The following is a 57671-nucleotide window of genomic DNA, read 5'->3' on the forward strand; positions in this document are numbered from 1 at the left end:
CAGCATGATCCTGAGTTGAAGGGCTATGCAGAAAGTAAACTAAAACATAAAGAATATGGGCTGGTATTAAACAACGTGAAATTCAAGCTAATCCTACGGATGTTTTCGTTAGTAAAGAGGCAGGAAATGTATGTGGAAAACTACCGGAGATCAGCCTGAAAAAACTTATTTTTAATTAAATTTGGAATTGTTGGAAACCTAGAATACGAACGAATCGGGGTGGCATCGAGCACTGGCGTGAGGAGAAATCTTATACGCCCTGCATAACACTAAGCTTATCAGAATGTAAGGCATATAAGATTTCTCCTCGTACCTCGTTCGAAATGACATTTTTTTCGTCTTAAGATGTGTGCAAAACTACAGTCCTTAGATGAGGCTACTTCTTTTACCTGTAGTTTTCGTAATCCAATAAATTTTACACTATTTTTAACCGTTGCTTATAAACAACGGCTACCTATGCTAAGGCAATCAAAAGAAGAACGCACACTTAAACAAAATTTATTGCTGGCGTCGTCAACAGCTTTTGTCTCGGGTGTTACCAACGTGGCCGGTATGGTTGCGTTTTTGGCCTTTACATCCAACATTACCGGCCATGTGGCTAACCTGGCCAAACATATTGTGGAGCAAAACTTCAGAGAGATCATCGTATTTGTAATTTGGCTGCTGCTGTTTTTTGCCGGTGCCTTTTTATCTAACTTTATTGTGCGTTCGCTGGAGTATAAGAGCAGGTACAAGGCGCATTCTACACCAATAATTATCGAGATCGTTTTGCTCTTATTCGTGGCTATTTACGGGCATAATTTTTATAAAGAGACTGACCTGGAACGCGAAATAGTTATAGGTGTTATTATCTTTTGTATGGGCTTGCAAAATAGCCTGGTGTCTACCATATCGGGCGGGTTGATAAAATCTACCCATTTAACCGGCTTGTTTACCGACCTCGGGGGCGATGTTTCAGAATGGGTACATCCTAATGTAGAGAAAACAACGGTTATCCGAAATAAGATTATCGTTCGGCTAACGGTGCTTTCTTTTTATTTTATCGGGGCCATTGCCGGCGGATTTTTATTTAATCTGTACGATTTTGCAATTTTTTACTTCATTCCATTAATTTTGCTTACGATATTATATTATGATTTATCGCCCGTTGCGCTGCACAAAATAACCCGTTTGTTTTGGGCCGATAAAGGCAGATCGATATAAAAACTATCTAACAATAATCTACGAAAAACTATGTGTGCCAAAAAATTAATACACGACACAAGCCATATTACTTACGAAAGCCTTTTAGAAGGTAACGAGCAATTTATTGCCGATGCTTTGGCCGAAGATCCTGACTATTTTAAAAAATTGGCCAACGGCCAAACACCGCCGGTACTTTGGATAGGTTGCGCTGATAGCCGGGTACCTGCAAACCAGATTACTAATACATCGCCGGGCGAAATATTTGTACACCGTAACATTGCCAATATGGTGATACACTCGGATATGAATATGTTATCGGTATTGGATTATGCGGTAAATGTGTTGAAAGTAAAACACGTTATTGTAACAGGCCATTACGGTTGCGGAGGTGTTATTGCCGCTATGAGTAATCACGAATTTGGTTTGATAGATAACTGGCTGCGCCACATTAAAGACGTTTACCGCCTGCACGCCGAGGAACTTGACGCGATTGAAAATGAGCAGGAACGTACCAATCGCCTGGTTGAATTAAATGTGGTTGAAAACGTTTATAACCTTTGCAAAACATCAATAGTGCAAAATGCCTGGAAACAGGGACAGCCGCTGGCCGTGCACGGCTGGGTATACAGCATAAGCACCGGAAAAATTAAAGATATGAAAGTGAGCACCAGCGATAACGCCAACCTGGGCGATGTTTTTAAGTTTGAATAATATTATAGCTGCTACAAAATAACTTTAAACGGAAAGGGCTGTCGCAAATGTGACAGCCCTTTCCGTTTAAAAATAAATGATATACTTTTTTGTGCTATGTTAATCCAGTATTGACGTATAATGTGAAGTTAAAGGAAAAAATTTGACTTTTGACTCAATACTTAGCACTATTAACTTAACATTAGTCTACTTTACTCACTCTACCCGACCCCATATATTTCGTTTCGCCGGTTGTGGCGTTGCCCGAGTATAAAACACTGCCCGAGCCTGCTATACGTGCCGACACAGTTTTATTGGCGATGATATTAACACTGCCCGAACCTGCAATCCTGGCTTCTACGGTTTCAGTTTTCAGTTCTTTGCCATTTACCTCGCCAGAACCTGCTATGTTTACATCGGCCATGCCGGTGCTTCCTTTAATATCGATAGAACCAGAACCGCTTAAACGTAAATCGAGTGTTGACGACTTAACCGCGGTTTTAACATTGCCCGAACCGCTCAATGCTACTTTGGCGTTATCGCCGGTTAATACGCCATCTACGGTTGCATTACCCGATCCGCTGTTGGCCAAATATTTTAGCGTTTTGGCTGTAATATAAATATTGGCGCGTTTAATATTGTTGTGCTTATTCCAATGATCTTTAAATTCAACCTTTAGTACTCCGTTTTCTACTTCGGTTTTAATATCGTTCACTACATCGGCATCTACATCAAGCTTAATGCTTTCTGTGCCGTCAATTTTTATAAACACATTGAACGGGCCACCGCAGGCAATACCTGTATAGCCCGATACATTTCGTGTAACCACTTGCGCTGATGCATTAACAGCTATGAAAGCGGTAAGCAGCAATGCCATTCCAGAGAAGATAAGTTTTTTCATGATCATCTTTTTTGTTTATAAGACGCAGCAGGAAACAAAAACGTTGCATGTTTTTATTGGCTGCCATTAACCACTCACCTCTCTCTACTCACCACTCACTATTTCTCCTTCACGTTGCTTCCGTTCCTTATTTCATCGCTGGCAACTTTTACCAGTTTATCCCCGGGTTTAAGATCGCCAAATATCTCCATCATATCGCCCGAGGTAAGGCCTTTTTTTACATCAACCCACTGGGCTTTATTGTTTACCACTTTTATTACAAATACTTTTTCTGTCGAGGTTGCAACTGCTGTTTTGGCTACCACAAAAGTGCTGTCGCCATCAGGCAGCGGAACGTTAACTTCGGCAAACATATGCGGCAGTAGCTTTTTGCTTTTGTTGTAAACATCCATTTCCAAACGCTCGGCTCTTAGCTTTTCATCAAGCGCGCCGGCCATTCGTTTTACCTGGGCAGTGAATTTTTCATTGGGTAAAGCTTTTATGGTAAAATTTACTTCGCTTTTATTGCTTAATGACCCGGTGTAGTTTTCGGGTACCGATACCACCAAACGCAGCCTGTTTTGATCCTGTAAAGTAAACAATGGATCAGATCCTTTACCACCGGGGCCTACATAAGCACCCAGGTTTACATTACGGCTGGTTATAACGCCATCAAAAGGGGCCCTTATCTCCAGGTAAGCCAGATTTGCTGATACTTCTTTTAAGGCAGATTTGGCAGCTTCTACGTTAGCCATATCCGCGTTCTTTTTAGCTTCGGCCTGTTCCAGGTCGTTAAGCGAAATAGTTCCTGGGGTTTTGCTGGTGCTTACCAACCTGTCGTAAGTTGCTTTGCTGGCATAATAAACGGCCTCATATTGCTTAATGCGCGATTGCGCACCTGCAAGTTGTGAGTTTATTTCGGGCGCCTCTAACACCACCAGCAACTGACCTGCATGTACTTCAGACCCTATATCAACTAAAAGTTTTTTAACGTAACTGTTAACTTTTGCATAAAGATCCACCTGCTGGTAAGGGATCAGTTCGCCGGGGATGGAAATGCTGCTGCTTAATTTACCTTTGGCTACAGTCACCAGTTCAACGGTTGGTGTTTCGGCAGCTGCCTGCGTTTGCTCTTCAGCCTGCTGGTCCTGTTTTTCCTTATCATCAGAGTGGCAAGCACTTAATGAGCTTAAAGCAATAGCAAAAGCGGCAAGGATAAGTATCGGTTTATTTTTAAATTTATTCATGATGATGTAAAGGGACATAAAATTTACTTTCTTTATCTTCTGGGTCTAACGAAACGGATTGGGTTGTGGCATCGGCTTGTACCCAGGCAAAAACCAGGGGTAACACCAGTAAAGCTGCAAAGGTTGAGGCTATAAGCCCGCCAATAACGGCACGGCCTAATGGCGATGTTTGATCGCCCCCTTCGCCCAGGCCCGATGCCATGGGCACCATCCCTACAATCATGGCCAAACTGGTCATTAAAATAGGGCGTAAACGTAGGGCAACTGCTTCGCGGGCTGATTTTAATGCATCGCCATTATGCTTGCGTAATTCTTCGGCGTTGGTTATCAGCAATACCGCGTTGGAGATGGATACACCTACCGACATGATCATACCCATGTACGATTGCAGGTTGAGCGTTGATCCCATTATTTTTACTAAAAACAATGATCCAAACAACACCGCCGGTACTGTTGATAATACGACCAATGACATTTTAAACGACTGAAAGTTAGCAGCCAGCATCAGGAATATTACCAGGATGGCCACTATCAAGCCCGATTGCAGGCTATCCAGCGTAGCTGTTAGTGTTTGGCTCATACCGCGCATTTCAATAGTTAAACCGCGGGGCGGTTTCCCTAAAGCGTCAATTGCCTTTTGTACATCGGTTGTTGCGGTACCCAGGTCTTTATTGTATAAGTTGGCCGTTACCGATAGGGTAGGGATAGCGCCAATATTATCGTTTTCGCCATTGGTAACCCCAGTTTTAATATCGGCAACGTCGCCAAGTACCGGGCGGGCCTGGTTGGCCAGTACGGGTATCTCGCGCACATCGTTCAGGCTGCTCATTTGGTACTCTGGCACCTGTACCTGTACCAGGTAGCTTAGGCCCGCCTTTTCATCAATCCAGTTGTTTTTTTCGGTAAACCTTGATGATGATGTAGAAGCTACTAACGATCGGGAAATGTCGTTGAGCCCAACACCCAATTGTGCAGCACGCTGCCTGTCGATATTGATATCGATGGTAGGGTAATTAAATGACTGCCCTATTTGGGCATCGCGCAGGTATTTGATATCCTTAAGCTTATCTAAAATTTTAAAGGCATATTCCTGGTTTTGCTTTTTGTTTTTGCCGGATAAGGCAATTTCGATAGGCGTAGGCGAGCCCTGGCTTAAAATTTTATCAGTAAGTTCTATCGGCTCGAAAGATAGTTTTACCCCCGGTATTTGTTTAGCAACCTGGTAGCGTATTTTTTCTTTCAGGTCATCAAGGTTTACTTTGTAATCCTCGGTTAAGCTTATCTGCATAACTGCTTCCTGCGGGCCGGCCATGAACAGGTATATCGGGTTGGTTGAGAATGACGACGGGTGCGAGCCAACGAATGTTGAGGTGATGGCAATGTGGTTTTTGCCCACAATGTCGCCCAATATATGCTGGGCTTTAACCGCTATAATCTCGGTACGTTCAAGCCTTGTACCATCCGGCGCACGTAAACGCACCTGGAATGTGCCGGAGTTTACTTTAGGCAGTACATCGCGCCCAATGATGTTAAACAGTAAAAAAGCCAAGGCGAATGCACCTATCACATATGCGGTTACAATAAGCTTGCGGGCCGGCAGCATACGGTCCATCAGGCGCATAAAACTTTCCCTGAACTTGTCAAACCTGGTAGCCTTTTCGCTGTGATGCTCTAACGCAAGCTTCATCGCTTTTTCTTTTTGCTCCCATGGTTCGCCTTCATCCTCCAACGCGAAGCCGTCGGGATGGCTATGGTCTTCGTGCTTGTTCACCATAATCCAGTTGGCCATGATGGGTACAAACGTTTGGGCCAAAAAGTAAGAAATGATCATGGAGAAACCGATGGCTAATGCCAATGGCAGAAATAAAGCGCCTGGGATACCCGTCATGGTAAAGGCCGGTGCAAACACCGCCAGGATACAAAAAAGGATCAATAATTTGGGGAAAGCAATCTCCTTACAGGCATCCCAGATAGCCAATGCCTTGGGTTTGCCCATATCAAAGTGCTGGTGAATATTTTCGATAGTCACCGTTGATTCATCCACCAGGATCCCGATAGCCAGCGATAGTCCGCTCAGCGTCATGATATTGATGGTTTGATGGAACAGCGAAAGGAAGAATATTGCCGAGATAATACAGGTTGGGATAGTTAATATTACAATTAACGCCCCGCGCCTGTCGCCCAGGAACAGCAATACCATTAAGCCGGTAAGTACCGCGCCAATAGCACCTTCCTCGGCCAAACTCTTAACAGCGTTTATCACGTAAATCGATTGATCGAACACAAAAGACAGCTTTACATCCGGTGGTACCAGGGCCTGGAATCGTGGTAATGCCTTCTTTAAATTCTGCACTACCTCCCAGGTTGATGCCGTGGCCGATTTGGTAATAGGCAGGTAAACAGATCGCTTGCCGTTGATAAGCGCGTAACCGTTGGTAATATCAGCCCCATCCTCAATGGTGGCCACATCGCGCATAAATACAGTTTGGATGCCGTTTTTATACAGCGGGATATCCCCAAAATCCTTTACATTTTTAATGGTGGTATTTGATGGCGCCAGGTAATTATAATCGCCTATACGCACGTTACCCGCCGGGGTATTCTGGTTGTTTTCGCGCAGGGCTGCAACAATCTGGTCGGGTGTTAAATTGTGGGTCCTTAACGCGGTCGGATCTATTTTAATCAAAATGGTGCGCTGGTTACCTCCAAAGGGCGCAGGTGCAACCAAACCCGGTATTGAGGTAAACGACGAGCGGATATAAACCGAAGCATAATCAAGCAATTCATTATTGGTACGAGTGGCGCTGCTTAATACCAGCTGGCCAACCGGCAGGGTAGAGGCATCAAACCTGAGGATGAACGGTGGTTGCGACCCCTGCGGGAACGCCGACTGCGCCCTGTTGGTGTACGCCGTGACCTCCGCCGCGGCCTGTGCCATGTTGGTACCTTCGTAAAAAGTAACTTTTATTAGTGTTAAGCCTTGTATGTTTTTTGTTTCGATGCTTTTTACACCCGATACAAATAGCAGCAAGTTAACATATTGCTTACCAAAGTAAGCCTCCATTTGGTTTGGGGTAAAACCACCGTATGGGTGAGATACATAGATAACCGGCAGGTTCAAATCCGGAAAAATGTCGATCTTGATAGTACGCACCGCATTTATCCCGAAAAAAAACAACCCGGCTACTATAACCAATATGGTAATTGGTTTTTGAAGCGCCCCTTTTATCATTCCCATTATATAATGTGTATCAGTTTTAAAAATTATTAATGAATAAGCCAAAATCGCCGGTGGCGGCTGCTTTGTAAAGCAATGCCTGCCAAACGTTGTTAGATGCTATGTACTTATCAACTTCGGCACGGTTTAGTGTGTAAAGTGCCTGTGTAAAATCAACAATGTTCGATAGCCCGTTTTTGTACAGGGCGTATTTTTGGGTATAGGCATCGCTGGCTGCTTTTACTTCAACAGGTACTTCGTTGTAGTTTTTAAGGGCGTTGCTGATGCGGGTTTCGGCCAATGATTGTTGGGCCTGTAGCTGCTGGGCTACCAGGTCATAATCATTTTTATATTGTGCCGATGTGAATTTTTGCGATTGTACCTGGTAATGCGTCCTGAAAATAGTTGTAAAATTCCAAACCATAGCCACCCCAAACAGATAATTATAGCGGGTAGGATCTGCACCGGCGCCGTAGCTGCTGCTGAAGCTGTTTTGGTTGGTGCCATAATCGGAATTAAAGCCCGAGCCGCGGCCCTGGTAAACGCCAAACAGGCTAAAAGTTGGCAAGGCAAACGTTTTGAGGTATTTGGTCTGCTCATCGCTTACGCCTATCCGGTTTTGGTAATAACGCAAAGTAGGATGATCTGTAACAGCAACCGCGCTTTGCGCGGCCAGGGTTGTTGGCGCTTTGGTAATAAAGGCGCTATCCAGTTCAAACTCCTGCGCCGGGATACCTAAGTAAACTGATAGCTGGTTGCTTTGATCCTGTACTGTTTGCCGGGTGTTGGTTAAAGCTATGCGGGCGTTTGATACTTCGGCGTTAGCCAACGATGAATCAACACCGGCATTAAGGCCGTTTTTTACACGGGCGGTAACTACTTTTTGCAATTCGATAGCCCGGCTAAGGTTATCTTCCTGCGCTTTTTGCAACTGCTGGGCGGCTAATAAGTTAAGATAGGTACTCGCAACGCGTATCTGGTGCTGAAAAGTTTCCTGGGTCAGGTCGGCCTGTTCACGGTTAACCACTTGGCTTTGCACCTTAACTTTTTCCTTCGCTTTGCCAAAGCTGAAAAAATCCCAGCTTACGTTGCTTAGGTAGAGGGAGCCAAATGCCGAATTCCAGTTCTGCTTAGGCAGTGCAGGGCCCGACGATGCCGCCGAAAGACCATGATAGCCATACAACGGGCCGTTTTGGCCATTGGCGGTTCCGTAGTCTTGCTGTGCCGAGATGCTTACATCCGGTAAATATTCTGTGCGTGTTTCTTTTAAATATGCCCTGGCAGCGTTTAACTGATTAGCTTTCGACTTGATGGTACCGTAATTAGCGAGCGCCATTTGTTCAGCATCTTTAATATTGAGAACCTTTTGCTGAGCCTGAGCCTGGATGACATAAAAAACACCTAAAAACAGAAGTAATTGTTTTGAAGGTATCTGTAACATTGTAGTGTAATTTGTACACGGCAAATGTAGATGTATCATATATATTAGAAAAATGAATTAATTTTGTCATAATCATTAGAAAAACTAATATATGAATATTGCACTGCATCATTTCCGTTTGGTTGATACAATTTCTAAAGAAGGATCGCTTACAAAAGCAGCCGCAACTTTGCATTTAACACAGTCGGCGCTGAGCCATCAGTTGAAGGAATTGGAGCGCGAAATGGATATTGAAGTTTTTCACCGGCAGGGTAAAAAACTCCATCTTAGCGAGCAGGGGTATCGCTTCCTGCGGAGCGCCGAAAAGATCCTGGCCGAGCTGAATTCGCTTGAAGAAGACATACAGAATTACAAGAACGGCAAGACAGGGAAACTTACCATCAGCATGCAATGTTACACGGCTTATCATTGGTTGCCGGGCATCATCAAATATTACAAAAACCGCTGGCCTGATATCAATATCCACATTTTATCGGATGCGACGCGCCGCCCGCTGGAGTATTTAATGCGCGGCGAACTGGATATTGGCATAGTGCGTACGCAGATGATAAATACCAAAATTGTATACGAGCCTATCTTTGAAGATCAGCTTGTGGCCGTAATTTGTACCGATCATCCGCTGGCAAAAAAGGACATTATCAGCGTATCGGATTTCCAGGACGAAGAACTCATTTTACCATTGTATGATCCATCATACCAGGACACGCCGGTGATTGAAGCCCTCATCCAGGCGCAGCAGGTAAAGCCCAAAACGTTGCACCGCATTCACTATACCGATGCTACTATCGAGATGGTGAACGCAGGCCTTGGCATCAGCGTTATGGCCGACTGGATTGTTAAACCATACCTCAATGGTCGCAACATTGTGACAAAACCCCTGCATCATACCATTGCCCAACGCACCTGGTATGCAGCAACTATCAAGCAAACACCTGCCATCCAAAACTTTTTGGAGTGCCTGAAAATGCATTTTTCAATAAATGGAGTGATAGGGAAACCGGCCGAAGAAGTATTGGCAGATATGGCCGAAGTGGTTTAATTACCGCTATGTTTGGAGTATGGTTTTAAGCGTTCTTTTTTCTATGCCTTTGTAAAACTATTTGATGATATTTTCCTTTACCTATTTGTATTGATAGCTACCTGGCAGGAGACAAAAAATAAACAACAAAGCTTAAAACTGCATTTAAACCTATAGCTTTGAAGCTAATCTATACTGACATGTTAAACAAAGCTAAAAGCTGGTCGTTACCTTTTTAAAATGTTTTATAAATCTGTTTTACTACTATCGTTCTTATTAGGTTTTCAATTGTCTGTACAGGCAAATTTTGTATTCAATAACAATTCAATAGCGGCTTATAAAGCCATATATGAGTTAAAATTTAATGATGCTAAAAAGTATATCCAGGACGAAAAACTAAGAAATCCGCAAAATGGCATTACAGTTTTGCTTGATAATTACGCCGATTATTTACACCTGCTTACTTCAGAAAATAAAAGCGAATATGAAAAATTAAAAGACCTGAAGTCGGACAGGATTGATGTCATAAAAGATAACGACGAAAATTCACCTTATTATTTGTTTGCCCAGGCCGAGATCTATCTTCAATGGGGAATGTTAAAAGCCAAATTTGGCGATTTTACGGCCTCTACCCTTGATTTAAACAAGGCCAAAAACCTGCTGAACGAAAACAACAAGAAATACAAAGATTTTTTACCCAACCAAAAAAGCCTGGCTTTACTGGATGTGATCTTTGGAGCCATTCCATCTAACTTAAGAGGAATAGCGAATTTTTTCGGCATTCGGGGCGATATCGCAAGCGGGTATAAACAGCTGGAAAAATTCAGGGCCCAGATAGCAGGTTCGCCCTATAGTTATTATAATGATGAGGCTGTTTTTTTGATATGCTTTACTGATATAGATGTATTACACAGCCGGAACAACTATGCACACCTGGCACAGCTGTTAGATGGGATGAATGATAAAAGCCTTTTGAAAGCTTATTTGCAAGGCTATGTTGCCTATAAAACCGGGCATAATGACGAGGCTATCAATTACCTTCAAAACGCACCAAAATCAAACCTGTATCCGGCCTTGCCGGCAATAAGTTATTTATTAGGTAATGCAAAATTATGCCGTATGGATACCGATGCCAATATTTACTTATTAAAGTTTTTAAAAGATACCAGGGGGATCAATTATATTAAAGACTCCTACCAAAAACTGGCCTACTATTATCTTTTGAGGAATGATTTAAACAATTATAACAATTATATAAAGCTGACACGTACCAAAGGTTACACCACCGACGAAAAAGACAAACAGGCTTTAAAGGAAGCCAATGATGTTAAACCCGATCTGGAGCTTTTAAAAGCAAGGCTGTATTTTGATGGCGGCTATTATAACAATGCATTGGCGCAATTAAAATCGAAACAGGTAAACGATCTTAAAAACATAAGGGATAAAATTGAGCTTTATTACAGGTTTGGACGTACCTATGACCGTATGAATGTTTTCAATGATGCTTTAACCAACTACCAAAAGGCAATTAACATTGGCAAAAAAGAAACCTATTATTATGCGGCCAATTCGGCATTGTTCTCCGGTGTTATTTACGAACAGAAAAAGGATTATAAAAAAGCTGCCGACTATTACAACCAGGCCCTGCAGATGAAGAACCATGAATATCAAAACAGCATAGATACCCAGGCAAAAGAAGGCCTGAACAGGATAAAACAATAATAGAATCAAGAAATAAGAATCAAGAAAAGTATTGATAATCTGTGCGATCATAAAAGCTACTAGTATACAGGCTTTTTAAATGCAGCCAGGTAAAAAGAGCTTGCTTATCAGCTTTTCAAATTATCGAAATAAAGATAAATACATAGTATGTATTAGCATATAACCTGCTAATAGCCAGTTCGCAATATTTGTCTTGATTCTTGACTCTTGATTCCTGGCTCTTATTTAAATCGAAGTACAGTTTATTATTTTAATGGTAAATCGGGCCAAACAGTTTATAGAATTGCAATTTAAAACTTACATTTGAAATACATATTCACTATTGAGTATAATAATGTATTGGTAAGTTATTGTTCCTAACCACAATTGAGGTTACGTTAATTTAATCATCTATGGGTTAACGTAATACAAGCATTGAAAATACATCTACCTAAATAACTTTTAATTGATACGTAAAAAATCGTTTAACAAATGGTTGAAAAAAAGATATTGATAACCGGAGCAAGCAGGGGTTTGGGCCTGGCAATATCAAAAATACTTTCAAAAGAATATACTTTAATATTACATGCTACCCGCAAAGAAAGTTTTACCCATATTGAGCCCGGAAGCCATTTACTTTGTGCCGATCTGAACGATAGGCAGGAGCTTAATGAGTTTTGTAACCGCTTAAAAAAAGAGCATGGGGATACCTTGGTAGCCGTAATTAATAATGCGGGCATAACGTTAGACAAATCTTTAATTTACCAGCCCGAAAATGATATTGACAGGATACTGCAGGTAAACCTTAAAGCCCCTGTCATGATCTGTAAGGCTGCAATGAAAATTTTCACTTTAAAAAAACGGGGTGTAATTATCAATGTAAGTTCGGTTGTTGGCGAAACGGGCAATGCGTTCCAGGCTGTTTATGCGGCCACAAAAGCAGGTTTGATAGCGTTTTCAAAATCGTTGGCCAAAGAAGTGGCAGCGCTTAATCAAGAGCATGCAATAAGGATACTCAGCATTTCGCCGGGTTTTATTGAAACAGATATGACTGACCGGATCCCGGAAGCCGAAAAGCAAAAATTCCTTACAGCTATACCGGCTAACCGCTTTGGCAGCGTAAATGAAGTGGCAGAAGTAGTGGCTTTCCTGGTTTCAGACAAAGCATCTTATATAAACGGAACTAACATACATATTAATGGCGGGTTATTATGATCAGGGAGTACTGATACACAATTTATGTGATTCGGACCCGAAGGATGTACTGGTTAACCACGGACCAACAAAGTTGCTGATTGATAATTATCACTGGCATTCGCCAAATGTAGGTATTGTTGCAAGCTACACCCCGAAGGATCGGGATGTGGAAGACCATTTTAATATTTTTAGAGGGGTTGACCAGATAGAAGCATTTGCACAGGCCACTTCCGGTTCATGCAGCGTATTTTTAGAATGCCAGAAATTGGCCTCTACTCCGGTAGAGTTATCCGAAAAATTCGTGCCCAGGTTTTTAAGTATTGGCCAGGTAAATTTTATAGGTTATTTAGAAAAGGGTGACACATTTATAAGTATCGGGAACATAAAATTTTATAAATTCAGGCAGATAGTTTGCGACGGAAGGATTTATAAATGTCCCACAGGCATTAACCTGGATAAGCATTTTGAAGATTTTACCGAAGAACGTTTGCTGGCATATGATATAGGGGCCGGTTTTACGCTTATTGCCGAATTTAATGACATAACAGGAAGATCAATTAAAAAAGAATTAATTTAACAGCAATTAAAATATTAATGGAAAGACAAGAAATTATTGATGGTTTGGTAGAGATACTTAAAACCGTAAGAACAATAAATCCGGATAAATTGGTGGGCGTAACAGAAGAAACTGATTTTATAAAAGATCTGAACACCCCATCAACAGAGATGATAAATATTGTGGCTAAAACCGAGCAGAAGTTTGATGTTGAGTTTGAAGACGATGACATTGATGATTTAGGGTCGCAGGTTAAAGATATTGTTGATCTGATATTGAAGTCAAAAGAAAAAGATTAATATGAAAGGCAGGAAAGTAGCGGTTGTAGGAATGGGCGGAGCTTTCCCTGCCTGTGAAAATCTGGACGATTTTAGCCGGAAGATATTTGCAGATCAAAGCCTGATCAGGTCATGGGACCAGGCGTTGGCCTATGGCAAAAATATCCGGTCGTCTGTATCTGGTTATATAACAGAACAGGAGATGAATATTGATGTGATATATTCATCATTAGCCGCAAACTACCCGGAAACCTATGTTGATAATTTGGACAGGATACCGCCTGCCAATTTAGCCACTGCCGATGTTGGGAGTATCTGGGCGATGCTGGCCACCTTAGATGCCATAAAAATGGCCGGATGGTCGGACGCAGAAACCCAGTCAGAGCAAACCGGTGTGGTTATAGGCTCTGGTGGAGCTGGCAACGTTATTTTACGCAACGCCTGGCATAATTTTTATGAACTGGGTAAAAAAACACGCCTAAGCGGAGGACACACTGTTGACCGTACCATGGTTTTTCGCGAAGCCGCCAATGTATCTATACTCATAAAAAATAAAGGCGTTTGCGAAGCTATCGGGTCGGCCTGTGCAACCGGGCTTGGTAATATAGGTTACGCGTACCGTTTAATTAAATTTGGTTTACAGGACAGGGTTATTGCCGGCGGGGTTGAAGGTACATCGTTAGAAACCTTTATTGGTTTTGATGGTATGCAGGTGCTGAGCAAAGGCTTTAGTCCCGAAGAAAGTTCCCGCCCTTTTGACATAAACAGGAACGGGTTCGTATGCTCATTTGGCGCAGGGATAGTAGCACTTGAAGAATATGAACAGGCTATAGCCAGGGGTGCTGAGATATTAGGTGTAATTGATGAGTATTTTAATAACTCTGATGGCGATGGTGATATGTTTTTTCCATCCTTTGCCGGCCAGAAACGCTTATGGAAAGGTTTGCTTTCTGAGTCGGAAGGTAAACCGGATGTTGTAAAGGTACATGGCACTTCCACACCGGCAGGCGATGCCATTGAACTGTTAAGCGTAGTAGATGTTTTAGGTGAGGATGGCTATCATATTTCGGCGCCAAAATCGCAATTCGGGCACATGTTGGGCGCCGCGGGGGGAGTTGAGTTTATTACGGCTTTGCTGATGCTTAAAGAGCAGAAAGTTTTGCCTTGCTTAAATTCGGTACAACTTAATCCCGAACTGGAAAGTTACCAGAAAACAAGCCAATGGACCGGCCCAACCAAACCTTTGGAAGCTTACCGGAACCTTATTCCACAAAAAAGCTTTTCAAAAGAAATTAACAGTATTGTTTGCCTTAATTACGGGTTTGGCGGTACAAACAGCGCTTTAAAAGTATCGAAGCATAACATATGATTAGTAACAACAATAAAGTTGCCGTTATATTTGGTGTAAGGAACGATAGCTCCATAGCTTATGATGTTGCCTTAAAACTAAATCAATCTGGTTGCAGGCTTGCCCTTAGCTATGTTGAGGATACTAAGGACGATGTACTTTACCTGATGGAAAGGCTGAATATTGATACCCGCTTTGCCAAACAGGTTGATGTAAGGAATGAAGAACAAATTACAACGTTTTTAAATTTTGTACACCAGGAATTAGGCCCCATTGACTATATACTGCATGCCGTAGCTTTTGGCAATCAAAAAGTGATGTGTTCCTCCTTGCCGGGTAGTAAAGAGCCTGCACCATCATATATCGATATCCCGTTTGAAGACCTGATGGATTCCTTCAATATCAGCGCCTATTCGCTGTTAAGAATAGCGCGGGTGGCCGAAAACCTGCTGCAAAAAAATGCATCTATCCTAACACTTACTTATAATGCCGGAAGCAGGGTGTTCCCCGAATATGCGGGTATGGCCATTAACAAAGCAGCCCTTGAAACCATTGTATTATATCTTGCCAGTTATTTCAGGACCAAGCAGGTGAGGGTGAACGCAATTTCTGCCGGTTTGGTCATGACATCATCAGCAGGGGGCATAAACGGGATCCGTAAGATCAGGAAATTAGGAAAAATTACGGCGCCGTTAGGCAATATTGATGCGGGGGATGTTGGCGATACAGCATTGTATTACTTTTCGGATCTTTCAAAAAAGGTAACCGGAAATATTCATTTTGTTGATGGCGGCTTTAATATAATGGCAATACCCGTAGATGGAGCATAAAATAGAGTCATCGGTCAAGGAATTAACAGCCTTGCAGCGATTTGCAGTGGGCAACGACCTGGTATGTTTAGCCGATTTTAAAACTTCTTTAACCGACTTGTTTAAAAATAAAGTTTATACCGCTGCCGAGATTGACTACTGCGATAGTTTTAGCGATCCAATTCTCCGTTACGCATCTACCTGGGCAGCCAAAGAGGCCGTTTACAAGGCGGTTAAGCAAATTGACCCGGCACCTTTAAGCTGGAAAAAAATAGAAATTATCAGGACAAAAGCTTCCGGTCGCCCGCATGTGGTTTTACAACCTAATCTTAAATGTTACCAGGTAAGCCTTACCATATCGCACGATGGCGACTATGCCTGGGCTTTGGCCTTAATTGATAAAATAGCTTAAGCCATTGACCTCACATTACTACCGAACCGACTTAGTAGATCTCCATTATTATAAATTTGGAACGGGAAAAGCGCATATGTTATGTTTTCATGGTTTTGGTATGCACGGCAAACAGTTTTTAGCTTTAGAGCCCGAACTTGGCAACAAATATACCTTTTGGGGGTTTGACCTTTTCTTTCATAAAGAAACAAAATTGAAGGATAATAGTTTAGCAGCTGTAAAAACCGGGCTTACCAAAAAACAACTCGCTGATTTAATAGTTTCCTTTTGCAAAGCAATGCAGATAGACCGGTTTTCGGTTATAGGTTATTCTATGGGGTCGCATTATGCAACAGCGGTTGTTGAAGAACTTCCGTTTTTGATTAACGAATATATTGTTGCGGCGCCATCGTCTATTAAACCGGGCCGTATGGTTAGTTTTTTTAGCAGGAATGCGGCCGGTAATAAAATTTTAGAAAAAATAGTTTTAAGTAAAAACGCCATGGTAAACCTGTTGGTTACCTGCAAAAGGGTAGGACTTATAGATGCCGAAGGCTACAATATTTTGTTAAAAGAAATTGAAACAGAGGAGTTAAGATTTAACATGTATGCATGCTTTACTTATTTACGGTTTTTAATAACCGATGAAGCAAAGTTGACCAGGTCGCTTAACGATTATGATATAAGGAGCATTTTTATTTTTGGTAAGCGCGATAAAAAGTATCCGCTTGCTATCGGAAAAGCCTTTTTACCCCGGATAAAAAACGCCGAAATAATAGATATGGATGAAAGCCACGAAATAATTAATAAACGTTTTGCTGCGGTTTTAGGAGGCCTGTTATTATGATCATTAAATCAAAGCCACTACCTTTTTTTTTATTAAAAATGGCCGGGTACCTGGTCGAAAGGGTTTTAAAATCGCGTTTAAATAAACTGGTTATTAACCCAATTGAAATTAAGCCCGGTCATTCCTATATTTTATTATGCAATCACTTTGGCTTTGGTGATGGTTTTTTAGGTTTTTATTTAGCCTGGAAGGTAATTTTAAAGCAGGGGCAGATGAAGCGTTTATACATCATGTCGGTAAAAAAACAAATGCAAAAGAACCGTTGGCTCAGGTATTGTGGTAGTTTTTCTGTTGAGCCGGGTAAAGTATCTATCAGGGAAAGTTTTGCATATGCTGCCGAACAACTGGCCGAACCGGGTAACCTGTTGCTGTTTTTTCCGCAGGGCAACCTGGAAAGCTGCCATATCCGGTCAATTAAGTTCCAGGAGGGTATTGCCGAAATAATCCCGCTGATTAAGGGGAACTGCCAAATCATCTGGACCAGCAATATTATCGAATACTTTGAAAGTTTAAGTCCCTCGGTATATTTCAATATGCTTGATTGTGGTACAAATCACAACTTCGACTTCGATACATTGAAACAACAGGTTAACCAACACCACCTTCAATCAATTAAGCAAAATATACGTTTTACTGACGAAGAAAATTAACAGGATACAACCGCAGTATGCCGGGCGTTTCCACCAACGGTAGAAGTGGTGGCCGTGCTACCTGCTCATACTGCGCCCCCGGTGCTGTGCCCACAACCGGCCTTAGGCGCAGGCCGGTATCCGCGCTATCACTAACGCGAACCTGCGGGTAATTGTGGGCCGGCAGCTATTGCCGTGTAAACGGCCTTCAGCTCGAATGCCTGATTTGGAAAAGTTGCTCCACATCATCATGGTTAACAAAACTCCCTGCTTCAATTGCGGCATCGGCCTGTTCAATCTCGGCATTGTATTCATCAATAAATTCGCTGTTGAACTCATCCGCACTTTTGCGAACATCGGCCTGGTAGTTATAACGCAGGCTATCCAAAAAAGCCAATAGTACTTTCTCTTCCTGCTCGTTTTTCGTGTTTCCCAATACGCTCATAAATCAAATTTAACCCAATATTTTTATAAAAACCAAACTATAAGGCCGGCTATCCGATACGATAGTAAATACAAAGAAACAGTTCCGGTTTGTACAATTTTGTCACCATTAGCAACAATAGCTTTGTATCATCAATCAAATATTGTTGTTATGTTTAAAATCACCCTTATTATTACCCTGGCCTTATCATCGGTATTTTATACCGGCAATGCCCAGCAAAAAAGTAAAAACCAAGATCTGGCCGAAGCTAAAAAAGCGATAGCGGAAAGTAACCGCGTTTACTTCCAGTCTTTTGTTAAAAACGATCCGGCTATATTTATCAACCGGTATGCAAAAGATTGCTGGATAATGCCGCCAAATGCTCCGGCCATGAAGGGAGCCGATGCACCGCTTAAGTTTTTTAAGATAGCTTATGACAAAATAGGACTGCGGAACGGAAAATTTATTACCCTTGATGTATTTGGCGACGGTGAGCATTATGTCACCGAAGTAGGACTTTGGAAATCGTACGATGTGAATAATAAGCTGTTTGACGAAGGTAAATTCCTGGTGTTGTGGAAGAAGACACCCGCAGGCTGGAAAATGTTTCGCGATTCATTCAGCAGCGACCGCCACAAATAATGCAATAAATTAGGAATGATGTTACAGAAGAACCGTAAATTCACATTATGGAATTTAAACACTTTTTTCCATCGGATATTTTAAAGCCTTATGTAAGGCATTATTATATTTTTGAATCAGATTCGGACGCGGAATTTGAGGATACCGTATTTCCGAGCGGCGATATGGAAGTTATCTTTAACCTGGGTAGTGGTACCTGGGAATCGCTGGTTGATCACGAATTTCTGAAAACGCCGCCCATTGAGCTATGGGGACAAATTACAAAACCCCTGGCCATCCGGTCCAAGGGGCGGCATACTATGCTGGGCATTAAGTTTTTTACACATTCGGCGGCCTATTTTTTCAACGATGAAATGGGCGCGTTTAACGACCGGATAACCGATTTTACAGATGTTATTGGCAGTCCCGGCAAAATACTGCACGCCCGGCTGCTGGAAACAACAGACCAGCTAAAAAGAATAACACTGATAGAAAACTTCCTGGTAAAACGGCTGATGGACAGCGAAAAAAGAGCACCCGGAATCGACAGGGTAGCCCATATTTTATCAAGCATAAAAAAAGAGCCCGCCGAAAATAACCTGGGCAATATCGCTTCAAAATATGGTATCACTCCGCGGTACCTGCACAAACTAATTTACAGACATACCGGCTTGTCGCCATCATCATTCAATAAAATTATTCGTTTTCAGTACAGTCTTAAACTTATCACCAAAAACGAGCAGCCCTTTACTGCTATCGCTTATGATAGCGGGTATTTTGACCAATCGCATTTTATTCGCGATTTTAAATCTTTTACAGGCTTTACACCCTCGGCCTACCTGCAAAATATAACCCCGGTTAACCAGCTTTTACAGCAATAATTTAAACCGTTCCGGTTTGTACAATTTTGGCATTTGCAGCCGCCATACCTTTGTTTCAACAATTAAAACAAAGGTACAACATGAATAATTTCGAAACATTTTCGCAACTGCACCAAAATCCAACCCCGCTTATTTTAGCGAACATTTGGGATGTAAAGAGTGCACAAATTTTTGAGGCCAATGGTTACAAGGCTATTGGTGTTTCCAGCCAGGCGCTATCAAATGCAATGGGTTACCAGGATGGCGAGAACCTGCCCTTTGAAGTGCTGCTGCAACTGGCCAAACGGGTTGTTGAAGTGGTTAACATCCCATTTTCGGTAGATATGGAAGGGGGGTACAGCCGCACTATCGAAGGCATTATTGCCAACATTGATAAACTTCACGACGCAGGCGTGGTTGGCATAAACCTGGAGGATACTATTGCCGGTGACAGCCGGTATCTGCAGCCTGTAGATGAATTTCAAAAGACGCTGTCGGCCGTGGCAAACCACATCAGCAGGAACAACTTAAAGCTGTTTTTAAACATCCGCACAGATGGTTTCCTGCTGGGCCTGCCGTCGGCATTGCCCGAAACACTTATCCGCGTTAAAAACTATGAAAACGCGGGCGCCAGCGGAGTTTTTGTGCCCTGTATTATCCATATTGACGATGTTAAAGCGGTTGTAAATGCTACCAGCTTGCCTGTTAATGTAATGTGCATGCCTGCACTGCCCGATTTTGAAGCGCTGGCTTCGCTGGGTGTAAAACGCGTTAGCATGGGGCCGTTTCTTTTTAATAAGGCCTATGATAATGTTAGCCGGCTTGCAGCCGCGGTCATCAGCGATAAAAACTTCCTGTCAATTCTTTAACAATTTCAATTCACTCATAAATTTAATAAACCATGAACTTACCAAAAAGGGCCGAAGATGCCCACGCAACACTGGCCGCTGCTTTTAATACTGGCGATGTAGCCACCGTAATGAGTATGTATGATGTAACCGGCATTATTGTACCCGAACCAAACAAGCCCGTATCGGGCAGGCAACAGTTTGAAGATTCGATAAAAGCTATTTTATCCATCAAAGGAAAAATGGAGATTAAAACCGTGTATTGCCTTCAAACAGGAAATATAGCCCTGGGTCGCTCTGAATGGAGCATTACCGATGGCGACGAAGTAAAAGTGGCTGCCAAAGGCATCGAAGTGATGCAGCAGCAAACCGATGGTACCTGGAAAATAATCATCGACCAGGCCTTTGGTGCCGAAGCTAACCTGGTAGCTTAAAAACCAGCCCATACATGCTTTAACCGGCCCTGTCTCCTTACGGAGCAGGGCCAGTTTATTTTATGGCTGCCTGGCAACATGTTAACGCCGGTTCTTCAGTGCTGATAGGTCGCATTGCAAGGTTTTGTCCCAGTTGCCGGTTGTTGCAGCGGCATCATAGGTAGATTGCATAAACTCAAGCAAAACAGCTTCGGGGTTTGCAGCTCGTTGCACCGATTCATAGGTGAGCAGGAATTCACCCATTTCGGTGCTGTAAAACGCCTCGGTTGGTGCTACCTGCTGTGTGCCAAAATCGTCCGGGGTAGGGTAACAATACGAATAGAATGTTGGGTGCGGAAATGCATCCGAACCCGCCCAAAAACCGCATGAACTTACTTCTTGTGAATAAGCCTCCTGCATTACCGCTTTGGGCATATTAGGCATAGCACCCTGGTGCAGGGGCGCCGGCCTGCCCGAAAAACGGGTAACAGCCAAATCAAAACCACCCCAGAAAAAGTGTACCGGGCTGTTCTTGCCCTGGAAACCGGCCCTGAAATCGGTAAATACATTATGGATACGCACCAGTGCCTGCCAAAAATTGTGCATTACAGCAGCATCATAGCCGCAGGGCGCATGGTTTTGGGCAAAAGGTATGGCTGGGTCAACCTCGTTGGGTACCGCGTATATAGTTACATTTACTCCGGCCTGTTGCAGGGTATTTATCAAATCCGTATAAAATTCGGCTACCGTTTTACCGCCTATGGCAAAATAAAGCTTTGCCCCTTGGCTGGTAGTTACCTGTACCTGGTGGCTGATGAAATCAAGGTCGATCTGGAAAACACCACCGGCATATGGCATGCTGCCGGTTGTTAACCCTGTAGGGCTTACATACAAAGTAACCTGCCATGAATGGTTGATCCAGGGCATTTGCTGCAGCCTTATTTTGCCAACTACCTGGGTGTACATGTGTACGGTAGCTATAGTTTCTTTCAGATCGTGATAATCTAAAACGGGCCAGTTAGAGGTTGCTTGATTGTTCATTTGCTTGGGTTTTTTAAGGAACAATGGGTGAGAGTTTATGTTTTTAACGATGGTTAATCTGTAGCCGCGGGGTATTTATAAATACCACCCTCTCAAAGATGTTTTTAATGATTAAAATAGATCATAAAAAACACCACACTCATATACAGCCACAAAATAGAAAAAACAATGTGTACAGCGCTTTCCATGCGTTTCCCCCTCCACAAATCTGCGGAGTAACCAAAAAATTGAATTACTAACCTTGCCGTCCAGAATATTCCCAACCCGAAAGCGATACGGTTACCCAATTTGGTTGCAACCAGGTCATGGGCCGAGGTAAGGCATAGGCAGCTCATTAAGCCAAGGGTAAGGGCTATAAAAAAAGTATGCACATACATCATTTGCCGGTTAACAAGGCTTACATCCCTAAGTTCGGTTACCCAGTTAAAATACCTGGGGAACACACTGTGCAGCAAAGCCAGGAGCATTAAAATTATGCCAACTATTTTAATTTGTGTTTCCATTTTTACTGAGCACAAAGTTGGTAATAAAAGGCGTGAATTTTGTTTCGCGGGCGATGTTAAATCCAGTGTTGGCAAACGTGCTCAACCAGGATTGCCTGGACATAAAGTGGAAGAAACCCAGGTTGTAAGCCATAAAGTTTGGCACATCCCGCAGATGCTCAAGCAATACCACTTTGCCGCCAGGTTTTAAAACCCGGTAAAGCTCCCCAAAAAATTGATTGCGCCCGGCCTTATCCCTTATTTCATGGGCGGCAAATATTAAAAACACAACATCGGCATAGTTATCCGGCAAGGGTATTGCCGCCGTGCTTACATGTATTGTTCCATCAAAAGCGGGGTAGGCCTTTCTCGCCCGTTTTATAGAAACCTCGGTATGCTTTTGAGGATCATAAAAATCGTAAACTGTTAATGATGCGCCGGGGTATTTAAGCTGTAACAGCTCAGTGGTTTCATCAAATCCCGCATTGATATTTACAAGGATAGCAGGTGAGGTAATGGGCAGGGTGTTCAGCCAGTTCAGTTTGTACAGACCCGAAAGGTCATAGATATACAAAGAAACAGCAAGCGATACCAACGTTGATATGGCAACCAGGTAGCTAAAGATAACTATTAAAATGTTGAACGAAGAGTTGAAATAGGGGGCTGCTAAAAGCAAACCTGTTATCAATACGGTCGCAATGATATAAAAGTGTCGGTTAAAGCAGATAATGTTCCATACGCCCTGCAATGGTTTTCTTAATGGTTCCATTGCTCAGTCCTTCCTTTTTTCCAATAATACGGAATGTTGTTAATGATAAAAGCATTGGCTAAAATTCCACCAGCTAATTCCATATCATTAAAAAACGAAATGTGCTGACTGACAACCTCAACAGGTTTCGGAATCCAATCTTCTCTTACACCTTCAATAATCAACACCTTTTTGGTTTGCTTATCATAGGTAAAAGTAAACGGCAGCGGGCCGGCAAATTTGCGGGCTTCTTTCCAGTCTGCAAAGGGAGAGCCGGCAGGCAGCGCGATGTACTCTTCTTTTACCTTTAAATGCAGATTGAGGCCGGATTTGGCGGATTGGATGTAAAGCTGACCGTCATGCTGTCGTTGTACAATATCTGTAGTGGTGTAAGCATAGTGTGTAAACAGGTTGCCCAGGTACTCCATCATCTTTTTGTCCGTTTCGGATTTTAATATATACAGGCCGCGTAAACGCTTGCCGGCATTGTTTGTATAACGGACAAATACACGGTACCCTATCAACGTAAAATCATTCCCCATAAACTTAGGGAAGCCCTTTGGTCGCAACCCTGTGGTGTTAACCAGCGCAATGGCTATAAACGCCCACTTATCCTGGTAGGTATCCAGCGTTAAACATTCGGGAATCAAATGCGCTAATTGTTGCTTCGGAAATGCGAATGTTAATACAACAGAATACTCAAAAAAAGCCTCGACAGCAAAAGGATGGTCTTTTAAAAATGCACGCATATGATTTAAATGACCAGGTTTTTACGCAATTTGAATTCGTTGTAATAAATCAACGCGATGAACATAAATGCGAATGCCGAATTTGCCTTGCCCCACAATAACAAATCGGGTGCTAAAACAAACTCAATGCAGTTCATGATGGCTATAATAAGCATTTGTGTTACCGCATTCAAGCGCGATTTGATGCCGCTCATGATCCATACGGCCATCAATATTTCTGAAACGCCTATCAGTTTGGTTAACAGCCCGGCATGTGTTTCGCCCAAAATCCTCCCCACAATTTGCTGGTGCCGCGGAACCAGGTTAAGCACCTTACAAAGCAAGCCATTGGCAAGCCACACCAGGGCAATCATGATGGTTAGTATTTTATGAATGGTGGCCTTGGTCATTTATATTTTTTTGATGGCTTAAATATAAATGATAAAAACGGTGGTTGGGTAATGTTGTCATCAAACCGTTCCCTTAAACAATCTTCCATGCAAATTATCGAGGCTGTTGATATCGTCAGGATTGCGCAGGCGGCAGATACCAACAAGGAATGGTTTGCCAAGTTCGCCATAGATGGGTCCGGTTTCCGGGGAGGGATGTTCCATAACGCCTCCATTATGATGAAGAAATAATGAACCTTTAAAAACCTTTTAAACCACATGTTTTGTTTTTTGTCACTATTAAAACAGTAAAAGATTACTTATGAAAAGGATATTCAGAAACATGGTTTTAATTGCGGGCCTGGCAGCTGCAGCCCCGCAGGTTAATGCACAGGTGAGTGTAGGCATCAGTATATCTGCACATATTGCGCCTCCGGCACTACCGGTTTATACACAGCCGGTTTGCCCCGGCGATGGTTATATATGGACACCGGGATATTGGGCATACGCCGATCCTGATGGCTATTACTGGGTGCCCGGCGTTTGGGTTAGGCCACCGCATTTTGGGTTGCTGTGGACACCGGCCTATTGGGGCTTTGAGGGCGGGGTGTACGGTTTTCACGCAGGTTATTGGGGGCCTCATGTTGGTTTCTATGGCGGCATTAACTACGGCTACGGTTATGGCGGTGTAGGTTTTGGCGGCGGTATTTGGGCCGGCAACGTATTCAGGTACAATACCGCTGCGGCAAACGTAAACACCACCATTGTGCATAATACTTACGTAAACAATACGGTTATTAATAATACTACTATAAACCGCACCAGCTTTAACGGCCAGGGCGGGGTTAATGCCAGGCCAAACGAGCAGGAACGTAGCGCTATGAACGAGCGCCACGTACAGCCAACATCAAACCAGTTGGACCATGAACGAACTGCCAGCCATGATCGCAGCCAGTTTGCCTCAACAAACCACGGCGTACCGGGTACCGTGGCCATGAACAGGGTAGGCGGTCGCCAGTTTGATCAGCAGGGTCGTATTGCCAATGGCGTATCATCTGGTAAACTAACTGCCGGCGAAACCAAAAACCTGGAAAACCGCGAAGCTAACCTGAACAAAGAGGTGCGCGCCGATAGGGCTAATAACGATGGGCATTTAACCAACCAGGAAAAAAGCCAGGTAAACCGGCAGCAAAACAGGATAAGTAATTCTATCTATGCTGATAAACACAACAATAGCAATGCCCACTATGGCGATAACCCCATAGGCGACAGAAGAGCCAATCAGCAGCAAAGGATAGCACAGGGCATTCGTAACGGACAAATGAATGCCGGTGAAGCCGCCAGCGCCGAAAACCGGCAGCAAAATATTAACCGTACTATCCGCGCCGACCGCCAGGCCAGCGGGGGGAGCTTAAACCGCCAACAATTCAGGCAGGTTTACCGCCAGCAAAACCGTGCCGGCAGGCAAATTAGCCGCCAGCGCCACGGCTAAACTATAGCCTAATATTAGGTAACAAAAAAGAGCCTGTATCAGAAATGATAACCGGCTCTTTTTTGTTTGGGGGCTGTTTTTACCATTGTTTTTAATTTACCCGGATAATGTTGGAAAAATAAACTGATGCTATGAAACAGATAGCCAGTATTTTGCGTAGTAAGATAGGGCGTTGGTAATAGCGCAAAAAAGTTATAAATACTAACTATTGATTGATTTTACTGAATATAAAATGAGTGTCGATCCGATATTTTCTTTTAATGAAGATCAATTTAACCAGTTATTCCCATTTTATATTTTAATTAACCAGGACCTTACCATACAATCATGTGGTAACAGTTTAAAAAAGATTTTTGAACAGCCTCCTGAGCGCTTATTTTATGATCACTTTAGCTTAAAACGCCCAGCCAATGTACCGGCAACATTTGTATCGCTGTGTGGGGTTTGCAAGCAACTGGTAATAGTTGAAGTGAATAACGCATTTAATGATATATTGAGAGGGCAATTTGAACTGCTGCAAAACTCAAACCAGTTACTTTTTATCGGTTCGCCCTGGTTTGATAACATGACAGAAGTAAAACAGCACAAGCTTACCCTGCATGATTTTGCCTTTCACGATCCGTTAATTGACCTTTTGCATGTACTTAAGACCAAAGATATTGTAAACGACGATTTAAAGCAGTTACTAATCACCCTTCACCGCAAAAAAAGCGAGTTGAAAAAGGCAACAGATGAAATTCGCGATATAGCGCTTTTTGCTTTACAAAACCCCGATCCATTGTTTAGGATTGCAACAGATGGTCGTGTTTTAATGAGTAACCCTGCAGCAGATCATATCGCTTATTTTAATTTCGAGGGAAATAGGTACTGCCGCGAAGAATTCTGGAAGCTTATTGTCAGGATTCAAACATCTTTTGATACCCCGTTTGAGGCGGCTTATGAAAACAAGATATACTCTTTTGTTTGCCGTTACATTGCCGACCACAACTATATTAATGTTTATGGCAGGGATGTTACCGAAAAAGAAGAGGTAAAGCACGATAACCGGCATAAAAGCATGGTTTTGGCAAAAGTTGCGTTCGACCAAACCCACCTGATAAGGGCACCATTGGCCAATATTTTAGGCCTGATAAACTTGTTGGAGATGAATAAATCTGAAGATGAGGCCGATCCGGCTGTATTATCACATTTGCTACAGAGTGCAAAAAAACTGGATGCTGTAATTAATGAAATAGTAAATTTGATATAGATGTTATTAATCTTGTTTATTGTGTTCATATATAGTAACTTATAGCAGGTTGTCTGCGTTAAAAATGTCATTTGGCAACCCGTAGTTTCTTTAATACTAAGAAAAACGATAACACAAATGCAGATCCTCTGACGAGACCGGATAATATCGCGGGGCATGGCATTTTTTAGTCTAAACTTAAACTTTTAACCATGTACGGAATAGTTAACAAAGCGATAGAAGACTTAGTAGTGGCAAACTTTGGAGAGGATAAGTGGGAAGCGGTAAAACTGCGCACGAAGCTTGATATAGATTTTTTCATCAGCAGCGAACCCTATGACGATGACCTGACCTATAGCCTGGCCAACGCGGTGGGCGACGAGATGGATATGCCTGTTGCCGACGTGCTGGAGGCCTTTGGCGAGTGGTGGATACTGAAAACCGGGAAAGAAAAATACGGAGATTTGATGGAAGCCGGCGGCGAGCATCTGAAAGCTTTTTTAATTAATTTGCCGATGTTCCATAACCGCATTATGCTGATATATCCTAAGCTCACCCCGCCGGAATTCCAGGTTACAGATATTGAAGAAAATAGCATCTCTGTACATTATTTTTCAAAACGGATTGGCCTTAAATCATTTGTAAAAGGCTTATTACTGGGCCTGGGTAAAATGTACGGCACACCTGCACAGGTTTCGCTTTTAGCCGATAGGGATAACGGCGACGATCATGAAATTTTCCGGGTAAGCTGGTAGGGGAGGAAGCTTAAAGCCGAAAGCTTAAAGCGAAAAGCTGATTCACAGCTAGTACACGAAATTATAATGTGTTACGTAACGAAGAAATATTACACCCAAGCTTAAAAAAACAGGTTCTCCTGTAAAAAGAGAACCTGTTTTTTTAAATCTGCTTTTTGCTTTTCGCCTTAAGCTTTACAGCGTGGCCATGTCAATTACAAACCTGTAATGCACGTCTCCGGCAAGGGTACGTTCGTAAGCTTCGTTAATTTTATCAATGCTAATCACTTCAACATCCGATGTAATGTTATGCTCGGCGCAGTAATCCAGCATTTCCTGGGTTTCTTTTATGCCGCCAACTAATGATCCAACCAAACTTCTGCGTCCCATAATGAACGGGAAAGCAGCTACTGGTGTAGGCTGTGGCGGGGCACCCAATAAAACCATCACGCCATCGGTGGTTAACAAGTTCAGGTATTCGTTATAATCATGGGCGGCCGAAACCGTATCAATAATAAAATTGAAGCTATTGGTCAGTTCGGCCATGATATCTTTATCAGTTGTTAGTTTAAAGTGGTGCGCACCCAATTCGGCAGCATCTTTTTCTTTACTTTTTGATCGGCTTAGCATTGTCACCTCGGCACCCATTGATGCTGCAAGTTTAACAGCCATGTGGCCCAGGCCTCCTAAACCAACTACGGCAACCTTGTCACCGGCTTTTACTCCCCAATGGCGTAACGGCGAATAGGTGGTGATACCGGCACACAACAAAGGCGCTACTTTTTCGAGCGGTAATTTGTCGGATACCGATAGCACAAAGTGTTGTGTAACCACAATATGGCTTGAGTAGCCACCCATCGTGATGGTTTTTTTATCCTGGCTAAGCGAGTTGTAGGTTTGGGTATGGCCGTTTTGGCAGTATTGCTCCAGTCGTTTTTGCAATTGGCGCAATGCATGCATGAGTCTACAAAGCAGCCCACGCCCACGGTATCGCCAGCTTTAAACCGGGTAACGTTAGCACCTACGCGAGTAACCTTGCCCACAATTTCGTGGCCGGGTACGGCAGGGTAAATGGTGCCTCCCCATTCGTTACGGGCCGTATGGATATCTGAATGGCAAACGCCACAATATAAAATTTTAATTTCAACATCGTCGGCTGCGGGTTCGCGCCTGTCAATTGAAAACGGAGCCAGGGGCGTTGCTGCTCCCTGCGCTGCATAGGCTTTTACTGATGTCATGGATTGATGTTTTTGTGTGTTACAAAAATGCAACGTACTTACCAATAAATATGTTTTTGGACTAAAATTTTTTTAACAGCCACGCGCATAGTAACTACCGAAGATTGCAGCTACGATTAAAAAGTATGCCAGGTTAACTGTTGATACATCCTATGCGGGGGGCTCCTGCCTAAATGGGTTTTGCGGCAGACTGCACCAGGGGCCCGGGAGAATTATAGGTGATTGTTGCCTGCGGGCTATAATTAAGGCTGATAAAAAAGGTACTGCCCAGCCCTGGTTCGCTCTTGAACCAAATGTTGCCCCCCTGTAGTTCTACAAAGTTTTTGCAAAGCACCAGGCCAAGGCCGGCCCCTTTTTCTTTACCTGTGCCATAAGTAACCTGTTCGCTTATCGAAAATAATTTAGCCTGTTTTTCGGCCGGGATCCCGATGCCATTGTCGGCTATCGCGATAGTGCATTTGCCATCGCTTGTAGTGGCGCTTATAATAACCTTACCGCCCGGGAAGGTAAATTTAATGGCATTCATTACCACGTTCCTGACAACCAGTTGCAGCATGTCGGTATCGGCAGTAACCCAAATGGCCTCGTCTATATCATGCTGTAGCTCAATCTGCTTCTCGGCCGAAATACTTTTTAGTAATTGTAAAGTACCATCCAGTGCACGCAATAACTGCAAAGGCATCAACTGCACCTGTACACCTCCCATCTGGCTTTTTGTCCAGGAAAGCACGTTACCCAGCATTTGCGAGGTATCCCGGGTACGGTTTAGCAATTCATTCTCAATGTTCCGCCTTTCTGTCTCTTCCAGTTTATAATAGGTAAGTAATTCCAGGAAACCCTGTACCGAGGCTAAGGGGTCCTTAAGGTCATGTGCCAGGATAGATAGTAATTTGTTCTTGGTTTCGTTGCTGGCAGCCAGTTCTGTAGCTTCGTGCTCGGCCCGGCGGCGTTCGTGGTGGTAAGCACTCCGGATAAAAGCAATGATAAAAAAAATAAGCGCGGCTATAATAATGTAGCTATACCCAAAATCTGCAAAGCGATTGGTTTTGTTAGGGTAGGTATCCCTGATCCAGCCGGGGTGAGCCGCTTCCCAGTATATGAGCAAAAGCATTACCGATATGTTTAATGGCAGCCATATAGCGTATTGTTTTTGCGGGATAATTGATACTGCTATAATAAACGATAGCAGGAATATAGCCAGGGTAGGGCCATTGAGGCCCGAATTGTCGTAATAATTGGCTATTAGCATCAGGTTGTTAATAACCTGGAACGCCACAATTGCCAGGCTGAGCATTTTATGAAAACGGGATATATAGTAGGCCACAGCTACAACCAGCAATACCACAAACATAAGCCCGGCCAGTTTGGGCAGCCCAATCATATAATTGAAAGGGATGTTGAGCCCAAGCCCAAACATTACAATAATACAAACAGAATGGAAGATACGCCCTTCTAAAGCGAAGTCGGGTTTATCGCCAATTAATTTATTCCACAGAACATTCACCTTATAGTAATCAAACTTTACAGTTAAACGGAATTAACATGCCAAAGGTTGAACATACGAAAGGCTGTTACCTTATCGGCATCCCAATTTACTTGTTTTAGTTGAAAGCTGGTTTGAAATAATAAGGAAAATTGATTTAATGTTTTGGAGGATTGGCTCGTGCTCACTCTTTTACCTCATGCGGGCAATGTTACCAGTTTGTTCCGGCATCATGTAATACTTCTTTATTCATCCGGATGTACTCGGCATTGTTTTCGTCCGATGCAAGCTTAAGCCCCTCATTGGCCGATATGATGGCCGATTTTTTATCGCCGGTTTTTAGCTGTAACCTGGCCAGCCAGTATTTAATATTGTAGGCGGTTGGGTTGGTTTTATTGGCTTCCTGCATCCAGGTAAGGGCCTGTGCCAGGTTTCGGTTGTGGTTGTAACACCACACCGCCGACATGTAGTAAGGTTTCTTTTCGCCTTTCATGGCCTCTTGTATATTGGCCATAATACGGTTATCAACATCGGTTTTTAAATGGATGTTGATGCCTGTGTTTTCCCATAATATTTGCAGCAGGCAGTCGTCTTGCTTTACGTCTGCAAATTGGATAGTAAGGGTCTCCACTTTATTGGCCAGTTTGATTGGTTTTACCTTAAAACGGAGCACATCCTGTTTTTGGTCATAGGCATAGGCTCCCCATTGGTTAATGGTTTTATTAAATATAATTGTCCACTCATCTGCGCCGGGAATACTAAAAAGCGAATACGAACCGGGTGCAAGGGTATTGCCTTCTACCTGAACGCTATCGGTAAGGGTTACAACAGTGGCGTTATTGGCCCCGGTTCGCCAAACAATGCCGTAGGGCTCCATGCCATTAAAAATTTTGCGGCCTTTGGTATTAGGCCGGTAATATTTCACCGATATAGTGCCAAGTCCAAAATCCTGTTCAATGCGCTGTCCCAAGCTTGCTGCCGGTATTTTAAAAGGCAATTCCTGCGCCTGTGCATCATAAAAATGAAAGGTTATAAAAATGAGCAGGCAAAATAAGGTTGTTTTCATGGTTTTAATATTGATGGTTTCTTCATGTATTTAGAAGATTTTTAATTCCCTTTCCTTTGGCTACCGTATGTACACATCTTTAAAACAAAAGAAAATGTCATTTCGAACGAGGTACGAGGAGAAATCCTATACGTTATGCATTCAACCATGCAAATTTGCAAGCATGACGTATAGGATTTCTCCTCACGCCAACACCCAAGCCCTCCCCGGTTCGTTCGAAATGACATTTTTTTTATTATTGGTACGTTTCCAAAAGATGTGTATACACAGTAGCTCAATGGGGGGGGGCGCCGCGTAATTATCGAGCGTGTAACTAAACGCTTGATTTAACCCCTACCTCCTCCTTCCCCAAGGAAGGAACCGCACACTCCTCCGCTTTTTTACTTCTTCAGAATACATACGATGGTTTCACAAAGCGACCGCGCTTTATATTATAAAATTATTCTTTATTTTTAATAAGGCCAAATAACTACAAAACAGTTGCCTGCGCGTTTTTTAACAAAGCCGCCAACCTGTTGCGTGGTGGCCTGGTTTGTACAGTATCAATTTGATACTACCTGTTGTTTGCGGTATGGGGTCCCGCTTCCGGTGGTTAAAAAAGCATGCAGGCTATCTATAAAATAATCCCAGCCAGCCTCGCATACGTTATAGCATTCAAAACCTGGGTTTAAGCCCTCGTGTAAAAAAATCAGGGTTGCGCCCTGGTTATCGACGCTTATGGTCCATATCAGTTTGGTGCCTACCCATTCTGCCTTGTTTGTTAGGGCAGCCATATCTATATGTGCTTTGTCGCACCGCCATACTACACGGTTATTGGGCACTGCTTCAATGATACTGAAGGTTTTTTTGGTTTTTCCAAAGGCAATATCATATTGGTCGCCGGTGCGGGCGGCGGTGCCGTTTAGGTCATCGCTCCACCAATCGGCAATATGCCTGGTAATGGCGGCGTAAACTTCATCGGCTGATTTGTTTACGGTGATGCTTTTTTGATAATTGTTCATGGTGTATTGAAGATAATGTGGTTTGCCGGCTTATTTTTTTTCGGCCAGGAGTTTCTCTTCGTCTTCTGTTCGTGCGGTACCGGCTGCGTTAGGCAATCCTTTACCTGTAGCAATCAGGCTGGCCAGGCTGTTCTGGATATAATTTGTCCACGCGCCCCGGCAAATTTCGAAACACTCATATTCGGGCACCAGGCCATGATGGGTGAAAACGATTTTGGTTTTACCATCTTGTTCCGAAATCCCGAAACTAATTTTTGTGCCTGTCCATTCGGTTTTATCCCGTGTAAATTTAAAATAGTTATCCAGCACCAGCCAAACTACTTTTTGGTTGGGAATAACTTCTACCAGTTTTATTTTGCAGGTATGAATGTCTTCAAAATGGTAATTAAACTCATCATTCAGTTTGCTGGTATCGCCTTCAATTTCTTCCGACCACCATCCGCGAACGTTGTTGATGGCATTAAATGCTTCCTCGGGGCTTTGGTCAACCAACAGGGTGGTTGAAAAATCTGCTGTTGTCATTTTTAATAGGTTATTGATTTGATTTGGAATTGAATATAGCAAATTTAACGCCCTGATATTGTAAACGCAGGGTGTAATATGGACATTGTGACGGGTTGATTTGGACGGGAAGGTTAGCTATCTTTATTCAAAATAAATGTCATGAAGCAAGTGATCATCATAGTTCCCAAAGGGTATGCCAACCTGGCCAGCGTAGTGGGTACTTTCCAAATCCTTAACCGCGCCAATGGCTATTGGCAGCAACTGGGGCACCGGCCTATGATGGAAGTGCGCATAGCCGGTTTTGAAACAGAACTGAAACTGGATGGCGGCTTCTTTTCCATTTTTCCGGTAAGTATTGAAGAGATACAAAAAACGGATTTGCTTATCATTCCCTCAGTTTCGCATGAGTACGACCGGGTACTTAAAGCGAACGCCGGCCTTATCAGCTGGATTGGCGAACAATATGAACGCGGAGCCGAAATAGCCAGTATTTGCACCGGCGCTTTTTTGTTGGCTGCTACCGGCCTGCTTGATGGCAAAACCTGTTCCACCCATTGGAATGCGGCAACTGCTTTTAAGCGCCTGTTCCCCAACGTCGACCTGCATACCGATAAACTGCTTACGGTTGGGCAGGGCATTTACACCAATGGTGGTGCTTACTCCTTTTTGAACCTGGTACTTTTCCTGGTCGAAAAATATTTTGACAGGCAAACGGCTATTTACTGCTCCAAAGTATTCCAGATTGATATGGACCGGACATCGCAATCGCCCTTTAACATTTTTCAAACACAGAAAAACCATGGCGATGAGCTGATTGGCAAAGCCCAATCTTTTATAGAAGAAAACTTGCGCGAAAAAATTTCTTTCGAAGGATTAGCCGCTAAACTGGCCATCAGCCGCCGGAATTTCGACAGGCGCTTTATTAAAGCCACAGGCAACACCCCGGTAGAGTACCTGCAGCGTGTAAAGGTAGAAGTAGCCAAAAGCACCCTGGAAAAAGGCCGCAAAAGTATTTTTGAAGTAATGAATGAAGTTGGCTATGCCGATGATAAAGCCTTCAGGGAGGTGTTTAAAAAAATTACCGGCCTGTCGCCGTTGGATTATAGGGCGAAGTATAACAGGGAAGGGGTGGGGGTGTAGGATATTGTGATTGTTTGGTGTAAAGGGGGCTTTTAGGGGGACTTAAACTACCGACGCTAATCTACAAGAACAAGCGTATCTAATACATCGTTCCTGTGCTTAATAATGCTGTCAATATTTTTATATCTGCGAACACTATCGGCGCCGTAATGGTTGCCATATTCCAGGTAAATTTTGATGATATGGTTGCCTACGGCTGTATCCGGGTTTTGCTGATAGCTTTTACATAAACAATGCGCTAATTTATTTTGTGACGCCCGGTACAGATCCGGGCCTGGTTCGCGACTGTTATATTTAAAATGTACGACGCAGTTTTTGAAGGCGAGGGTTTGCGTACTGTTATCATTAATTGCGGGCAGTATCACGGTAAAGAAAATAACAATTAAAGCAATAATGCCTAACACAACAGCTGCCGTTTTTCGTTCCTCCATAAAAGTATTTGATCTTAATACCGTGAGAGATAATTAGGTAACCCGTTTGGGTAAGCTTAATAAATATTAGAAACAACAAATTGGCCATTATCATTTAATGAATTTACCGACTTAAATTCAATTAAATTAACATTTAGGTTAAATAAGCACTACTCAAGGTTAATAGTTAGCAAATGCCTGGTTAACACGGCAAGTACACCTTTGCGGCTAACTAATACTTAAGAAATGCTGACTTTATACAAAACTATCCTGCAGAAAATATGCCTGTTAGGCATAGCCTGCTTCCTGTTGGTTACAACGGGCCAGGCACAAACTAACCTGGCCGGTATTTCCGGCAAAGTATCCGGCCCTGGCGGCACGCTTTTATCTAATGCAACCGTTACGGTGAAAAATGAGTCGACTGGGTTCATGATCAAAACTACAACCAATTCAAAAGGAGCTTTCCTTTTAAAGGAGCTTCCACTCGGTTCGCCCTATAGCATTACTGTAGAAGCTATGGGTATGGCGCCGCAAAAACAAACCGACTTTGCACTTAACCAGGGCGACCTGCTACAGGTTGCGTTTGTGATGGAAGACAAAGTTCATGAGCTTAACGTGGTCGAAATTAAATCGGCCACCACGCGCAACAAAATTGAAAATATAGGCTCATCTACAGCCGTTACCGCTAAAGACATCGCGAAGCTGCCTGTAAACGGGCGTAATTTTACCACCCTGGCAGATTTATCGCCACTCAGTTCGGGCGGCAGCTTAAATGGCCAGCTGGCATCGGCAACCAATTATACTATTGACGGTATGGCGGCACGCGGTACTATATCTGGTGGCCAGCCAACCGGCGCTTACTCTATATCGCTGGAAGCCGTGCGCGAATTCCAGGTGGTTACCAATGCCTATGATGTTACTTACGGTAATGCCGGTGGGGGTACTATCAGTACGGTAACCAAATCGGGTACCAACGTACTTTCGGGAAGCGCTTTTACCTACGCGCGTGCCAACTGGCTTTCAAGCCCCTATGGCTTAAACGGCTTAAAACGTAACCAGGCGTTCTCTACTTATCAATATGGCTTTTCTTTGGGTGGCCCTATAGTTAAAGATAAGGCGCAGTTTTTTATCGCCTGGGACCACCAGGCAGATTCACGGCCATTATATATAGCCAATATTCAATCTGCCGATGATGAAAAACGTTACAACGTAACCCAGGCTACGCTGGATAACTTTTTATCAATAGCACGTACAAAATACGGTGTTGCCAATTCGCCGCAGGTGGGCCAGTTTGATAAATTTAAAAATACCCATGCGGGTTTCGCCCGGATTGACTGGCAGATTAACGCTAAAAACCTGCTTACCATTCGCGATAACTTTATTTACGACCTGGATAACCAATCGGATGGCGATAACACGGCCATTAACATTTACGAGGTGTATAGCACCCGTAAAAGTTTGAACAATAGTGTAATGGCCTCGTTGCGCAGTATCCTGAGCCCAACCTTAACCAACGAACTGAAAGTACAGCACTATTGGGAATACAATAAAATGTTTGCCAACAGCCAGCTGCCTGCCGACAATATTCCGCGCGCTATAGTACAGAATATCTCTTCGACAGCGGCAAACGGATCAACCTATTCAACGGCCATACAATTGGGCGGGCAACGTTACGGCGGCGATTATTTTAACAATAACGTAGCACAGCTTACTGATAACGTATACTGGACAAAAGGCAAATTTAACTTTACTTTAGGAGGCGGCTTGTCATTTACCAACCAGAATTCGATTTATGGCAGCGAAACCAACGGGCGTTTTTATTTTACCGGGCTAACCAATTTCAATAACCTTACACCTTACCGTTTTGCCAGGGATATTTATGTTTCGGCAGATCATAATATCAAATTCAACATTCTTGCCCCCAACCTGTATGTACAGGCCCAAACCACGTTATTTCCCGGGTTTGATTTAACCGCCGGTATCCGGGCAGATTATACCGATTATCTTGATAAGGCGAATTTTAATGATGTAGTTTACCGCACATTGGGCTTAAACACATCTAACAAGCTGGCTACGCTGCAAATTCAGCCCCGCATACAGGCAACCTGGGATTTAGGGCAAAACGGGAAAGATATTGTGAGGCTTGGAGGCGGCATATTAGGATCTGCGCTTAACCCGTATTCCATGATTAACAATATGTTGTTTGATGGCTCGCATATCCAAAGCGTTGATATTACCAGTAACCTGCCAACGCCCAATTTTCCGGCTTATCGTAAAGATCCGTCGACAGCGCCTGGCCAGGACTTGCTCAATAATCCTGCGATACCAAAGATGGCAACCATTAACATGAATGGGAAAGATGCCAAAGTACCTACGGTTTACAAGGCCAATGCCTCATATTCTCACTTTTTTGCGCAAAACTTTCGTGTTACCGCCAGCGCTTACCTAAGCCTTGGCCGCAATAACTACACCTACGTGGATAAAAATATGGTAGATGAACCCTATTTCCGCATTGCGGCCGAAGATAACAGGGGCGTATACGTTCCGGCAGGTACAATTAACGCCGCAAACGGATCGGCCGATTGGACACAAGGCCGCAAAACTACCGAAGTTGGCCGGGTGCTGGAATTGGAAAGCCTGGGAAAAGTAAACCAGGTGGCGTTTGTTATTGATGCCGATTACAGGTACTATAAGCAGGGTGAAATATCTTTCTCTTACACCTGGAACCAAACCAAAGATAATACCTCGTACAACGGAAACGTGGCAAACACCGCAACCCTGGTGCAATATGTAAAAGACGATCCGCGCAACCTAAGCAGCATGAACTATTCGGACAACCAGTTTCGCAATAAGGTGGTGTTTTATGGCAGCTCGCCAACGTTCCATGGTTTTAGCGCCGGTTTACGGTTCTCGGGCATAAGCGGCACCAGGTATTCATTAACAGTAAACGGCAACGTTAATGGCGACTTTGTGGCCAGTAACGATCTTGCTTACATCTATAATCCTAACTCCGCATCTACGCCGCAATATTTAAAAGATGGAATCAATGCCATATTAAATAACCCCAAAGTTGAAAAAGGGATGAAAGATTATATCGAGAAAAGCTTTGGCAAAATAGCAGAACGTAACGGCGGCGTTAATCCGTTTTACGGTGTAATAGACCTGAGGCTGATTAAACGGATACAAATCCTGAAAAAACAATACCTGGAGATATCAGTCGACCTGTTTAACGTCAGCAATTTAATCGACAAAAACTGGGGCGTAAATCATAATCTTGGCACTACATCAATTTACACCATCAAAAGCTTCGACGCTGTAAATAAACAGTACGCCTATACCGTAAACACCAATGCAGGTGTATCCGGCTTGAGCGGTAACCCGTACCAGTTCCAGGTAGGGTTACGATATGGGTTTTAAGTAGACTATATAAGTTCAGAATGGCATTGCCCTGCAATAGCGAAAAGCTGTTGCAGGGCAATTTTTTTGATTTATATACTGTTTATTTTCAGTAATTTATAATTATTAATGGCGTTTGTAGCATGGCGGCTAAGACTCACCCCGACGAGGCTAAGCCCGTCTTCCCCTCCTCTCCGACTGCGTCGCATAGAGGGCTGAAAAATTAAAAAGATAAGAAAATAAAAAATGGGCTTCACCCTCCATGCGGTTTTAGCCGGAGAGAGGGTGGTCGGGCGCAGCCTCGACCGGGTGAGTCTTAGCCGACATGCGATAACCGCTATAAATGCGCCTAAATTGAGATCAGTTCAGTGTTAACCATGTTAAAATATAAAATATTGATTGATAGGTATTTATATAAAAATATAGTTGAAATATGTTAAGTTATGTTAACCCAATTTGATGCGTTTGCCCTGATACAACATCACTATAATTTCTCCCCTAATGCAACGTTGTATATATTTGCACGTATACACCCCCGTAAAACTTAAATGGAACCAGCCCGCAACAACTTTCACTTCGAGGACCTGCTGAACAGGCACCATTTAAAAAAAACTGCCCCCCGGCTTCGGGTGCTGTCTATGATGTCGGCCCGCAACGCTGCCACCTCACAGCCCGATCTGGAGAGTGTTATGAACGATATTGACAGGGTTACCCTATACCGCATCCTGAATGCCTTTGAAGAAAAAGGTATTATTCATAAAGTATTTGATTTAAACGGCACGGCCAACTACGCCCTCTGTTCATCCAGCTGCGATGAAGGTCATCACCATGATGAGCACCTGCACTTCAACTGTACCCAATGCAAAAACGTGTACTGCCTTGACGATTTGCACCTGCCGGCCATAACCCTGCCCGCTGGTTTTGAGCCACAGGGCTTTACCTTATACGCAACCGGCCTGTGCCCCAAATGCAGTAAAAAGGCGGTGAAAAAATGAGGGTTCGTATAAAACTTTTTTCGGTATCAATCATCAGCTTAGGGCTTTGCCTGTGCTGTTGTTTTAGTTCATGGGCCCAGCAAACGGATTCCATCCCAGCGACCTCGGGCTTCCGTTTTAAAACGGTAATTATTGATGCCGGGCACGGCGGTAAAGACCCCGGTGCCCGCGGATCATACTCGGTTGAAAAAAATGTTACCCTGGCCATTGCCAAAAAACTGAAACTTTATATTGATACCGGCATGAAGGGCGTTACCGCCCTGATGACCCGTACCGACGATACGTTTATCCCCCTTAATCAACGGTCAAACATAGCCAACCAGGCGCATGGGAACCTGTTTGTCTCTATCCACTGCAACTCATCTCCCGAGGGAAATGCGGCTTCGGCCCATAAGCGAAAAGGAGTGTTGTTACTGGTTTATGGTTTCCACAGGCTTAAAGAGCAGGAGGAGGCCGTGCGTGAAAACGCTTCTATCTTCCAGGAAAAAGATTATAAACAAAACTACGAAAGCTATGACGAAACCGACCCGTCAAACGCCATCATTCTGAATGCCTATATTCAAAAATATCGCAAGCAAAGTATCCTCTTCGGTGATCTGCTTAATGCCGAATTTACCGATTTTGACGGCCGCCCCAGCGAAGGGGTGAAAGAGCAGGGCGTATTGGTATTGGCCCATAGCGCCATGCCTGCCGTCCTTATCGAAACAGGTTTTATCAACAATCCCGAAGAGGAAGATTACCTCAATTCGCCCGGCGGGCAGGATGCTATCGTGAAATCTATTGTTACCGCTATTACCAACTATCGCAAAGCTATTGGCAGCTTGTAATTTTCATAATTAGTGTGTAAATAGCTATAATCAGCTATATTAGGCTCTGCAAATCCGCATCCATGATAAAGCTAATACATCTGTACAAATTCCTGTTAACTACTTTAAGCCTGATATTAATTGCCGGTTATTCATCGGCACAAATTAAGCAGCAGGGGGTGATACCGCAACCGTATCAGTTTGAAAGGAATGGCGGATCGTTTACCTTTTCGGCAGCGACTGGTATAACTATCGGGCCTGGAATCAAAACAGGTAACCTTATATTTTTCAATCAATATTTTAAGTCGCTTGCCGGCTATCAGCTTAAGGTGAAAAACAAAGGCACTATCATCCTGAAAGTCGACTCTTCTAAAGTCGCTGGTCCTGAGGGTTATGAGGTGGTGGTGACATCAAAGCAAATTAACATCTGCGGTCATGACGAGGCTGGCGTATTTTATGGATTGCAGTCACTTATTCAGCTGTTACACTCGTCTGACGGAAAAATAACCGTTGAGGGCTGTACCATTCAAGATCATCCACGCTTTGCCTACCGGGGTATGCTGCTGGATGTGAGCCGCCACTTTTTTGCTGCGGAGGACATCAAAAAGTGGATTGATATGCTGGCCCTGTACAAGATCAACACCTTTCACTGGCACCTTACCGACGACCAGGGCTGGCGCATAGAAATAAAAAAGTACCCGCTTTTACAAAGTATATCGGCCTATAGAGATGAAACCATCATAGGCCATAAGCGCGATAGCCCTCACCTTTTTGATGGCAAACGGTATGGCGGCTATTACACCCAGGAAGATGTTAAAGCCATTGTAAAATATGCAACAGACAGGCACATCACCATTATCCCGGAAATTGAAATGCCGGGGCACGCGCTGGCGGCATTGGCGGCTTATCCGCAACTGGGTTGCACAGGCGGTCCGTATAAAGCGGCTACATATTGGGGCATATTTGATGACGTATATTGCGCCGGTAACGATGAAACCTTTACCTTTCTGCAAAACGTGCTTGACGAAGTATTGCCACTTTTCCCTTCAAAATATATTCACATAGGTGGCGACGAATGTCCCAAAACCAAATGGAAAACATGCCCTAAATGCCAGAAACGTATTAAGGATGAGCATTTAAAAGACGAGCACGAACTGCAAAGCTATTTCATAGGCCGCGTGGAAAAATACCTGAATAGCAAAGGCCGCCAGATTATTGGTTGGGACGAGATCCTGGAAGGCGGCTTAACCCCTGGCGCAACCGTAATGAGCTGGACGGGCGAGGAAGGTGGTATAGCTGCTGCCAAACAACACCACAATGCCATCATGACGCCCGAAAAATATGTTTACCTGGACTATTATCAGTCGTTATACCCAGGCGAACCGATAACAGCCGGCGGCTATACCCCGCTAAGCAAAGTGTATAACTACGAACCTTTAACAAACCAACTATCTGGCGATGAAGCCCGGTACATCAAAGGCGTGCAGGCCAATGCCTGGAGCGAATACCTGCCCAGCCCCGCCCGGGCCGAGCGACAACTGTTCCCCAGGATGCTGGCTTTGGCCGAGGTAGCCTGGTCGGCTAAAGAAAACAAGGATTACGATGGCTTTTTGAAGCGGTTAAGGTACGAGCAGCCGATGCTTAAAAAGCTGAACATTAACGCAGCTAATACCTTTGATGAGATAACAGATAACGTAAGCGAAACCGCAGGCCACCAGGTGTCGCTTAGCTTAAGCACCACTTTGCCCGGCGGAAAAATATTTTATACCACCGATGGATCGGCACCGGGCTTAGGTAGCAAAGTTTATAGCAAGGCCTTAACTATAACCCAATCGTGTACCATAAAAGCCGCGGTATTTGGTAATGGCAAAATAACCGGGCGGGTGTACGAAAAAAGTTTTGCCATTCACAAAGGCATTGGTAAAACCGTAACCCTTGCCAACCAGCCGCAGGGAGGCTATAACCCCGGCAATACCTTTGGTTTAGTGAATGGTGTTTTTGGCAGCAAATTATACAACGATGGCCAATGGTATGGCTTCAATGGAAATGACCTGGACGCCGTGGTCGACCTGGGTTCGGTTCAAAAAATATCGCAGTTGGGTATCAATATTTTAAAATACCACTGGCAAAAAATGTGGGAGCCAACATTACTGACTTTTGAAGTATCTGAAGACGGAAAAAACTACACCGAAGTTTACCGGCAAACCGAGTTTAACGCTAATGGCATTAACACGGTGAGGGCCGATATTAAACCAACGCAGGGCCGCTATGTCAGAGTAAAAGGTACCAACAAAGGCATTATCCCACCCGGCGAATACATTGCCGGAGCTAAGGCCTGGTTATTGGTAGATGAAATAGTTATAAAATGATGTGCAGATTTCAGATGTGCAAATGAAAAAGGAGATGTGGAGATATGCAAATTTCAAATGTGCAGACGAGAGGCAGTATTTTAGATAAGTAGATCTTATTTTCAAATTTTCAAATCCTCAAATTTTCAAACTGATTTAAATCATCTGAAATCTGCACATCTGAAATCTGCACATCCACATAAATTTTCATATTTTTATAACCAAACGCCAACATGTGCGTTATGTTGAGATAACAAAGCTTAACCAATTGTTATTTATGTTTACAGCACTGCAAGTATAACTCAATGAGCAAAGTATTTACAATTACCGAAGGTTTGGAGAATATGGGGGCTTTGCGAACGGGCGGACAAGGCTCTGTTTATAAAGGCAGGCGCTACGGCCCTATCATTACAGCGGTAAAATTATTACCCACCCCAATCCATACGGAGAGTACCGACGATAAAAATTTCAGAAATTTTCAGAACGAGGTTGAAAAACTAAAGAAGGTAAACGAAGAGCCCAATCCCAATGTGGTTAAAATCCTCAACTCGGGTATTACCGAAAGCGGCTCGTTTCCTTTTATCGAAATGGAATATATTGATGGCCCCGACCTGGAGGATTTGTTGAAGCCACCGCATGAGGCTATTTTTACCATCAAGGAGATCATCAAACTGGCCGATCAGCTGGCCAATGCACTCTCGCATTGCCACAAGGTATCTGTAAAGCATGGCGATATTAAAAGCAATAATGTAAAGTTCAATATCCACACGGGCAACTATGTGCTGCTTGATTTTGGCCTCTCGGCTATGTCTGACGATCAGCGCCGCACCAGTATCAGGCATGCCGGGGCTATTGAATTTATGGCACCCGAGCAAAATGAGGGGCTGATGTATTTTCAGACAGATGTGTACAGCTACGGTATTATCCTGTATGAATTGATTGCCGGCCAGGTACCTTTCCCGCTTAACGATAACGGCGAAACCGCCCGCAACGCGGTAATGCTGTCGCATATGGAAAAAGAAGTTCCTGATGTGATGGAACTACGCAAAAAGAATTTGCCTGCCAGCTGGACCGACGAAAAGAAACAATACGAAATGCAGGTGCCCGCCTGGCTGCTTAAAATTGTAGCCAAATGCCTGGAAAAAGAGCCCGAAAATCGCTATGCAAACGGCATCGAATTGCAGGAGGTATTGGTTTATAGCAGTATATCGGCAGTAAACAGTACGGATGTTGATGATTCCTGGAATGCTTCGGTATTGTTAAAGGAAAATGAGCGCCTTCAGGGGCTGTTACTTTACTACCAGGAGGCCGAAAGCGCAAGGGGCGTACATGTGGTAAATCCAGCCGCCGAAACACCTGTTGTTGTAGGCAAGCATGCAGTACGCATTTCCAAGCCGCTGTTTATCAGTTTAATTGTAGTGTTGGTAGCGCTTACCGGGTTTTCGTCTGTTATGGCCATTAAACACCGTAAGGGTATTTATGATACTTTTTTTAAATCAACACCGCCGCCAAGGGATACTTTAAGCCAGGGCAGTACACAGGCCAAACCAGATAACCAGGTTAAAAAGGATACGCAGGCAGAAACACAGCCGGTTAATAATGATCCTGCTGCCAGCATTCCGCCCGAGGTGGATTCATTGGCAGATTCGATACTGCGTGGCGTAAAACACAAGTCTAAATCCGACCCGCAGTTTTATCGCGATAGCATAAAAAACGCTGATACATCAAAGTTGAGTTTTTAGTTAATGATAATTAACATCTAAAAAAAGATTTACCTAATGGAATCCAAATCTACATTTTGGCAAAAAATAGGTCTGCAGGACTGGTTTCTGCCGAATGGGAAGGCGGCTGCGGTGGCTGCTGTAGCAAATAAAACGCTCACTCCCGATGATGTGTACCTGTACATTATCGAAAAATTTAAAGAATCTGTTGCTCAGCTATCATTTGCTGACAGGGTTGTTTTTTATCACGAATACATTATCAGCTTTAACGAAGAAGACTACCAGGAGTTTATCAACAATAGGTCGGGTTTGTTTGGCATTATTGTGCATGAATCGGTAAAAAAGTTTTACGAGTTGCTACGCGAACACCAGGAAGTGGGCAAAAAGGTTGAGCCATCAAGTTCAAAATGGGTGTTCAGGCTGGTTTCACATCCCGATTATAAAAAGGGCGACAAAGGCTTTATAGGCAAACTATTGCCCGGGAGCAATAAAAAAGAAGAGAACCTGCGCGTTACCTTTATACCCCGCCATACCGGCGTTGCCCAAACTTTGGATATTAGTAATGATATTTTAAAAGGCTTTACCTATTACAGCGAAGGCTATTACGAACTACCTTACGCTAACGACCTGCATTATAACGAAAAGGATGTGGTAAAACCCGGACAAACCGTTTTAGCCCGGCTGGATACTATTATGCCAGATAAGCAGTTTGTAGGGCGTAAAGTGGAGTTTTTGATGAAGAATGAAGACATAGTGGTATCGGGCAACGAAGAAACGCGCGAAGATGCCGCCGTATTTAAAATTCCGAGCGATTGGGTAAACACACCGCACCTGCGCATCCGCATGAATAAAGCCGATGGTAAGCTTTACCTTTCATCATTTGGCGAATTGACCATGATTAACGAGCAGGAAATTACCCGCAGCGATGTAAACTCGCCGCAATGGGTAGAATTGCCTTTTAACTCAAAAATATTGCTGAATGGTATCATTGGCATCAACATATTTAAACCCGAAGCATAATGTCACAAATATTATCAATAGGCCTGCTGGCAATATGTGTTTTGTTATTGCTGGCCCATTTTATCGACATAAAAAGATCAAGCCATGGCAAATAATTATTTCGGACTAACCGATACCGGCAGGCAGAGGGATAATAATGAGGATACCTTTATTGCCCAAAAAGCCAATGATGGCAATTTTATTTTGGCCTGCGTAATTGATGGGGTAGGCGGTTATGTAGGCGGCGAGGTTGCTGCCGAAATTGCGCGCGAGACCATTATTAAAGATCTATCGTACATAGCGGGCAATGTGAGCACCTTGTTGGTGAATACTTTTGTTGATGCCAACAAACAAATTTATGATAAAAAAATAGCCGATAAAGAGTTGCAGAACATGGCCTGCGTACTTACGCTTGCGGTGGTCGACCTGGAAAATAACCAGTTTTATTATGCCCATGTGGGCGATACCCGTTTGTATTTGCTGCGCGATAATTCGCTTATTAAAATTTCAAAAGATCACTCCTTTGTAGGCTTCCTGGAAGACTCGGGCAGGTTGAGCGAAGAAGCCGCCATGGACCACCCTAAGCGCAATGAAATTAATAAAGCCCTGGGTTTTGACCCTAATATTGCTAAAGACGCTGACTTTGTAGAAACAGGCCATTCGCCATTTTTACCCGGCGATATGTTATTGGTTTGCAGCGATGGCCTTACCGATATGGTAGATAAAAACCTAATAAAAAGTATTCTGACAGGGGAAGGCGAATTAGAAGATAAGGCCGCTAAACTGATACAAGCTGCCAATAATAAAGGTGGCAAAGATAACGTGACCGTGGTGTTGGTACATAACAACAAGGCTCCGCGTGTTCAAAATGTAACCCGGCCGGTAGTTTCGTCAAAAGCAGCGGAAGAAGTTATAGACCCTAAGCATCAGCCTAAACTACCCGATGGGCCCGAAACGGTGCCTGTAAAGCAAAAAAGTAACCGCGGCACAGTAGTTTTGCTTGCCATACTGTTCCTGGTAGTTTTGTGCGGATTTGTGTGGCAATACTGGATAAACCAGCAGCTAAAGCACGACGACAGGAAACCGGTTGCCACCGCGCCTGTTGCCAGGCCGAAAAGTGCAGGCGAAATAAAGCTGCAGGATACACTCAACAAGTTAAAGGGTAACTCGTTGGTGCTTTCTGCTACCGATTTTAAAGAGCCAATAGTATTAAGCGATTCTATTTTTATTGGGAGGGATAGCCTGTATATAAAAGCTAAAGGCAAAATTGTTTTTAAACCCGATTCGGGTTATAAAGGGCCGGCTTTTATGTTATCGCCAAAAACCAAATATGTGGTGCTGGATAGTGTTGCCTTTGACGGCTTTAAAACCGGCGTGGTTACGCAGAACGATGCCCTGGTGTTAAAATATGTGCAGTTTAATAATTGTGCCATACCGGTACAAACCACTTATCTGTTTCCCGATAAAAAATATGTATCGGGCAGGTTGTTTGGTGGCATGTTCAAAATAGATTCGTTACCCAAAGCCATCAAACAATAATGGATAAGGGCACACCCAAACCTCCAGGCAGGCGATTGGAGCGATTGTTTTTATTGCTCGCGGGTATTTTGCTGGCCACGCTGTTTGGTAGGTTGTATGTTGTTTTGCAGCAAAAATTTACCGATGTTGATAAGCGCCTGCAGGATGGCACCATCGTAAATCTGAATGCCCCAAACAGGGCCGGAAACGTAGCCGCGCTGCTAAAAAAAGGCTACTATTTTGATGACCCGAGGGATGTGGATTATATTCAATCTGTTATTGCCGCCAAAGCAAATTCAGCAGGTGCTTTTGATAATGCGGGCGAACTGAATAAACGCAAATATTATGTTAATGCAGATGAGGCTATAGAACAAGGCGGCGAATCATTCAGGCAGCGGGTATTGGATTCGCGCGAGCTGTTGGGTTATACCGGGGATGATTCCATCCGGTTTAGCCAGGAAAAAAATCACCCGCCCGAAATTCCAGCCCAAAACGATCTTGGGCTGGGCGATTATAGCATTAGTGGCAAGATAACCCACAAGGAACAGCCGGTTGCCGGTGTTTTGGTGAGGTTGAATATGATATTGCCAAGAGACAGTATTTATTCCGACGAGGAAACGGCCGCCAAAAACACCACCACTGAAAATTCGCCAACGGCTAAAAAGGTATTTGTCGCCAACGCCGATAAAAAGCGGCAATTGCAATCGCTTACAGCATTTGCCCGTACAGATGCCGGCGGTCGTTATCAATTTAAAAACCTCCCTACCGATAAGGCTTTTGAGTTATTACCGCTGCAGCCGGGCTTTGAGTTTGGCCGTTCGCAGGGCGTAGTAGACCTGGATGGCGATAAAAAGATAAATTTTGTGCAGGCGCCGCACAGCATTAAGCTGCTGTCAACCCGCGATTTCAATATCCTTAAAAAAGAGGGGGCGTTTATTGTACGTACTATCGACGATTTTAACACCTGGTATTGGATTATTGCGGCCAGCTTTTTTGCCGGATTTATTGTTATCCATATCCTGTTAAGTTACCGTTATCCCCAGGCCGATCAAATTATAGTGCCCCTGGTAATGATACTTACCGGGATCTCGTTTCTCACTTTATTAAGCCTGCAGGACCCTTTACGAGATAGATTTTTAGCAAAGGATACGCTTATTTACCTGGGCATTGGCGTAGGTATTATCTGCATTATACTGTTTATCAACCTGCGCAAACTTACTGCCGACTCGGGTTTATACCGTTTGCTGGTATTTAAAAACACGCGCAGCGCGGCAAATGGCTGGCCTTGGGTTGTTGTGGCCATGGGCATTTTGTTTAGCACTATTTTGTTTGGTACCGGTCCCGAGGGCAGCGGGGTTAAGGTAAACCTGTTGGGCTTTCAGCCAAGTGAGATTGTAAAATACCTGGTGATTATTTTCCTTGCGGGATTTTTCGCCGCGAATGAAAAATTTATCAGCCAGTATGCCAGCTGGAGTAAACGCTTGTCGTTCTTTTCATCGGCGCTGGTGGCCACTTTGGTAACGCTGCTGTTGTTTTTAGTTTTGGGCGATCTGGGGCCTGCCATGGTAATCTGTTTTACTTTTATCATCCTTTTCTCTTTTTCCCGTGGCGATTTTTTATCAATGGCCGGTTTTGTGGTGCTTTTTGTACTTATTACCTGGTTTTTTGATAATGTTTGGCTAAGTGCCGGTGTTACTTTTGGTATATTAGGTTTGGTTGGTTTTTGGAAACCGAAATATCTGAGCGAATCGGCCGTAATGGCGTTGATTGTGATTAGCGCTTTTTTAACCATCGATAAAATTCCCGGCCTGGATAAAATTATTCCCGGCCCGGTTGAACGTTTGGTTGAGCGTAAAGCCATCTGGCAGGATCCCTGGAACAATGAAGTTTATGGTGGCGACCAGGTGGCCAACGGCCTCTGGGCTATGGCCGGGGGCGGCTTAACCGGCGAAGGCGTTGGTCAGGGCTTTGCCAAAACCATTCCCGAGGCGCATACCGACATGATTTTGCCATCAATAGGCGAGGAGTTTGGCTGGGCTGGCATGGCAGCCGTATTTATATTGTTTCTGCTGTTTTTACACCGGTCGATAATTATTGGCCGGCAAACGGGTACGCCCTTGTTGTTTTACTTAAGCGCCGGTATTGGGGTATGTACCTTTGTGCAATTTTTACTGATTGCAGGCGGCTCTATTGGGGCATTGCCCTTGTCGGGCGTATCGCTGCCGTTTGAAAGTTACGGTGGCTCGTCGTTGGTAATTAATTTATTGGCAACCGGTTTTTTACTGTCGGTATCATTGGTAAAAGGCAGCCAGATACAAATGGATTACATTACCAAACAACAGGATAAAAACCTGGTGCCCGCTTTGGCGGCAGCATTAGCAGGCGTAGTGTTGTTAACCGTAAATGTATCGCGCTACAGCGCCGATAATAAAAAATGGGTGGTGAAACCCGCCCTGGTTGCCGATAAAAGCGGGCTGCGGATGTTTAGCTATAACCCAAGGATTGCCATTTTGATGAACAGGCTGCAAGCCGGATCATTACTTGACAGGAACGGATTGATCCTGGCTACCAGTAAGCCAGAACTTATTGCGAAGCAACAGAAGAAACTGGCTGTAGCAGGCGTAAAAGATTATAACCTCGATTCGGCAGTGCACAAGCGGCTGGAACGGTTTTATCCCTTTGAAGAACAAATGTTTTTTTGGACGGGTGATGTAAACACCGGTGTATTTAATGGCAGTACCAACGGCTACTTTGCCGAGTATGAACATGCGGCCGAATTACGTGGTTTTAAAATGCCCATCAGCAGTTATAATGTAAAAGCCTCGCGCTACCAGGAAGACAGGTTTTTGCCCCGTGGCGTAAAGGAAATGACGGTAGCTAAGAAGGATTATAGCGAACTGGCGACATTGCTGTTGGCCGATATTAACGGTCCCGAAGTGGCAGCGTTTAAAAACCGTAACCGGGATGTAAAACTGACGATGGATGCTGATTTGCAAACAAAAATTCAGCAGTCTATCGCTACCGATACCTCGCTATACGATAACCGCGTATCCGTTGTAGTGATGGAGGCCAATACCGGCGACGTGCTGGTATCGGCGCAGTACCCGCTGCCACCGGTGCACAACTGGGATCAGTTAACCATGTCGCAAGCCGATCAGAATAAATTATCTAACTGGATGACCACTACCGATCTGGGCTTTACTTATGCCTCGCAGCCGGGTTCAACCGCCAAGGTATTAACAGCCATGTCGGCATTTAATAAGCTGGGCATTGATGCATCTAAAGTAACCTACCATGTAAGTATGGAAGAGCGTATCCGTACCAAGGGAATCGAGCCGGACGAAACCGGTATCATTACCATGGAACGGGCGATAGCCAAATCGAACAACGTATATTTTATTAAACTGGCCAACCAGCAGCACCTGGAGGAGTATATGGTAAACCTGTACATGAAAACCGGGATGTTTTTGCATGGGGTAGGCGGGTACTATTATAATAAACCTGCCGAAAACGATGCGCAGGAAGAAAAATGGCGCAACCTGTGGCGTAAAACCGAGTTTAATACCAAGCCCCGATACGATCCTAACAATATTCATAAAACCAGGGCCAAAGGTATTTCGGGTATGGCCTGGGGGCAGGGCGAGCTGATTGCTACCCCCGCATCTGTTGCCCGGCTGGTATCGGGCGTAGCCAATAATGGTGTGTTATTAGCCAATCGGTTTGTATTAAATGTTGGCAAAACAAAAATGCCGGTAAAGGCCGGCATTACCCTGGCCGATAAACCAGATTATGCCGCCCTGCTGAAGCAATACATGATAACGCAAAGCGCGCCAAAGGTGCCCATACTGGGTATAGCGGTTGCTGGTAAAAGCGGTACACCCGAGCGTATTGTTAAAAATAAAAGCGTAAACGATGGCTGGTATGTGTTTTTTGCGCCAGAGGCAAACGGAAAAGGCAATATGGTTGTTTGTATCCGTGTAGAATCAACCAAAGGATCGTCAGATGCGGTGCATTTAGCCGGGAAACATGTGATCCCTTTCCTTTTGGAGAAGGGTTATATGAAGAGTATAGTACCGGGAGAAGTCGCCGAGCCTACGGATCAGCAATAAATAATTTTATCAAATTCGTGCAATTCGATAAGATTTGCGCAATTAGTGTAATTAAAACTTGAAAACATGGCATTTAGTTTTTTTAGTAAAAGCGGCGGAGAAAAGGGACAGGTTGATGTAAAGGGCCTGCGCGAAGCCGTACTACGTTTTATAAAAGAGGCCCTGCAAAAGGTTGAAGGCGGCGAAGGCAGGCACATCAAAGAGCTACTGCTTTACCTGGCGCCCGATCCCGACGACAAACATCTTTACGAAGGTGCGGTTTACGTGCACGAAAAGGAAGTATTCAGGAACGAGATTCAGCGGATTGCCGATGACTACGCGATAGAGTTGCCCGATGACTGGACCATTGACGTGAATTTTGCAGATAAGCTTCCCGCCGATGTGCCAAAGATTCCCGAGATTGAGGCCGCTTTCCAGATGCATACCCGCAGGCAGGTGGCGCATAACGCATCATCGGCCATTGCTTATATCAGGATACTTAGCGGCGAAGCCGAAAAGGAAGAATACCTGATTAAGGCTACCGACGGCAAGATTAATATTGGCCGGGATAAAAAAGTGATAACGGAGAACGGATCATACCGGCTGAACAAGATTATATTCCCGGCCGATAGTAACGACCCCAGCAACAAATTTATCAGCAGGCAGCATGCCCATATCGAATGGAATAAAGACGCGGAATGTTTTATGATTTTTGCCGATGAGGGTGGTGTACCGCCGCGTAATAAAACCAAGATCAGCATAGCGGCCGACGATAAGCTAATTAAGCTTAACTCGACCCAGATTGGCCACCCCATGAACGAAGGCGACCAGGTAATATTGGGCGAATCGGTGGTGTTTTTATTTAGTGTTAAGGCAGAAGTTTAGGAAGGCCAATAAAACATAGTGTTGTATCAATGATAAAGTGGCAGTTAGTCCTAAGCCGACAGCCTTAAGTTTTAAGCCGGCAAAAGATAAACTTTGACTTTGGGCTTCAGGCTAAAGACCTGACCTTAGCGCGTTAGCATATTCAATCTTTGGTAATAATAATTTAAATAGGCTTTTTTGATAGGGTCGCTCAGATAAGAGTTCGCTGTAAGCAGTGCAACCTTGTTCTGCCTGGTTAGCAACGGAAGGACAAGTTTTTCGATCCTTTTGGATTGAATTCCTATTGCTGTTCCGAATTTAAAAAAATCATCTGTTGTTGGATGCCCCGTCCTTTTCCAGGTGTTTGACCGTGATGCATCAGCAAACAGCCCTTTTTTCAACGCGAAATCGGTGTCATCTACGTGTATCCTGGTATTGAGCAGATCATATGCCGGACTAAGCATAAAGTCGCCATGCTCGGTTTCCAGCAACCCGAAGTTTTTCATATGGGCATCGCCATTGCCGAAAAGAAAGTTAAAAAGGATTAATACAAAATATTTTTCTACCTCAACCCTCCATGCGGGCACAAATCGTTGGATGAGCAGGCCTATTTCTTCGTAGCTGGATTCATACTTAAAATCCGGCCCTCCGTTATCTTTACTCATGCCTGCCAGGCTGGCAAAATCTTCTTTTCTCCACTTATTTCCATCGGGTTTTACATCAAATCTTTTTGTGATATACGCTGGTTCACCATTTTTAAAGAAAGCCAACGCGTTTTCCGCCGTAGGAATACCATATACCTGCCTGGCAATCTGCATCGTAAGGTGCTCATTCGCGGGTACCATAGCTGCTTTTTTAACGTCGCGGGGAATTGGCTTTAAAATATAGGTCCCTTGTTCTTTAGTTGTTGTTAATCTTAAGGTTTTGTTATCAAGCAGCAACGACATTTTTTCCTGAACCCCTGAAATGGACAGTCGCTTTCTGTTTTCAATAAACTTTTCTGCGTCTTCTTCGCTTGTTTTTGGTGATTCATAGGGCAAAATATGGCTTACACGCTTTTTGCCGAACATGCGTTTCAACCCCAATGGACTATAAGTACTATACCCTGCAGCAAGCACGGCCGGGCATATGTTAATCAGTGGTATCATCTTCAACAGGTTTTACAGTAATGGCGCCAACTGTGTCATACCGGGCGGTAGCCAGTAAAAATCCAAATGAATCATTCTCGTCAATCTTCAATTGTGTACTTTGTAGTTTTCTGTTTACGCCCTCGGCCAGCATGTTAAAAAAAAATGGAAATAAGAAAGATGAATGGTATACCTGTTTTGATTTTGGTAATGTCAGGCTGATGGCTGGGAGTCCCTTGTCTTTAAAATAGGCCTCATCATATGTAAACAAATAATTATGCCTGTCATTTTCCTGTAGAATACCTGCAGGAATATTGTTGTAAAATACTTGCGCCGTTCTCATTATACTAATCAATTTGTTTAACTGTCATTTGTAACTCCATCCCCAATACAGCCGCAACCTGATTTAATACCGATAATGTCGGATTAGCTTCATTTCTCTCTATTTTATAAATGGTATTTATATTTACCGCAGACAATTCGGCCAAATGCCGTTGAGTTATCCCGAGTTGCTTTCGCCTTTGTTGAATAACTGTTCCAATTGATAATAACATTATAATGGGATTTTTATTTAAAGTTAATTAAAAATAGAATTTTAATCATCATAAATCTTATTAAAATAGGATTTATGATGACCCTGCTTTTTAAATGATAGATTTTTAGCGCAAATCCCATTATAATATGCTTTTTTGTAGCGTCAGTCGGCCCATAAAATAAATTATTGGGGATGATAACATTTTCTTAGTTGATAAGTTAGTATTTCAAATAATCCGGCGATATATTTAAAAATCTATGCTTAAGAAAGCTATTTTGTTTCTGATACTTGTCACAACGGCTACGTTTGCCCATGCTCAAACGACCGAAGAGGTTTATGATAGTTATCTTGATTTTAATGTGGCAAAGCTTAATGATGACGCTGCTCAGTCAATTGCTCTTGCCCAAAAGATTTTGCCTGATACAGCCAAGCTAACGCCCAAAGTGCGGGTTGCATTTTATAACTCGCTGGCAAAACTTTACGAAGACGATAACCAAAGCATCAATGCAATTAAATATTACAAAATAGTTGTGGCCGCCCAGCCAGATTATTACGTGGCGCACCGTGCTTTAGGCTACCTGTATATCAAAGATATTTCGGGAAAGCCCGTGGTAATGAACCTGAATTACATTGAAAAAGCACGATTGGCTTTGCCCCACCTTGAAAAAGCCCAGGCTTGCGATCCGGATGAAAATACCCTGAAAATTATTAAAGTACTCTATAACAACTTAAATAACGAAGCCGCGCTTGGTACCCTGCCCGTCCGCCTGGCTAAATTGAGTAAGAACTGTATTGATTTGTTGAGTGACCAGTAGATTTAGATGTGCAGATTTCAGATTACAGATGTGCAGATGATTAATCAATTTGAAAATCTGAGGATTTGAGAATTTCAAAATGAGATTCCGAATATCTGAAATTTATCCTTTTCATCTGCACATCTGAAATTTGCACATCTGCACATCCGCTCCTTCATCTGCACATCCGCTGCCTATTTCTGTCTAAAACTATCCCCGATAAAGTTTAATGCATCAATGATGCCGGTGCGCCAGTAGGTCCAGTTGTGGGCACCGTCGCGGATGCGGAACTCGTGGGGGACTTTCTTGTCCATCAGGGCAACGTGCAACAGGGAGTTGCCTTTGCTTAGGGCATCATCATCACCGCAATCAATCCAGTAACGCACATCGTTAAGGTCGTCGGCTGTTTTGCCTTGAATTAATCCTAAAATCGAGTTTGCTTTCCATGTATCATTTAACCGTTCGGCGCCTTTAAGGTTGGGGCCGAAAACTTTAGCGTACGCCTCGGCCCAGCGGGCATCGGTAATGCCCATAAAGTCTTCCTCGTTGCGTACCGCTGCACTTAAAGCTGCCGCTGCCGAGAACATTTCGGGATGTTTAATGCTATAAATTAATGTTCCGAATCCGCCCATAGATAAACCGGCTACGGCACGGTACTTTTTGGTTCCCTTTATGCGGTAATCTTTTTCGATGGTAGGGATAAATTCTTTGAAAAAGAAATCTTCATAATTACGTTTACCATCGTACGAGTTAATGTAAAATGTAGTTTTTGCATCGGGCATTACAATAATCATCGGCGGAATTTTACCTTCGGCGATGGCTTTATCAGCATAACGGTTAATCTCGCCAAATTGCAGCCAGCCGGTTTGGTCGTCGCCGTAGCCATGCAACAGGTACACTACCGGGTAAGTACGGTTTGATGTTTCATAATCGGCAGGCAGGTAAATGGCGTATTTTACGTTGTAATCCAAAATGTCGCTCTTTACATTTTGTTCCTCTATCACCTTGCCGGCCGGAATATGCTGTGCAAATGCCATGGAAGTAGAGAGGAGTAAGCAGATCAGAATAAGTTTTTTCATAGTATCTTAATCAATTTGAAAATTTGAGGATTTGAAAATTTGAAAATAAAATCTATAGATCTGAAATGTTTCCATTTTCATCTGCACATCTGAAATTTGCATATCTGCACATTTAAAATCAATCCGCATCCCACACCCATGGTTCTTCGCCTACAAAAGCAATGGTTAAGCCTACCCCGTCAATTTTAAATTTCCAGGTTATGTTTTCGCGTTTATCGTTTTTAATATCACTGCAGGTGAAAAAATAATACACCGTGAATATGCATTTGAATGATCCCGTTAAGTCTCGGGTACTAAACTTAGCATCGACTATATCAAATTCCCGCACTTCGGGCGATCCTCCGTTATCATAAAAATAAGAAGCGAGGCCCTGCCGCATGTTGGCGTTGTTTTGATCGTCGCCCAAAAAAACGCTCAAAAATTCTGCTATCGGTAGCGTGCCATCCGCAAGTTTTTCCAGACGGTCTGTCGAAACCGTCAACTTAAAATCCTTTGCCATTTATCAACAGTGAAACATTATCTCATCTATCTTTTCAATCCATCTGCACATCTGAAATCTGCATATCTGCACATCTGCCGCACATCTATCACTTCTGCCTGAAACCATCGCCTATAAAGCTGAGGGCATTGGTGATGCCGGTGCGCCAGTACGTCCAGTTGTGGGCACCATCGCGCATCCTAAATTCATGGGGCACTTTCTTTTCTGTCAGGGTTATATGCAGCATGCTGTTGCCTATGGTTAAAAAGTCATCATCGCCGCAATCAATCCAGTAGCGCACTTTGCTCAAATCGTCTGCCGTTTTATTTTGTACCAGGTTCAACACCGAATTTGCTTGCCAGTCTTTAGTCAGCCTGTCTTTACCTTTCAATCCACGGCCAAATAACTGGCCAAAAACGTGTTCGTAATTATCATCTGGCTGGTTAACCATTTGGTCGTCGGGGAATACCGCCGCGCTTAATGCCGCTGCTGCCGAAAAAAGCTGCGGGTATTTAATAGCGTAAATCAGCGTGCCGTAGCCACCCATGGAAAGGCCGGCAACTCCGCGGTATTGTCTTTCGGTTTTTATGCGATAGGCCTGCTCAACGTGGGGTATAAATTCTTTTATAAAAAAATCCTCGTATTTTTCCTTCCCATCATAGGAGTTAATATACCAGCTGGTACCGCCATCCGGCATTACAATAATCATTGGCGGAATAGTACCATCTAAAATGGCCTGGTCGGCATAACGGTTTACTTCGCCAAATTGTAACCAGCCGGTGTTGTCGTCGGAGTATCCGTGTAAAAGGTATACCACAGGGTAGGTACGGTTAGCCGTTTCATAATCGGCAGGCAGGTAAATGGTGTATTTAACGTTGCGTTTTAAAATTTTGCTTTTAATGGTCTGCTCTTCAATTACTTTGCCTTGTTGGGCAAATGTGCTGCCGGCGCTTACCAGGAAGCAAAGGAGCAGGCACGTTTTCAAAGTATTTTTCATATATCCTAAATTGGGGTTGGTAGCTGTTAAAAAGTAAGCGGTTTGCCTTGCTGCGGGTAAACCAGGCTTAGTTGTAATTTATTTTCAACTTTTAATTCGTTTTTTATTTTCACAATGCTGTTTGCCGGTGGTTTTAAATGTGTAACAACAATGTTTAACCCTTTGACGGCATCCGGGCCGGTTAATGAGGCCAGTTTGTCCATTTCGACCATTAGCCAATGGGGGGTAAGGTGGCCAAATAACGTTTTATCAGGCTGTTCGCTTGGGAACGAAACCTCAATCATGATGGCTTTTAATTGTTTGTTTTTAACCAGGGGGGTAACAGCTTCCCAAAGCTTTTGCAGGTTGGTGCTTTTTTCAACAGCATCGGGGCCGGTATCGCCTAAATATAATATATAGGCCTCATTGCTGTGCACCAAAAAGGCGGTGCTGGTGAGGTTTGAATGGCTTAGTGGGAATGCCTGCACTTTTAGCGCGGTGTTTTTTATAGCCACCTCGTTTCCAGGCTCAAGTGGTTTATAATGAAACTTTTTTAAAGCGGGGCTTTCCCCTTCGTCGGCAAAGTTGGCCCAACTTGCCCAGGTAAAGTAATGGGTTTTGAGTGTTTGGAGTGTGCTTTGCAGGCCATAAATGTTTTTAGTGCTATCCTCTGGCGAGTTAATGATTAGGCCGGCAAGGTGGTCGAGGTGCGCATGCGAGATGAAATATCCTTTAATGTATTGCCTCAATACTTTCTCCTGCGAAACATGGAAAGCCTTGTTTTCGACGGTTTTTTTTATGCCGTAGTGCAGCGTGCCGGCATCTAAGCATATGTAATCATTACTGCCGGTTGCTGCCAGCATGTAAGCCGATAGGTTGCTTTCATCAATGCCGCCGAGCACGCCCAAAGGCACCAGCCTGAATGAAGGCGCCGGTTTAACTTGTGCCTTTACCCCAAAAGGCACCAAAGCACATAGAATAGCACTTAAAGCAAGGAATTTACGGATCATTAAAGGTAGATTTTCAATTGCAGTACAGCACAATTGTTATGGTGCTAAATTAATGATATACCCATCAATTAAACAAAAATAAAAGCTGTTTTAAATGATAGCTGAAGTAACAACTCCCACAAAACTCAATGTCACATGATTTAATGCCTGAACTGATATTATTCAACTTTCAGCTTTTCGGCAGCTTTTTTATTTGACTCATAGTCGCCTCCTAGTAGGTAACCCCAGGGTTTAAGACTCTCAATACGATCAAATATGATTTTGAAAATAGCAATAACAGGTATGGAAAGGAACATGCCCGAAAGCCCCCAGATCATCTCGCCAAGAATAATGCCGATGAACGAGATCAGGGCGTTCAGCCTCACCTTTGAACCCACAATAGTTGGCAGCAAAAAGTTGGCATCTACTGCGTGTATTACAATTACACTAACAGCCACTGTTACAGTTTTGCCAATATTGCCGGTAGCAAAAGTGATGATGGTGCTTAATAGCAACGCTGTGAAAATACCGATATAGGGAATGATGTTAAATAAACCTACAATGATACCCAGTAACGCCGCGTATTTTATGCCGATTAATAAAAAAACGGTAATGGCAACACTGGCTACAATAAACATTTCAAGCAATAGCCCCAGTATATACTGCCTCATGAT

54 protein-coding genes and 1 pseudogene (1 of these 55 running past the window's edge) are annotated in these 57671 nt (G+C 43.6%); 31 read left to right on the forward strand and 24 right to left on the reverse strand.

Annotated elements, in window-relative coordinates; translation table 11 throughout:
• Window positions 1–456: 456 nt before the first annotated feature.
• Together BMX56_RS28630 and can are read left to right on the forward strand one after the other, a co-directional pair.
• Window positions 457–1203, forward strand: coding sequence for a YoaK family protein (locus tag BMX56_RS28630; RefSeq protein ID WP_090653151.1), 747 nt, complete (start codon window positions 457–459; stop codon window positions 1201–1203).
• A gap of 30 nt (window positions 1204–1233) precedes the next feature.
• Complete coding sequence (can, locus tag BMX56_RS28635) at window positions 1234–1896, forward strand: carbonate dehydratase (RefSeq protein ID WP_090653152.1); 663 nt, start codon at window positions 1234–1236, stop codon at window positions 1894–1896.
• Between the two features lie 181 nt (window positions 1897–2077).
• On the opposite strand, the gene BMX56_RS28640 is transcribed toward can, so the two are convergent.
• The 4 genes from BMX56_RS28640 to BMX56_RS28655 all read right to left on the reverse strand — a co-directional run bounded on the left by BMX56_RS28640 (window position 2078) and on the right by BMX56_RS28655 (window position 8660).
• Window positions 2078–2776, reverse strand: coding sequence for a head GIN domain-containing protein (locus BMX56_RS28640; protein WP_177183955.1), 699 nt, complete (start codon window positions 2774–2776; stop codon window positions 2078–2080).
• Window positions 2777–2874: 98 nt separating this feature from the next.
• Complete coding sequence (locus tag BMX56_RS28645) at window positions 2875–4002, reverse strand: efflux RND transporter periplasmic adaptor subunit (RefSeq protein ID WP_090653154.1); 1128 nt, start codon at window positions 4000–4002, stop codon at window positions 2875–2877.
• Window positions 3995–7240: an efflux RND transporter permease subunit gene (locus BMX56_RS28650; RefSeq protein ID WP_090653211.1), complete on the reverse strand. Its 3246-nt coding sequence runs from the start codon at window positions 7238–7240 to the stop codon at window positions 3995–3997. Before BMX56_RS28650 ends, BMX56_RS28645 begins: the two co-directional genes overlap by 8 nt.
• 19 nt (window positions 7241–7259) lie before the next feature.
• On the reverse strand, window positions 7260–8660 hold the full coding sequence (locus BMX56_RS28655; protein WP_090653155.1) for a TolC family protein: 1401 nt from the start codon (window positions 8658–8660) through the stop codon (window positions 7260–7262).
• Between the two features lie 91 nt (window positions 8661–8751).
• On the opposite strand from BMX56_RS28655, the gene BMX56_RS28660 reads away from it, so the two are divergent.
• From BMX56_RS28660 to BMX56_RS28705, 10 genes are all read left to right on the forward strand, one after another.
• Window positions 8752–9699, forward strand: coding sequence for a LysR family transcriptional regulator (locus tag BMX56_RS28660; RefSeq protein WP_090653156.1), 948 nt, complete (start codon window positions 8752–8754; stop codon window positions 9697–9699).
• A 219-nt stretch (window positions 9700–9918) separates the two neighbouring features.
• Complete coding sequence (locus BMX56_RS28665; RefSeq protein WP_090653157.1) at window positions 9919–11400, forward strand: tetratricopeptide repeat protein; 1482 nt, start codon at window positions 9919–9921, stop codon at window positions 11398–11400.
• 471 nt (window positions 11401–11871) lie between these two features.
• Window positions 11872–12594, forward strand: coding sequence for an SDR family oxidoreductase (locus BMX56_RS28670; protein WP_090653158.1), 723 nt, complete (start codon window positions 11872–11874; stop codon window positions 12592–12594).
• Window positions 12578–13153, forward strand: coding sequence for a hypothetical protein (locus BMX56_RS28675; RefSeq protein WP_255369950.1), 576 nt, complete (start codon window positions 12578–12580; stop codon window positions 13151–13153). Before BMX56_RS28670 ends, BMX56_RS28675 begins: the two co-directional genes overlap by 17 nt.
• A 17-nt stretch (window positions 13154–13170) precedes the next feature.
• Window positions 13171–13431, forward strand: coding sequence for an acyl carrier protein (locus tag BMX56_RS28680; protein ID WP_090653159.1), 261 nt, complete (start codon window positions 13171–13173; stop codon window positions 13429–13431).
• Between the two features lies 1 nt (window position 13432).
• Entirely contained in the window at window positions 13433–14779 is a 1347-nt protein-coding gene (locus BMX56_RS28685) for a beta-ketoacyl-[acyl-carrier-protein] synthase family protein (protein WP_255369951.1), read from the forward strand.
• Window positions 14776–15588 carry an enoyl-ACP reductase FabI gene (locus tag BMX56_RS28690; RefSeq protein WP_090653161.1) on the forward strand — a complete coding sequence of 271 codons (813 nt, stop codon included), beginning with the start codon at window positions 14776–14778 and terminating at the stop codon, window positions 15586–15588. Before BMX56_RS28685 ends, BMX56_RS28690 begins: the two co-directional genes overlap by 4 nt.
• On the forward strand, window positions 15578–15979 hold the full coding sequence (locus tag BMX56_RS28695; protein WP_255369952.1) for a holo-ACP synthase: 402 nt from the start codon (window positions 15578–15580) through the stop codon (window positions 15977–15979). Before BMX56_RS28690 ends, BMX56_RS28695 begins: the two co-directional genes overlap by 11 nt.
• Window positions 15980–16055: 76 nt before the next feature.
• Complete coding sequence (locus BMX56_RS28700; RefSeq protein ID WP_255369953.1) at window positions 16056–16805, forward strand: alpha/beta fold hydrolase; 750 nt, start codon at window positions 16056–16058, stop codon at window positions 16803–16805.
• The gene (locus BMX56_RS28705) at window positions 16802–17455 is read left to right on the forward strand and encodes a lysophospholipid acyltransferase family protein (protein ID WP_090653163.1); all 654 of its coding nucleotides are present in this window, start codon (window positions 16802–16804) and stop codon (window positions 17453–17455) included. The genes BMX56_RS28700 and BMX56_RS28705 overlap by 4 nt, the downstream gene beginning before the upstream one ends.
• 187 nt (window positions 17456–17642) lie before the next feature.
• Here the strand turns inward: BMX56_RS28705 and BMX56_RS28710 are convergent, their stop codons facing one another.
• Complete coding sequence (locus tag BMX56_RS28710; RefSeq protein ID WP_090653164.1) at window positions 17643–17879, reverse strand: hypothetical protein; 237 nt, start codon at window positions 17877–17879, stop codon at window positions 17643–17645.
• Window positions 17880–18029: 150 nt separating this feature from the next.
• Between BMX56_RS28710 and BMX56_RS28715 the strand changes: the two genes are divergently transcribed.
• The 4 genes from BMX56_RS28715 to BMX56_RS28730 all read left to right on the forward strand — a co-directional run bounded on the left by BMX56_RS28715 (window position 18030) and on the right by BMX56_RS28730 (window position 20621).
• Entirely contained in the window at window positions 18030–18500 is a 471-nt protein-coding gene (locus tag BMX56_RS28715) for a YybH family protein (protein ID WP_218152509.1), read from the forward strand.
• Window positions 18501–18547: 47 nt separating this feature from the next.
• Entirely contained in the window at window positions 18548–19360 is an 813-nt protein-coding gene (locus tag BMX56_RS28720) for a helix-turn-helix domain-containing protein (protein ID WP_090653165.1), read from the forward strand.
• Window positions 19361–19440: 80 nt separating this feature from the next.
• Window positions 19441–20208 (forward strand): isocitrate lyase/PEP mutase family protein, encoded by a 768-nt coding sequence (locus BMX56_RS28725; protein ID WP_090653215.1) that lies wholly within the window; start codon window positions 19441–19443, stop codon window positions 20206–20208.
• Between the two features lie 32 nt (window positions 20209–20240).
• Entirely contained in the window at window positions 20241–20621 is a 381-nt protein-coding gene (locus BMX56_RS28730; RefSeq protein WP_090653166.1) for a YybH family protein, read from the forward strand.
• An 81-nt stretch (window positions 20622–20702) separates the two neighbouring features.
• Here BMX56_RS28730 and BMX56_RS28735 read toward each other — a convergent pair whose 3' ends face one another.
• The 5 genes from BMX56_RS28735 to BMX56_RS28755 all read right to left on the reverse strand — a co-directional run bounded on the left by BMX56_RS28735 (window position 20703) and on the right by BMX56_RS28755 (window position 24009).
• The gene (locus BMX56_RS28735) at window positions 20703–21641 is read right to left on the reverse strand and encodes a DUF5996 family protein (RefSeq protein WP_090653167.1); all 939 of its coding nucleotides are present in this window, start codon (window positions 21639–21641) and stop codon (window positions 20703–20705) included.
• Window positions 21642–21745: 104 nt separating this feature from the next.
• Window positions 21746–22144: a hypothetical protein gene (locus tag BMX56_RS28740; protein WP_090653168.1), complete on the reverse strand. Its 399-nt coding sequence runs from the start codon at window positions 22142–22144 to the stop codon at window positions 21746–21748.
• Window positions 22128–22892, reverse strand: coding sequence for a class I SAM-dependent methyltransferase (locus tag BMX56_RS28745; protein WP_090653169.1), 765 nt, complete (start codon window positions 22890–22892; stop codon window positions 22128–22130). Before BMX56_RS28745 ends, BMX56_RS28740 begins: the two co-directional genes overlap by 17 nt.
• On the reverse strand, window positions 22880–23620 hold the full coding sequence (locus BMX56_RS28750) for a DUF2071 domain-containing protein (RefSeq protein ID WP_090653170.1): 741 nt from the start codon (window positions 23618–23620) through the stop codon (window positions 22880–22882). The genes BMX56_RS28745 and BMX56_RS28750 overlap by 13 nt, the downstream gene beginning before the upstream one ends.
• A gap of 5 nt (window positions 23621–23625) precedes the next feature.
• The gene (locus BMX56_RS28755) at window positions 23626–24009 is read right to left on the reverse strand and encodes a DoxX-like family protein (RefSeq protein ID WP_090653171.1); all 384 of its coding nucleotides are present in this window, start codon (window positions 24007–24009) and stop codon (window positions 23626–23628) included.
• 51 nt (window positions 24010–24060) lie between these two features.
• Between BMX56_RS28755 and BMX56_RS28760 the strand changes: the two genes are divergently transcribed.
• The 4 genes from BMX56_RS28760 to BMX56_RS28775 all read left to right on the forward strand — a co-directional run bounded on the left by BMX56_RS28760 (window position 24061) and on the right by BMX56_RS28775 (window position 27463).
• Window positions 24061–24240 carry a hypothetical protein gene (locus BMX56_RS28760; RefSeq protein WP_143065559.1) on the forward strand — a complete coding sequence of 60 codons (180 nt, stop codon included), beginning with the start codon at window positions 24061–24063 and terminating at the stop codon, window positions 24238–24240.
• A 70-nt stretch (window positions 24241–24310) separates the two neighbouring features.
• Window positions 24311–25480, forward strand: coding sequence for a YXWGXW repeat-containing protein (locus tag BMX56_RS28765; protein ID WP_090653173.1), 1170 nt, complete (start codon window positions 24311–24313; stop codon window positions 25478–25480).
• 232 nt (window positions 25481–25712) lie between these two features.
• Window positions 25713–26729, forward strand: a complete 1017-nt coding sequence (locus BMX56_RS28770; RefSeq protein ID WP_090653174.1) for a hypothetical protein — start codon at window positions 25713–25715, stop codon at window positions 26727–26729.
• Between the two features lie 191 nt (window positions 26730–26920).
• Window positions 26921–27463: a heme NO-binding domain-containing protein gene (locus BMX56_RS28775; RefSeq protein ID WP_090653175.1), complete on the forward strand. Its 543-nt coding sequence runs from the start codon at window positions 26921–26923 to the stop codon at window positions 27461–27463.
• Between the two features lie 174 nt (window positions 27464–27637).
• Here BMX56_RS28775 and BMX56_RS28780 read toward each other — a convergent pair.
• The 5 genes and pseudogenes from BMX56_RS28780 to BMX56_RS28800 all read right to left on the reverse strand — a co-directional run bounded on the left by BMX56_RS28780 (window position 27638) and on the right by BMX56_RS28800 (window position 32752).
• Window positions 27638–28680 (reverse strand): annotated as a pseudogene (locus BMX56_RS28780) (NAD(P)-dependent alcohol dehydrogenase).
• Window positions 28681–28849: 169 nt separating this feature from the next.
• Window positions 28850–30184, reverse strand: a complete 1335-nt coding sequence (locus BMX56_RS28785) for a sensor histidine kinase (protein WP_143065560.1) — start codon at window positions 30182–30184, stop codon at window positions 28850–28852.
• A 190-nt stretch (window positions 30185–30374) separates the two neighbouring features.
• The gene (locus BMX56_RS28790; RefSeq protein ID WP_090653177.1) at window positions 30375–31229 is read right to left on the reverse strand and encodes a DUF2911 domain-containing protein; all 855 of its coding nucleotides are present in this window, start codon (window positions 31227–31229) and stop codon (window positions 30375–30377) included.
• Between the two features lie 542 nt (window positions 31230–31771).
• On the reverse strand, window positions 31772–32230 hold the full coding sequence (locus tag BMX56_RS28795; RefSeq protein WP_090653178.1) for an SRPBCC family protein: 459 nt from the start codon (window positions 32228–32230) through the stop codon (window positions 31772–31774).
• 30 nt (window positions 32231–32260) lie between these two features.
• Window positions 32261–32752, reverse strand: coding sequence for an SRPBCC family protein (locus tag BMX56_RS28800; RefSeq protein ID WP_090653179.1), 492 nt, complete (start codon window positions 32750–32752; stop codon window positions 32261–32263).
• A gap of 141 nt (window positions 32753–32893) precedes the next feature.
• Here BMX56_RS28800 and BMX56_RS28805 point away from each other — a divergent pair, with 141 nt between their 5' ends.
• A complete protein-coding gene (locus BMX56_RS28805) occupies window positions 32894–33874 on the forward strand; it encodes a GlxA family transcriptional regulator (protein WP_090653180.1) in 981 nt (326 codons plus the stop codon).
• A 56-nt stretch (window positions 33875–33930) separates the two neighbouring features.
• Here BMX56_RS28805 and BMX56_RS28810 read toward each other — a convergent pair whose 3' ends face one another.
• Window positions 33931–34305: a hypothetical protein gene (locus tag BMX56_RS28810; protein WP_090653181.1), complete on the reverse strand. Its 375-nt coding sequence runs from the start codon at window positions 34303–34305 to the stop codon at window positions 33931–33933.
• Between the two features lie 225 nt (window positions 34306–34530).
• Between BMX56_RS28810 and BMX56_RS28815 the strand changes: the two genes are divergently transcribed.
• From BMX56_RS28815 to BMX56_RS28855, 9 genes are all read left to right on the forward strand, one after another.
• Window positions 34531–37701, forward strand: a complete 3171-nt coding sequence (locus tag BMX56_RS28815; protein ID WP_090653182.1) for a TonB-dependent receptor — start codon at window positions 34531–34533, stop codon at window positions 37699–37701.
• 527 nt (window positions 37702–38228) lie between these two features.
• Window positions 38229–38675: a Fur family transcriptional regulator gene (locus BMX56_RS28820; RefSeq protein WP_090653183.1), complete on the forward strand. Its 447-nt coding sequence runs from the start codon at window positions 38229–38231 to the stop codon at window positions 38673–38675.
• The gene (locus BMX56_RS28825; RefSeq protein ID WP_090653184.1) at window positions 38672–39502 is read left to right on the forward strand and encodes an N-acetylmuramoyl-L-alanine amidase family protein; all 831 of its coding nucleotides are present in this window, start codon (window positions 38672–38674) and stop codon (window positions 39500–39502) included. Before BMX56_RS28820 ends, BMX56_RS28825 begins: the two co-directional genes overlap by 4 nt.
• Window positions 39503–39564: 62 nt before the next feature.
• The gene (locus BMX56_RS28830; RefSeq protein WP_090653185.1) at window positions 39565–41850 is read left to right on the forward strand and encodes a glycoside hydrolase family 20 protein; all 2286 of its coding nucleotides are present in this window, start codon (window positions 39565–39567) and stop codon (window positions 41848–41850) included.
• A 284-nt stretch (window positions 41851–42134) separates the two neighbouring features.
• On the forward strand, window positions 42135–43571 hold the full coding sequence (locus tag BMX56_RS28835) for a serine/threonine protein kinase (protein WP_090653186.1): 1437 nt from the start codon (window positions 42135–42137) through the stop codon (window positions 43569–43571).
• Window positions 43572–43607: 36 nt separating this feature from the next.
• A complete protein-coding gene (locus tag BMX56_RS28840; protein ID WP_090653187.1) occupies window positions 43608–44570 on the forward strand; it encodes a hypothetical protein in 963 nt (320 codons plus the stop codon).
• An 84-nt stretch (window positions 44571–44654) separates the two neighbouring features.
• A complete protein-coding gene (locus BMX56_RS28845) occupies window positions 44655–46088 on the forward strand; it encodes a protein phosphatase 2C domain-containing protein (protein WP_090653188.1) in 1434 nt (477 codons plus the stop codon).
• A complete protein-coding gene (locus BMX56_RS28850) occupies window positions 46088–50176 on the forward strand; it encodes an FtsW/RodA/SpoVE family cell cycle protein (RefSeq protein ID WP_090653189.1) in 4089 nt (1362 codons plus the stop codon). Before BMX56_RS28845 ends, BMX56_RS28850 begins: the two co-directional genes overlap by 1 nt.
• A gap of 66 nt (window positions 50177–50242) precedes the next feature.
• A complete protein-coding gene (locus BMX56_RS28855; protein WP_090653190.1) occupies window positions 50243–51040 on the forward strand; it encodes an FHA domain-containing protein in 798 nt (265 codons plus the stop codon).
• Window positions 51041–51165: 125 nt separating this feature from the next.
• Here BMX56_RS28855 and BMX56_RS28860 read toward each other — a convergent pair whose 3' ends face one another.
• The 3 genes from BMX56_RS28860 to BMX56_RS28870 are packed head-to-tail and all read right to left on the reverse strand — an operon-like array spanning window position 51166 to window position 52700.
• Complete coding sequence (locus BMX56_RS28860; RefSeq protein WP_090653191.1) at window positions 51166–52167, reverse strand: type II toxin-antitoxin system HipA family toxin; 1002 nt, start codon at window positions 52165–52167, stop codon at window positions 51166–51168.
• Entirely contained in the window at window positions 52151–52489 is a 339-nt protein-coding gene (locus BMX56_RS28865; protein WP_090653192.1) for a HipA N-terminal domain-containing protein, read from the reverse strand. The genes BMX56_RS28860 and BMX56_RS28865 overlap by 17 nt, the downstream gene beginning before the upstream one ends.
• A 4-nt stretch (window positions 52490–52493) precedes the next feature.
• A complete protein-coding gene (locus BMX56_RS28870; protein ID WP_090653193.1) occupies window positions 52494–52700 on the reverse strand; it encodes a helix-turn-helix domain-containing protein in 207 nt (68 codons plus the stop codon).
• A 238-nt stretch (window positions 52701–52938) separates the two neighbouring features.
• Here BMX56_RS28870 and BMX56_RS28875 point away from each other — a divergent pair, with 238 nt between their 5' ends.
• On the forward strand, window positions 52939–53496 hold the full coding sequence (locus BMX56_RS28875; protein ID WP_090653194.1) for a hypothetical protein: 558 nt from the start codon (window positions 52939–52941) through the stop codon (window positions 53494–53496).
• A 173-nt stretch (window positions 53497–53669) separates the two neighbouring features.
• Here the strand turns inward: BMX56_RS28875 and BMX56_RS28880 are convergent, their stop codons facing one another.
• The 5 genes from BMX56_RS28880 to BMX56_RS28900 form a co-directional block, all read right to left on the reverse strand.
• The gene (locus BMX56_RS28880; protein ID WP_090653195.1) at window positions 53670–54554 is read right to left on the reverse strand and encodes an alpha/beta hydrolase; all 885 of its coding nucleotides are present in this window, start codon (window positions 54552–54554) and stop codon (window positions 53670–53672) included.
• Window positions 54555–54672: 118 nt separating this feature from the next.
• On the reverse strand, window positions 54673–55053 hold the full coding sequence (locus BMX56_RS28885) for a hypothetical protein (RefSeq protein WP_090653196.1): 381 nt from the start codon (window positions 55051–55053) through the stop codon (window positions 54673–54675).
• Between the two features lie 88 nt (window positions 55054–55141).
• Complete coding sequence (locus BMX56_RS28890) at window positions 55142–56029, reverse strand: alpha/beta hydrolase (RefSeq protein WP_090653197.1); 888 nt, start codon at window positions 56027–56029, stop codon at window positions 55142–55144.
• Between the two features lie 26 nt (window positions 56030–56055).
• Window positions 56056–57018: an MBL fold metallo-hydrolase gene (locus BMX56_RS28895; protein WP_090653198.1), complete on the reverse strand. Its 963-nt coding sequence runs from the start codon at window positions 57016–57018 to the stop codon at window positions 56056–56058.
• A gap of 158 nt (window positions 57019–57176) precedes the next feature.
• Window positions 57177–57671 carry the end of an AI-2E family transporter gene (locus tag BMX56_RS28900; RefSeq protein ID WP_090653199.1) on the reverse strand. It continues 600 nt past the right edge of the window, so 495 of the gene's 1095 nt are visible here — the last part of the coding sequence; the start codon falls outside the window, past its right edge — the gene reads right to left on this strand; the stop codon is at window positions 57177–57179.

This window comes from Mucilaginibacter sp. OK283, from assembly GCF_900110415.1.
Lineage (GTDB): Bacteria > Bacteroidota > Bacteroidia > Sphingobacteriales > Sphingobacteriaceae > Mucilaginibacter.

Coding starts and splice junctions, on each gene's coding strand:
- BMX56_RS28630 (WP_090653151.1), top strand. CDS start 457: ATGCTAAGGCAATCAAAAGAAGAACGCACACTTAAACAAAATTTATTG.
- can (WP_090653152.1), top strand. CDS start 1,234: ATGTGTGCCAAAAAATTAATACACGACACAAGCCATATTACTTACGAA.
- BMX56_RS28640 (WP_177183955.1), bottom strand. CDS start 2,776: ATGAAAAAACTTATCTTCTCTGGAATGGCATTGCTGCTTACCGCTTTC.
- BMX56_RS28645 (WP_090653154.1), bottom strand. CDS start 4,002: ATGAATAAATTTAAAAATAAACCGATACTTATCCTTGCCGCTTTTGCT.
- BMX56_RS28650 (WP_090653211.1), bottom strand. CDS start 7,240: ATGGGAATGATAAAAGGGGCGCTTCAAAAACCAATTACCATATTGGTT.
- BMX56_RS28655 (WP_090653155.1), bottom strand. CDS start 8,660: ATGTTACAGATACCTTCAAAACAATTACTTCTGTTTTTAGGTGTTTTT.
- BMX56_RS28660 (WP_090653156.1), top strand. CDS start 8,752: ATGAATATTGCACTGCATCATTTCCGTTTGGTTGATACAATTTCTAAA.
- BMX56_RS28665 (WP_090653157.1), top strand. CDS start 9,919: ATGTTTTATAAATCTGTTTTACTACTATCGTTCTTATTAGGTTTTCAA.
- BMX56_RS28670 (WP_090653158.1), top strand. CDS start 11,872: ATGGTTGAAAAAAAGATATTGATAACCGGAGCAAGCAGGGGTTTGGGC.
- BMX56_RS28675 (WP_255369950.1), top strand. CDS start 12,578: ATGGCGGGTTATTATGATCAGGGAGTACTGATACACAATTTATGTGAT.
- BMX56_RS28680 (WP_090653159.1), top strand. CDS start 13,171: ATGGAAAGACAAGAAATTATTGATGGTTTGGTAGAGATACTTAAAACC.
- BMX56_RS28685 (WP_255369951.1), top strand. CDS start 13,433: ATGAAAGGCAGGAAAGTAGCGGTTGTAGGAATGGGCGGAGCTTTCCCT.
- BMX56_RS28690 (WP_090653161.1), top strand. CDS start 14,776: ATGATTAGTAACAACAATAAAGTTGCCGTTATATTTGGTGTAAGGAAC.
- BMX56_RS28695 (WP_255369952.1), top strand. CDS start 15,578: ATGGAGCATAAAATAGAGTCATCGGTCAAGGAATTAACAGCCTTGCAG.
- BMX56_RS28700 (WP_255369953.1), top strand. CDS start 16,056: ATGTTATGTTTTCATGGTTTTGGTATGCACGGCAAACAGTTTTTAGCT.
- BMX56_RS28705 (WP_090653163.1), top strand. CDS start 16,802: ATGATCATTAAATCAAAGCCACTACCTTTTTTTTTATTAAAAATGGCC.
- BMX56_RS28710 (WP_090653164.1), bottom strand. CDS start 17,879: ATGAGCGTATTGGGAAACACGAAAAACGAGCAGGAAGAGAAAGTACTA.
- BMX56_RS28715 (WP_218152509.1), top strand. CDS start 18,030: ATGTTTAAAATCACCCTTATTATTACCCTGGCCTTATCATCGGTATTT.
- BMX56_RS28720 (WP_090653165.1), top strand. CDS start 18,548: ATGGAATTTAAACACTTTTTTCCATCGGATATTTTAAAGCCTTATGTA.
- BMX56_RS28725 (WP_090653215.1), top strand. CDS start 19,441: ATGAATAATTTCGAAACATTTTCGCAACTGCACCAAAATCCAACCCCG.
- BMX56_RS28730 (WP_090653166.1), top strand. CDS start 20,241: ATGAACTTACCAAAAAGGGCCGAAGATGCCCACGCAACACTGGCCGCT.
- BMX56_RS28735 (WP_090653167.1), bottom strand. CDS start 21,641: ATGAACAATCAAGCAACCTCTAACTGGCCCGTTTTAGATTATCACGAT.
- BMX56_RS28740 (WP_090653168.1), bottom strand. CDS start 22,144: ATGGAAACACAAATTAAAATAGTTGGCATAATTTTAATGCTCCTGGCT.
- BMX56_RS28745 (WP_090653169.1), bottom strand. CDS start 22,892: ATGGAACCATTAAGAAAACCATTGCAGGGCGTATGGAACATTATCTGC.
- BMX56_RS28750 (WP_090653170.1), bottom strand. CDS start 23,620: ATGCGTGCATTTTTAAAAGACCATCCTTTTGCTGTCGAGGCTTTTTTT.
- BMX56_RS28755 (WP_090653171.1), bottom strand. CDS start 24,009: ATGACCAAGGCCACCATTCATAAAATACTAACCATCATGATTGCCCTG.
- BMX56_RS28760 (WP_143065559.1), top strand. CDS start 24,061: ATGTTGTCATCAAACCGTTCCCTTAAACAATCTTCCATGCAAATTATC.
- BMX56_RS28765 (WP_090653173.1), top strand. CDS start 24,311: ATGAAAAGGATATTCAGAAACATGGTTTTAATTGCGGGCCTGGCAGCT.
- BMX56_RS28770 (WP_090653174.1), top strand. CDS start 25,713: ATGAGTGTCGATCCGATATTTTCTTTTAATGAAGATCAATTTAACCAG.
- BMX56_RS28775 (WP_090653175.1), top strand. CDS start 26,921: ATGTACGGAATAGTTAACAAAGCGATAGAAGACTTAGTAGTGGCAAAC.
- BMX56_RS28790 (WP_090653177.1), bottom strand. CDS start 31,229: ATGAAAACAACCTTATTTTGCCTGCTCATTTTTATAACCTTTCATTTT.
- BMX56_RS28795 (WP_090653178.1), bottom strand. CDS start 32,230: ATGAACAATTATCAAAAAAGCATCACCGTAAACAAATCAGCCGATGAA.
- BMX56_RS28800 (WP_090653179.1), bottom strand. CDS start 32,752: ATGACAACAGCAGATTTTTCAACCACCCTGTTGGTTGACCAAAGCCCC.
- BMX56_RS28805 (WP_090653180.1), top strand. CDS start 32,894: ATGAAGCAAGTGATCATCATAGTTCCCAAAGGGTATGCCAACCTGGCC.
- BMX56_RS28810 (WP_090653181.1), bottom strand. CDS start 34,305: ATGGAGGAACGAAAAACGGCAGCTGTTGTGTTAGGCATTATTGCTTTA.
- BMX56_RS28815 (WP_090653182.1), top strand. CDS start 34,531: ATGCTGACTTTATACAAAACTATCCTGCAGAAAATATGCCTGTTAGGC.
- BMX56_RS28820 (WP_090653183.1), top strand. CDS start 38,229: ATGGAACCAGCCCGCAACAACTTTCACTTCGAGGACCTGCTGAACAGG.
- BMX56_RS28825 (WP_090653184.1), top strand. CDS start 38,672: ATGAGGGTTCGTATAAAACTTTTTTCGGTATCAATCATCAGCTTAGGG.
- BMX56_RS28830 (WP_090653185.1), top strand. CDS start 39,565: ATGATAAAGCTAATACATCTGTACAAATTCCTGTTAACTACTTTAAGC.
- BMX56_RS28835 (WP_090653186.1), top strand. CDS start 42,135: ATGAGCAAAGTATTTACAATTACCGAAGGTTTGGAGAATATGGGGGCT.
- BMX56_RS28840 (WP_090653187.1), top strand. CDS start 43,608: ATGGAATCCAAATCTACATTTTGGCAAAAAATAGGTCTGCAGGACTGG.
- BMX56_RS28845 (WP_090653188.1), top strand. CDS start 44,655: ATGGCAAATAATTATTTCGGACTAACCGATACCGGCAGGCAGAGGGAT.
- BMX56_RS28850 (WP_090653189.1), top strand. CDS start 46,088: ATGGATAAGGGCACACCCAAACCTCCAGGCAGGCGATTGGAGCGATTG.
- BMX56_RS28855 (WP_090653190.1), top strand. CDS start 50,243: ATGGCATTTAGTTTTTTTAGTAAAAGCGGCGGAGAAAAGGGACAGGTT.
- BMX56_RS28860 (WP_090653191.1), bottom strand. CDS start 52,167: ATGATACCACTGATTAACATATGCCCGGCCGTGCTTGCTGCAGGGTAT.
- BMX56_RS28865 (WP_090653192.1), bottom strand. CDS start 52,489: ATGAGAACGGCGCAAGTATTTTACAACAATATTCCTGCAGGTATTCTA.
- BMX56_RS28870 (WP_090653193.1), bottom strand. CDS start 52,700: ATGTTATTATCAATTGGAACAGTTATTCAACAAAGGCGAAAGCAACTC.
- BMX56_RS28875 (WP_090653194.1), top strand. CDS start 52,939: ATGCTTAAGAAAGCTATTTTGTTTCTGATACTTGTCACAACGGCTACG.
- BMX56_RS28880 (WP_090653195.1), bottom strand. CDS start 54,554: ATGAAAAAACTTATTCTGATCTGCTTACTCCTCTCTACTTCCATGGCA.
- BMX56_RS28885 (WP_090653196.1), bottom strand. CDS start 55,053: ATGGCAAAGGATTTTAAGTTGACGGTTTCGACAGACCGTCTGGAAAAA.
- BMX56_RS28890 (WP_090653197.1), bottom strand. CDS start 56,029: ATGAAAAATACTTTGAAAACGTGCCTGCTCCTTTGCTTCCTGGTAAGC.
- BMX56_RS28895 (WP_090653198.1), bottom strand. CDS start 57,018: ATGATCCGTAAATTCCTTGCTTTAAGTGCTATTCTATGTGCTTTGGTG.